This is a genomic window from Synechococcus sp. R5-15, from assembly GCF_047462035.1.
GTDB lineage: Bacteria > Cyanobacteriota > Cyanobacteriia > Thermostichales > Thermostichaceae > Thermostichus.
Window position 1 is genome coordinate 1 of record NZ_JANSIK010000050.1, and the last position, 57,671, is coordinate 57,671.

At 57.1% G+C, this 57,671-nt stretch carries 43 protein-coding genes and 1 CRISPR repeat array (1 of these 44 running past the window's edge); of the genes, 28 read left to right on the forward strand and 15 right to left on the reverse strand.

Annotation, left to right across the window (positions count from 1 at the left end):
* Positions 1 to 247: 247 nt before the first annotated feature.
* From NW839_RS05130 to NW839_RS05140, 3 genes are all read right to left on the reverse strand, one after another.
* Positions 248 to 1,051 (reverse strand): hypothetical protein, encoded by an 804-nt coding sequence (locus NW839_RS05130; protein WP_414328720.1) that lies wholly within the window; start codon positions 1,049 to 1,051, stop codon positions 248 to 250.
* Positions 1,052 to 1,314: 263 nt separating this feature from the next.
* The gene (nrdR, locus tag NW839_RS05135; RefSeq protein WP_011433544.1) at positions 1,315 to 1,857 is read right to left on the reverse strand and encodes a transcriptional regulator NrdR; all 543 of its coding nucleotides are present in this window, start codon (positions 1,855 to 1,857) and stop codon (positions 1,315 to 1,317) included.
* 75 nt (positions 1,858 to 1,932) lie between these two features.
* Positions 1,933 to 3,510, reverse strand: coding sequence for a cryptochrome/photolyase family protein (locus tag NW839_RS05140; protein WP_414350108.1), 1,578 nt, complete (start codon positions 3,508 to 3,510; stop codon positions 1,933 to 1,935).
* Between the two features lie 136 nt (positions 3,511 to 3,646).
* Here NW839_RS05140 and NW839_RS05145 point away from each other — a divergent pair, with 136 nt between their 5' ends.
* Complete coding sequence (locus NW839_RS05145) at positions 3,647 to 6,100, forward strand: ArnT family glycosyltransferase (RefSeq protein ID WP_414350109.1); 2,454 nt, start codon at positions 3,647 to 3,649, stop codon at positions 6,098 to 6,100.
* Here NW839_RS05145 and NW839_RS05150 read toward each other — a convergent pair.
* The gene (locus NW839_RS05150) at positions 5,982 to 7,010 is read right to left on the reverse strand and encodes a LysR substrate-binding domain-containing protein (RefSeq protein WP_414350110.1); all 1,029 of its coding nucleotides are present in this window, start codon (positions 7,008 to 7,010) and stop codon (positions 5,982 to 5,984) included. The two genes, NW839_RS05145 and NW839_RS05150, sit on opposite strands and share 119 nt — an antisense overlap.
* Before the next feature lie 307 nt (positions 7,011 to 7,317).
* On the opposite strand from NW839_RS05150, the gene NW839_RS05155 reads away from it, so the two are divergent.
* Together NW839_RS05155 and NW839_RS05160 are read left to right on the forward strand one after the other, a co-directional pair.
* Positions 7,318 to 8,994 (forward strand): hypothetical protein, encoded by a 1,677-nt coding sequence (locus NW839_RS05155; RefSeq protein ID WP_414350111.1) that lies wholly within the window; start codon positions 7,318 to 7,320, stop codon positions 8,992 to 8,994.
* 37 nt (positions 8,995 to 9,031) lie between these two features.
* Positions 9,032 to 9,397, forward strand: coding sequence for a hypothetical protein (locus tag NW839_RS05160; protein WP_011433539.1), 366 nt, complete (start codon positions 9,032 to 9,034; stop codon positions 9,395 to 9,397).
* A 283-nt stretch (positions 9,398 to 9,680) separates the two neighbouring features.
* On the opposite strand, the gene argS is transcribed toward NW839_RS05160, so the two are convergent.
* Entirely contained in the window at positions 9,681 to 11,477 is a 1,797-nt protein-coding gene (argS, locus tag NW839_RS05165) for an arginine--tRNA ligase (protein WP_011433538.1), read from the reverse strand.
* Positions 11,478 to 11,797: 320 nt separating this feature from the next.
* On the opposite strand from argS, the gene NW839_RS05170 reads away from it, so the two are divergent.
* The 3 genes from NW839_RS05170 to NW839_RS05180 all read left to right on the forward strand — a co-directional run bounded on the left by NW839_RS05170 (position 11,798) and on the right by NW839_RS05180 (position 15,417).
* Complete coding sequence (locus NW839_RS05170; protein WP_414350112.1) at positions 11,798 to 12,880, forward strand: ABC transporter substrate-binding protein; 1,083 nt, start codon at positions 11,798 to 11,800, stop codon at positions 12,878 to 12,880.
* 421 nt (positions 12,881 to 13,301) lie between these two features.
* A complete protein-coding gene (locus NW839_RS05175) occupies positions 13,302 to 14,126 on the forward strand; it encodes an electron transfer flavoprotein subunit beta/FixA family protein (RefSeq protein ID WP_414350113.1) in 825 nt (274 codons plus the stop codon).
* A gap of 172 nt (positions 14,127 to 14,298) precedes the next feature.
* Positions 14,299 to 15,417, forward strand: a complete 1,119-nt coding sequence (locus NW839_RS05180; RefSeq protein WP_414350114.1) for an electron transfer flavoprotein subunit alpha/FixB family protein — start codon at positions 14,299 to 14,301, stop codon at positions 15,415 to 15,417.
* Positions 15,418 to 15,439: 22 nt separating this feature from the next.
* Here the strand turns inward: NW839_RS05180 and NW839_RS05185 are convergent, their stop codons facing one another.
* Positions 15,440 to 15,724, reverse strand: a complete 285-nt coding sequence (locus tag NW839_RS05185) for a YggT family protein (RefSeq protein WP_011433534.1) — start codon at positions 15,722 to 15,724, stop codon at positions 15,440 to 15,442.
* Between the two features lie 233 nt (positions 15,725 to 15,957).
* On the opposite strand from NW839_RS05185, the gene NW839_RS05190 reads away from it, so the two are divergent.
* From NW839_RS05190 to NW839_RS05215, 6 genes are all read left to right on the forward strand, one after another.
* Positions 15,958 to 17,100, forward strand: coding sequence for a response regulator (locus tag NW839_RS05190; RefSeq protein ID WP_414350115.1), 1,143 nt, complete (start codon positions 15,958 to 15,960; stop codon positions 17,098 to 17,100).
* 188 nt (positions 17,101 to 17,288) lie between these two features.
* Entirely contained in the window at positions 17,289 to 17,666 is a 378-nt protein-coding gene (locus NW839_RS05195; RefSeq protein WP_414328794.1) for a response regulator, read from the forward strand.
* Positions 17,663 to 18,028, forward strand: coding sequence for a response regulator transcription factor (locus NW839_RS05200; protein ID WP_011433531.1), 366 nt, complete (start codon positions 17,663 to 17,665; stop codon positions 18,026 to 18,028). Before NW839_RS05195 ends, NW839_RS05200 begins: the two co-directional genes overlap by 4 nt.
* Before the next feature lie 115 nt (positions 18,029 to 18,143).
* Positions 18,144 to 18,662 (forward strand): chemotaxis protein CheW, encoded by a 519-nt coding sequence (locus tag NW839_RS05205; RefSeq protein ID WP_414350116.1) that lies wholly within the window; start codon positions 18,144 to 18,146, stop codon positions 18,660 to 18,662.
* Between the two features lie 291 nt (positions 18,663 to 18,953).
* Positions 18,954 to 21,446: a methyl-accepting chemotaxis protein gene (locus NW839_RS05210; protein ID WP_414350117.1), complete on the forward strand. Its 2,493-nt coding sequence runs from the start codon at positions 18,954 to 18,956 to the stop codon at positions 21,444 to 21,446.
* Between the two features lie 191 nt (positions 21,447 to 21,637).
* A complete protein-coding gene (locus NW839_RS05215; RefSeq protein WP_414350118.1) occupies positions 21,638 to 27,115 on the forward strand; it encodes a response regulator in 5,478 nt (1,825 codons plus the stop codon).
* Between the two features lie 72 nt (positions 27,116 to 27,187).
* On the opposite strand, the gene upp is transcribed toward NW839_RS05215, so the two are convergent.
* Positions 27,188 to 27,820, reverse strand: a complete 633-nt coding sequence (gene upp / locus NW839_RS05220) for a uracil phosphoribosyltransferase (RefSeq protein ID WP_414350123.1) — start codon at positions 27,818 to 27,820, stop codon at positions 27,188 to 27,190.
* 117 nt (positions 27,821 to 27,937) lie between these two features.
* On the opposite strand from upp, the gene NW839_RS05225 reads away from it, so the two are divergent.
* Positions 27,938 to 29,122: a metallophosphoesterase family protein gene (locus NW839_RS05225; RefSeq protein WP_414350119.1), complete on the forward strand. Its 1,185-nt coding sequence runs from the start codon at positions 27,938 to 27,940 to the stop codon at positions 29,120 to 29,122.
* 304 nt (positions 29,123 to 29,426) lie between these two features.
* On the opposite strand, the gene NW839_RS05230 is transcribed toward NW839_RS05225, so the two are convergent.
* From NW839_RS05230 to NW839_RS05245, 4 genes are all read right to left on the reverse strand, one after another.
* The gene (locus NW839_RS05230) at positions 29,427 to 30,317 is read right to left on the reverse strand and encodes a 2OG-Fe(II) oxygenase (protein WP_414344481.1); all 891 of its coding nucleotides are present in this window, start codon (positions 30,315 to 30,317) and stop codon (positions 29,427 to 29,429) included.
* Between the two features lie 487 nt (positions 30,318 to 30,804).
* Positions 30,805 to 31,293 carry a hypothetical protein gene (locus tag NW839_RS05235; protein ID WP_414350121.1) on the reverse strand — a complete coding sequence of 163 codons (489 nt, stop codon included), beginning with the start codon at positions 31,291 to 31,293 and terminating at the stop codon, positions 30,805 to 30,807.
* A gap of 6 nt (positions 31,294 to 31,299) precedes the next feature.
* Positions 31,300 to 31,989, reverse strand: coding sequence for a hypothetical protein (locus tag NW839_RS05240; protein WP_414350122.1), 690 nt, complete (start codon positions 31,987 to 31,989; stop codon positions 31,300 to 31,302).
* Positions 31,990 to 32,151: 162 nt separating this feature from the next.
* Positions 32,152 to 38,502: direct repeats of the CRISPR family, unit length 36 nt; unit sequence GTTTCCAATTTCTAGGGATCCCCCCGAAGGGGGAAC.
* A 270-nt stretch (positions 38,503 to 38,772) separates the two neighbouring features.
* Positions 38,773 to 39,678, reverse strand: coding sequence for a cation diffusion facilitator family transporter (locus tag NW839_RS05245; RefSeq protein ID WP_414352145.1), 906 nt, complete (start codon positions 39,676 to 39,678; stop codon positions 38,773 to 38,775).
* A 135-nt stretch (positions 39,679 to 39,813) separates the two neighbouring features.
* Between NW839_RS05245 and NW839_RS05250 the strand changes: the two genes are divergently transcribed.
* Together NW839_RS05250 and NW839_RS05255 are read left to right on the forward strand one after the other, a co-directional pair.
* Complete coding sequence (locus NW839_RS05250; protein WP_414352144.1) at positions 39,814 to 41,220, forward strand: UDP-glucose dehydrogenase family protein; 1,407 nt, start codon at positions 39,814 to 39,816, stop codon at positions 41,218 to 41,220.
* A 24-nt stretch (positions 41,221 to 41,244) separates the two neighbouring features.
* Positions 41,245 to 42,192 carry a UDP-glucuronic acid decarboxylase family protein gene (locus NW839_RS05255; RefSeq protein WP_414352143.1) on the forward strand — a complete coding sequence of 316 codons (948 nt, stop codon included), beginning with the start codon at positions 41,245 to 41,247 and terminating at the stop codon, positions 42,190 to 42,192.
* Between the two features lie 49 nt (positions 42,193 to 42,241).
* On the opposite strand, the gene NW839_RS05260 is transcribed toward NW839_RS05255, so the two are convergent.
* On the reverse strand, positions 42,242 to 42,622 hold the full coding sequence (locus NW839_RS05260) for an ArsR/SmtB family transcription factor (RefSeq protein ID WP_414352142.1): 381 nt from the start codon (positions 42,620 to 42,622) through the stop codon (positions 42,242 to 42,244).
* Between the two features lie 128 nt (positions 42,623 to 42,750).
* On the opposite strand from NW839_RS05260, the gene NW839_RS05265 reads away from it, so the two are divergent.
* The 4 genes from NW839_RS05265 to NW839_RS05280 all read left to right on the forward strand — a co-directional run bounded on the left by NW839_RS05265 (position 42,751) and on the right by NW839_RS05280 (position 46,515).
* Positions 42,751 to 43,467, forward strand: coding sequence for an MBL fold metallo-hydrolase (locus NW839_RS05265; RefSeq protein WP_414352141.1), 717 nt, complete (start codon positions 42,751 to 42,753; stop codon positions 43,465 to 43,467).
* 116 nt (positions 43,468 to 43,583) lie between these two features.
* Positions 43,584 to 44,066 (forward strand): DUF29 domain-containing protein, encoded by a 483-nt coding sequence (locus NW839_RS05270; protein WP_414352140.1) that lies wholly within the window; start codon positions 43,584 to 43,586, stop codon positions 44,064 to 44,066.
* Positions 44,067 to 44,122: 56 nt separating this feature from the next.
* Positions 44,123 to 44,704 carry a rhodanese-like domain-containing protein gene (locus NW839_RS05275; RefSeq protein WP_414344471.1) on the forward strand — a complete coding sequence of 194 codons (582 nt, stop codon included), beginning with the start codon at positions 44,123 to 44,125 and terminating at the stop codon, positions 44,702 to 44,704.
* Positions 44,701 to 46,515 (forward strand): SulP family inorganic anion transporter, encoded by a 1,815-nt coding sequence (locus NW839_RS05280; protein ID WP_414352139.1) that lies wholly within the window; start codon positions 44,701 to 44,703, stop codon positions 46,513 to 46,515. Before NW839_RS05275 ends, NW839_RS05280 begins: the two co-directional genes overlap by 4 nt.
* On the opposite strand, the gene NW839_RS05285 is transcribed toward NW839_RS05280, so the two are convergent.
* A complete protein-coding gene (locus tag NW839_RS05285; protein WP_414352138.1) occupies positions 46,493 to 47,752 on the reverse strand; it encodes a hypothetical protein in 1,260 nt (419 codons plus the stop codon). The two genes, NW839_RS05280 and NW839_RS05285, sit on opposite strands and share 23 nt — an antisense overlap.
* A 236-nt stretch (positions 47,753 to 47,988) precedes the next feature.
* On the opposite strand from NW839_RS05285, the gene trxA reads away from it, so the two are divergent.
* Entirely contained in the window at positions 47,989 to 48,321 is a 333-nt protein-coding gene (gene trxA, locus NW839_RS05290; RefSeq protein ID WP_414330952.1) for a thioredoxin, read from the forward strand.
* A gap of 76 nt (positions 48,322 to 48,397) precedes the next feature.
* Positions 48,398 to 49,192: a lipoyl(octanoyl) transferase LipB gene (gene lipB / locus NW839_RS05295; RefSeq protein WP_414352147.1), complete on the forward strand. Its 795-nt coding sequence runs from the start codon at positions 48,398 to 48,400 to the stop codon at positions 49,190 to 49,192.
* A 60-nt stretch (positions 49,193 to 49,252) separates the two neighbouring features.
* Here lipB and NW839_RS05300 read toward each other — a convergent pair whose 3' ends face one another.
* Entirely contained in the window at positions 49,253 to 49,702 is a 450-nt protein-coding gene (locus tag NW839_RS05300) for a tetratricopeptide repeat protein (protein WP_414352137.1), read from the reverse strand.
* Positions 49,703 to 49,993: 291 nt separating this feature from the next.
* Positions 49,994 to 50,575 (reverse strand): Uma2 family endonuclease, encoded by a 582-nt coding sequence (locus NW839_RS05305; RefSeq protein ID WP_011430559.1) that lies wholly within the window; start codon positions 50,573 to 50,575, stop codon positions 49,994 to 49,996.
* A 133-nt stretch (positions 50,576 to 50,708) separates the two neighbouring features.
* On the opposite strand from NW839_RS05305, the gene purB reads away from it, so the two are divergent.
* The 7 genes from purB to NW839_RS05340 form a co-directional block, all read left to right on the forward strand.
* Positions 50,709 to 52,004, forward strand: a complete 1,296-nt coding sequence (gene purB / locus NW839_RS05310; protein WP_414352136.1) for an adenylosuccinate lyase — start codon at positions 50,709 to 50,711, stop codon at positions 52,002 to 52,004.
* Positions 52,005 to 52,014: 10 nt separating this feature from the next.
* Positions 52,015 to 52,995 (forward strand): aspartate carbamoyltransferase catalytic subunit, encoded by a 981-nt coding sequence (locus NW839_RS05315; RefSeq protein ID WP_414352135.1) that lies wholly within the window; start codon positions 52,015 to 52,017, stop codon positions 52,993 to 52,995.
* 508 nt (positions 52,996 to 53,503) lie between these two features.
* Positions 53,504 to 54,565: a phosphate ABC transporter substrate-binding protein PstS gene (pstS, locus tag NW839_RS05320; RefSeq protein ID WP_414352134.1), complete on the forward strand. Its 1,062-nt coding sequence runs from the start codon at positions 53,504 to 53,506 to the stop codon at positions 54,563 to 54,565.
* A gap of 148 nt (positions 54,566 to 54,713) precedes the next feature.
* Positions 54,714 to 55,697: a phosphate ABC transporter permease subunit PstC gene (gene pstC, locus NW839_RS05325; RefSeq protein ID WP_414352133.1), complete on the forward strand. Its 984-nt coding sequence runs from the start codon at positions 54,714 to 54,716 to the stop codon at positions 55,695 to 55,697.
* A gap of 38 nt (positions 55,698 to 55,735) precedes the next feature.
* The gene (pstA, locus tag NW839_RS05330; RefSeq protein ID WP_414352132.1) at positions 55,736 to 56,629 is read left to right on the forward strand and encodes a phosphate ABC transporter permease PstA; all 894 of its coding nucleotides are present in this window, start codon (positions 55,736 to 55,738) and stop codon (positions 56,627 to 56,629) included.
* Between the two features lie 70 nt (positions 56,630 to 56,699).
* Positions 56,700 to 57,497 carry a phosphate ABC transporter ATP-binding protein PstB gene (gene pstB, locus NW839_RS05335; RefSeq protein ID WP_099883872.1) on the forward strand — a complete coding sequence of 266 codons (798 nt, stop codon included), beginning with the start codon at positions 56,700 to 56,702 and terminating at the stop codon, positions 57,495 to 57,497.
* Between the two features lie 112 nt (positions 57,498 to 57,609).
* Positions 57,610 to 57,671 carry the beginning of an FAD-binding oxidoreductase gene (locus NW839_RS05340; protein WP_414352131.1) on the forward strand. Its footprint extends 1,306 nt past the window's final position, so only the first 62 of its 1,368 coding nucleotides appear in the window; it begins with the start codon at positions 57,610 to 57,612; its stop codon lies off the right edge, out of view.

Below are 57,671 nucleotides of genomic sequence, written 5' to 3' on the forward strand. Positions count from 1 at the left end.
ATCCGTACTGAACATATTATACATTATTTTCAGTATAGTTGAGCTTATTATTGACTAGAGTCATGCTCTATTGCACAGCTCAAAGCGGCCCTCGTCGGGCATATGCTCGAAGAATGTGTTAGGCGTCAGAGGAGCAGCGACAGCCTGGATCACAGATATAACCCCTGGTCATTCGTCAGTGGTGCGGAGCGCATTGGGGGCATCCTAACCCCGCCAGCGGGCTTTTGGAGCATCCTGTGAATAGCTCTCAGGGTGCTTGCACGGGCGGTGGGTTGTTGCGCAAAAACGGCTGTACGGCTACAAATCCCAACCCAAACGATCCAATGACTAAGACGACTGCAGCGGCCATCCAAAGTACGGCAGAGCCCTGGGATCCGTGATGTTGCTCCCGTACCCGCTGATAAATGCCGGTGGAATAGGCTGAGGAGTCTGCCTCGCCGAGATAGGGATCCGGGCCGCCCCTATCCTGCATCAACTCGTCCAGGGAAGGAACCTGGTAGCCGGTGCGGGGGTAGGGCTCGGCAGAGGTGTGGGTGGAAGGGTGGCGAAGGGAATCAAAGGAGGACGGGGCAAAGCCGTTGGATGAGAAGGAGGGGGTCTCGTTGCGGGCCTGTCGGCGCTTGAGGCGATTCAAAAAATCGTAGCTGGGAGGGGCTTCCGGTTGGCCGGGATTGGCAGTCGGGCTGTTCTGTTGGAAAGAGGCTTCAGAAGCTGCAGCAACTTGGGCAGCCTGGCCATTTGCGTCAGCAAGCCGTAGGCTGATTTGCTGCAGGCGCTTCAGGGTGTGGCCCAATTGCCCCTGGAACTCTCGGGTGATGGCAGCGAGCTCTCCAGACAACTGCTGATGCAGAGCGCGCAGGTGCTGGTTTTCCGAGGAAAGCAGGCTTACCTGCTGACGGGCAGACTCCAACTCTTCGGCCACTTGTTGATACACCTGAATCGGCACCACCCCTGGCCCCGTCTCCATTGCGGCAGGGGAGCGAAAGCCACTGGGGTTACTGTTGCTGTTGCGAGCGCCAGAGGGGCTAGAACCCCGAAAACCGTATTGCATAAATTGGGATCGACTCGGAAGGACAGGGGGCTGGGACAGCTTGACACAGAGGGATCCAAGATATCAGGGATCTCCAAGAATAGTGCTGAACACCGGCAACCTAAAGGTGTGCAGCTCTAGCTTTAGTGTAAGCCGCGATTGCTACCCCAAGCATACCGCTAAGCCTTTGGAATGGGCGATCTCTTCACAGCAATTTTTCCCGCCCACAAGCGCCATTTCCCCGCTGCTTCCAGGGAGGGCCGGCTTGCGCTGTCGTTCCCACGTCACGAATACTCTCCCACCAAGTCCGGGGAGCCTGAAGATTCGGAATCTGAGGCAGAGGAGTCCTGCAGCAGCCGCTCCAGATCCCGTCGCAGAGGTGGTTCCAACTGTTCCAGCTCATTGACAAAGTCTTTTATACCCTGAAACTGGCGATAAACGGAGGCAAAGCGCACGTAGGCCACCTCACTTAGGTGTTGCAGGCGCTCCAGCACCATCTCGCCGATGCGCAGGCTGGTTACCTCTTGGGCATCTTCCAATTGCAGTTTTTCTTCGATCTCATTGACCAGCTCTTCCATCTGTCTGACGGTGACGGGGGTTTTTTGGCAGGCACGCATCACCCCTTGCAGGATCTTGTTGCGGTTGAAACTTTCGCGGGATCCATCCCGTTTAATGACCATGATGGGCATGAACTCGATGCGCTCATAGGTGGTGAAGCGGTAGCCACAGGACATGCATTCTCGCCGCCGCCGCACACTCTGGCCACCTTCTGCCGAACGAGATTCCAAAACTCGGATTTCTTGTTTGCTGCAGCGGGGACATTTCATGGCTTGCAGTCCTTACAAAGCGACAGGTGGGTAGGAGGGTGCCTCAATTTTACCGGATGCTTAATCTTCTGGTGCTTAGACAGATTGCAAATGAGATGGACTCTGTTCGTCGAGTGCAGATTGCAAGGGATCCCACCAAGCAGCGGCTTGCGCCTGGATCTGGGCCTTCAGCTCCGGTTCCATGCGATCCAAATGGATCAATACCCATTTCATTCTGCCCAAGGGGGCTAAGAGGGATCGCTGACGCAACAGGAAGTCCCAATACAACGTATTGATGGGGCAGGCTTGTTTGCCAACCTTTTCGCTGGGATTGTAGCGGCAATGGCGGCAGTAGTCACTCATTTTGCGGATGTACTGAGCGGAGGCGGCATAGGGTTTGGTGGAGAGCATGCCCCCATCGGCAAAAAGGCCCATGCCGATGACGTTGGGCTGCATCACCCAGTCGTAGCTGTCGATAAACACATCCTGAAACCACGCTTCTACTGCCTGGGGCTGAATGCCACTGATGAGGGCGAAATTGCTGAGCACCATTAGCCGCTGGATGTGGTGGGCATAACCATGACGGCGAATCTGATCCAGGGTGTGCTGCAGACAGGCCATGTCGGTTTTGCCCGTCCAAAAAAACTCTGGCAGGGGTCGCTGGTGGCCAAAAAAGTTGTTCTGGGCATAGCCGTTGGGCATTTGGTATTCGTAGAAGCCGCGCATGTACTCCCGCCAGCCCAGGATTTGTCGGATGAAGCCTTCGGCGGAGGACAGGGGGATCCCGCCGCGATGGTAGGCTTGTTCGACGGCAGCGATGACTTCGTGGGGGGTGAGCAGGCCCAAGTTGAGGTAGGGAGAAAGCAGCGAGTGGAAAAGGAAGTCTTCCCCGGCTTGCATGGCGTCTTGCCAAGGGCCGAAGTGGGGCAGGCGCTCGTGGATGAAGTGATCAAGCACTTGCAGGGCTTGGGCGCGGGTGACGGCCCAGCCAAATCCTTCTAGAGATCCGAAGTGATGGCCGTAGTGTTGCTTAACTTTTGCGATGACAGCCTGGGTGATGGCGTCGGGGGGGAAGGTGAGGGGCTGGGGGTAGCGCATTCCGGGTTTGGGGGGATGGCGGTTTTCCCGGTCGTAGTTCCAGCGCCCGCCCAGGGGCTTGGGGCCATCCATGAGAATGCGGAAGCGTCTTCGCCCTTCGCGGTAAAAGTCTTCCAGGAGCAGGCGCTTGCGACCTGAGGCCCAGTCGATAAATTGACGAGTACTCCAGAGGAAGTGGTTGTTTTCCAAGATCAGGAGGGGGCAAGGGAGGGTGGATCTCAGATTTTCCACCTCCTCCCGGATGGGAATATCAGCTGGCTGCATGAGGCGGATCTGCTGCAGTTGATGCTGCTTGGCCCAGGTTTGCAGGGGCTCGGCATAGCTGTCGGCTTCCACGTAGGTGACCGGGTAGCCCCGCTGTTGCAGTTCTTGGGCAAAGTGACGCATGGCCGACCAGACCAGCACCAGTTTCTGCTGATGGTGGTTGCGGGAGCTGGCCCACCGGTGAGATTCGATGAGAATGACGGGAACTCGGTCTGGGGATAGGGTCGAGAGGGAAGCGAGGGCGGATTGCTGTGGGTGGAGTTGATCCGCAAGGATCCAAACCCCTTCTGGGCCGGCAGATGGAGCGATCATGGGATGCTGAAGCTCTCGGTCTATGGGAGGAGCGCTGAGAATGACACAGGTTGAGTTTAGCTCTGGGGGGCAAGGCCAGGTGGCAGTTGCAAGGGATCCCAATGTCTGCTGAATCTCTGCGGATTGTTTTCAAAGCATGAACGGTACAGACGAGGAGAGAGAGACATTGCCGGAGAGACCCCACAGGCCGGGGATCCCTTTCCTGCGGTGGTGGGCCGGGCTGGGGATGGTGGCCCTGCTGCTGCTGGTGATCTGGAATTCGACGGATCCCTTGCCGCCAGCCTGGGATGAGGCGCAGCATTTGTTGCAGGCGCAGGCGTTTGGGCTTCACCTGCAGCGGTTTCGCTGGGATGGGCTGTGGGGGCAGCAGTTTTTGCATTTGAACCAGCGCTACCCCCCTTTGGCCTATTGGCTGGGGATCCCCTTGGCAGTTCTACATCCGTTCAGCCGGGCGGACGGGCAGTTGCTCAACTTGGGGTTGCTGGGGGTGCTGGTTCTGGCAACGCAGCGGCTGGGACAGCGGGTCTATCGCTCTGGGGAAGTGGGCTGGCTGGCGGCGGCGCTGCTGCTCCTCTATCCGGGGATCACGGCTTTGGCCCACGTGTACATGTTGGAGTTGCCGCTGGTGGTGGCGGTGACGCTGGCGTTTTGGGCGCTGTGGGCCTATGGGGAGAAGCCTTCCTGGCGGGGGGCGGTGGGGGTGGGGGCGGGGGTGGCGGCGGTGCTGCTCACCAAGTGGACAGGGGTGCTGTTTTTGCTGCTGCCTTTGGTGGGAGTTGCAGGTCAGGCCCTCTGGCGCTCTGGGAAAGCGGTGGGGTGGTGGAAAGGGATCCCTTGGCCGGCGCGGCTGGCCCACTTGGCCTTGGGGATGGGTGTGATGCTGCTTTTGTGCTGGCCCTGGTATGGGGCCAATTGGCTGTTTGTGCTCAGCAATGGCTGGGCTTACGCCGAGACTGCCCACTACTACATCACTTGCCCAGCGGGATCCCTGTGCTGGTGGACCACCTACTTGCGCTTTCTGCCCCTGCAGATGAGCCCTTTTCTGTGTGGGTTGCCGCTGCTGAGCGGGTGGGGATCCCTGGACAGGCGAGAGGCAGTTTTGTGGGCCACCTACGGTTCCGGCTACCTTCTCTACACCCTGGTGGACATCAAAGATGTGCGCTTTACCCTACCTTTGCTGCCCCTCTTGGCGGTGTTATCAGCAGGCGGGATCCAAAAGGCTTGCCGGTGGTTGGAGGAACGCTGGGGTGCTTGGGCTTTGCAAAGGGGAGTCTGTGCAGGGCTAGTTCTGGGCTGCTTGGCCTTGGCCAATTTGGGTCGGCCCCTCACCCCAGGGGTGGCCCCTCTGTGGACGGGGATCCAGATGCGCTGGCAGGGGAAGCACCCCACGCAGGAGCTGACCCAGTGGATCCAATCCTTGATCCAGCCAGGTTTGACCACCACGCTGGGGGTTCTCCCCAACACAGAGCTGATCTCTTCCGAAACCCTCACCTACTTGTCGGCTCTTCAGCGCTGGCCGGTCACGTTCCGCGCTGCCGGGCAAACCCCCTGGCCCGAGTTGGAGCTCTCCTTGCTGGATGGGTTTGTGGATGCGGAAGGGGAACAGGGGATTATCGGCCCCTATGGCCCGACTAAGGAGCAGATCCGGCAGCACCTGCGCAGCAGCCCAGACTGGCGACAAGATCCGGCGGTGGAGTTGCCTACGGTGGGTCGGCCGCACACTTACTTCCCTCGCTTTTCAAAGGTGACGGTACAGGAGTGGCCTCTTGAAGCTGAGGAGGTGGAGCTGGTGGAGGTTGAGGCGCTGTTGGAGCTGGGGATCCCGGCCTGGAAGTTGCGCTGGCAAGGCCCAGCTCAGAACTTGGCCCAAACGCTGGTCTGGGCGCGGCTGGAAGACGGGCAAGGACGGGTTTTGGAGAAGCGGGCCTGGGTGCTGGGGCAGAATCGCCTGCAGCTCAACTCAACAGGCGGCTGGCTGGTGGAAGAGATCTTGACGCTGCCCACAACCGACTTCCCAAGAGGTGGCCTTCTCCACCTGGAATGGCAGTCGCCCAAAGGGATCCGCCATTCCCTACACCAATCCTGGAGAGGATCCCTGTCGAGCTTCCCGAAGGAGGGATCCCCCCTTGTAACGGATCCCTTGTTTCCTCTCCGCGAGGCGGCCAGAGCTGCTGCCGCTGGGGATCTGCAGGCCCTCTCCCTTTATCTCAATGCCTGGACAACCCTGCAATACCCGACTTTTTTGACGGATCCAGATCGCATCCTGGTACGGCAATTGCTGGAGAGGGAATGGCAACAGGCTGCTGCCCAAGGCCAACTGAGCCAGCAAATCCAGAGCCACTACCAACTGGGCTTGCTGTTGGCGGCGCTGTTACAACCAGAAGCAGCTCAGTTGCATTTTCAACAGATCGTCGAGCTGGATCCGGAAGACGAGTGGGCGCGGGCTTACCTGGGGTTTTTGCGAGTATTGTTCACTCACGACTTTGAGGGGATCCGGGGGTTGCGACAAGAGCTCTCGGCTGTGCTTCAGCCTCTTTGCCGGAAAGCGGATTTGGATTGGGATTTGAATTGGATTTGTGCTGCTCTTTAGCCACAAAGTCCAGCTCCATTTGAGAAACCTGGGAAAGAAGAAAGTCGGCAAAAGCTTTGGCCACCACCGAAAGACGCTTAGAGCGCAAATAGACCAAATACCAGAACCCCCGAATGGGAAACTCTTCCACATCCAAAATAGCCAGATGATGCTGCCACCCCCCCAAGGCCAACACATGCTGAGACAAAACCGAAATGCCCAATCCACCCACAATGCCCTGGCGAATGGCTTCGCTGCTGCCTATCTCCATGCGGATGTTGAGTTTCAGGTTATGCTTGTCGAAGAGCCGCTCTACAGCCATGCGGGTGCCGGAGCCGGGTTCACGGGCTAAAAAAGGTTCTTGGGCAATGCGCGCCAGAGGGATCCCCTTTTGGCCCACCAGGGGATGATGAATAGAGGCCATCACCACCAAAGGATTTTCCAGAAAAGGTTGTGCCACCACGTCCAGATCTTCTGGCGGCATCCCCATCACGTAGAGATCGTCCATGTTGTTGCTCATCCGCTCCAAAACCTGCTGGCGGTTGAGCACCCTAAGAGCTACGTCAATGCCGGGATACTGCTGACAAAATGGCCCCAGCAGACGGGGTATAAAGTATTTGGCAGTGGTGACCACTCCAATGCTCAGCCGTCCCTGCTTTAGCCCCTTCAGGTCGGCAAGGGTCATCTCGAATTGATTCAATTGTTCAAAAATCTTCTCGCAGGTTTGGTGTAAAGCTTGCCCCGCTTCGGTGAGATACAGCCGCTTGCCCACCTGTTCAAACAACGGTAACCCCACGGCTTTGCTCAATTGCTTGATCTGCATGGAAATCGTGGGTTGGGTCAGGTAGAGCTCTTCGGCAGCGCGGGTAAAGCTCAGGTGGCGGGCGGCAACCTCGAAGATTTGCAGTTGATGCAGGGTAATGGCCTTCATGGACAATCAAGAAAAGCTAAAGGTTTACTACTAAATCATAAGCGCTAATCTATGCCTTTTGGCGAGATCCCCATGAGAGCCTGGCTGACGGTCACAGTGGCGAAAGGGGCAAAACCGAAGAGCAACCCCCTACCACTCGGACTTAAGGTAGAGATCGACCAAGGGATTGCGCCGGTCTGGGCACAGGCGGCTGTTTTTTTTCAATAGCCGCTCTCTGGGCAGGAGAAGAGTACGATCGCAGACATTCTCGTGGAGGTTGAGAGTGCTAAGACTGCCAAAAAACAAAGGGAGCCGCTGGCTTGCGGGTGTGCTGGGCGCGCTGATGTTGCTGGGATCCGGAATCACGGCCCAGGCTCAGTTCTTGTGGCCCGGCCATTCCCTTTTCCCCAGCTCTGGTTCCGTAGACAGTGCGGAACAGAGGGGATCCCACTTGGCTGCTCGGCTCGACGCCTACTGCCGACAGCCGCCCGAGGAGGTAGCGCGCAAGGCTCAACTGCGCCAGCAGGCTGCCCAGTCGAATGCTGCTTGGGCCGAGTACACCCAAGTTTTGGCCGAACATGGCGCTGCCTTGATCGCCTGCCGCAGCCAACGCTGGCCCCAGATCCAGGCCATCTGGGTACGTCTGCATCCCTGTGATGCCAATCCGGGCGTGTTGGATCAGGTGTTCGACCAAGTGGTAAACCTGGGCTACAACCGCGTCTTTATCGAGACCTTTTACGATGGTCGCTCCATTTTGCCGGATGGCGCAGGGGGGATCTGGCCCAGCCTACAGCCCAACGCCGACTTGTTGGATCTGGCTCTGAAGGCGGCGCGACGCCGCGGTTTGTCTGCTTATGCTTGGGTGTTTTCCCTCAATTTCGGTTACAGCTACGGACAACGGCCCGATCGACAGGTGGCCCTGGCCCGCAACGGTCGCGGCATCACCACCGTCTTGGATCCCGCTACAGCCCTTTCGGAAGACCTGGGCAGTCCTGGCGAGGTATTTGTGGATCCCTTTCATCCCCTGGCACGGCGGGATTTTGCCGAGTTAGTCCGCCGCATTCTACAGCGACAGCCAGATGGGATCCTTTTCGACTACATTCGCTATCCGCGTGGCTCAGGGGGATCCAGCGTGGCAGCCACCGTCCGAGACTTGTGGATTCATGGAGAGGCCGCCCGGAAAGCCTACCTCAATTTGGCAGAAAACCCGGCGGGTCGGGCATTGCTGGAGAGCTACCTAAGCCAGGGCTACATTGCAGTGGCAGATGTTCTCCATCTGGATGCCACCTATGCCGAAGAGCCCAGGTGGCGGCAGCCAGGGGATCCCTGGCCCAGCCCGACCGAGAAATGGGCGCTTTCCCCAGAGTTACTGGACTGGGCTGCCCAAGACATGGCCAGCAGGAATTGGCAGGGGGATCAGCTTTCCTCTGCAAAAGATTTACCAGAGAGTCTGGAGAAACCGGCGGATTCCAGTTCTGAGGCAGCAGCACCAACTCCTGCCCCTTCCCCCACCCCCAGCGCCGCCGTTCGCCAAGAACGTTGGCAGCAGCAGCTTTGGCAGCTGAGCGTCGAGTTTGCCCGCTACGGCGTTCTCGATTATCTACAGCAGGCCGCCCAACCCGCCCAGAGGCTGGGGATCCCGGTGGGGGCTGTCTTCTTCCCAGAAGGCAACCAAGCAGTAGGAGAAGGGTTTGACGCTCGTCTGCAACCCTGGGACCGCTTTGATCCGGGTATGGAATGGCACCCAATGGCCTATGCCAAGTGCGAGGATAGCTCCTGTGTGGCGCAGCAAGTGGAGCAGGTCCTGGCTGTGGCCTCTCCCCAAACCTTTGTCTGCCCGGCCATTGCCGGTCTATGGGGACAAGCCCAGCGGCAACGCCCCAGCCTGGAAACCCAAACAGCAGAGCTGGCCCGCCGCTTCCCGCAGTTGCCCTGTGTGAGTCACTTCGCCCTCTCCTGGATCGAGCCGGAGCTGGAGCGCAGCCGTCGCACCTGTCAACTCTAACGCCCATCCCAATCTGAAAGTTAGGAATTCTGAACTTATGAGCCCTGAGCAATTTGATCTGATTAACCGCCTGTTTCAACTGACCTTTCAGATCGGGGATCGCTTGGGCTGTGAATCCTCAGATCCTGCTCAATTGTTGCTGACCAACCGGCCCAGCCTGGAATCCAGTTGCACATTCTTTCCTTCCGATTTCACCTACGAAGCCTTGGATCCCCAAGTGTGGGCCGACTACATGGCGGAAGTTCCGGCCTTAGCGCAGATGGCGAATATTTTGCAACCTTATCCTTTCACCTGTGGCATTTATCGCCAAGACGAGGTTTCGTGGTGGATTTGCGCCTTTTGGGCAGCCCAAGAGGACTTGGGAACCAACTTGCTCTTGCGCGCCCACAGAGTCGAAACTTAGGCGCTTGAGCCCTATCTCCTCTCCCTCATCGAGACGGGGATCGGCGTTACCGGAATCAAAGGGGCTGATAGCAGTCGTGGTTTTTATTACCATCTATTTCAACTGATCGCGCTAGCGGGCCAGAGGCCTTAGCAGGAAGCAACCGGTCGTTTGTTTCACCTTGACGGTGAGATAAATGACTATGCGTTGTGGAACGGTTTATTGCAATTGACCTACTCGCGACCGCTATAGCTGGCTTCCGCCCAGAGCGTGAGCTGGGGGCCTTACGGCACTCCTTCGTAAATCACATAGACTCCGGCGCGCTCAGGCCGAGAATGCCGGTGAGGACGTTAAACAAAACCTGCTGCGTGGCCTGCACCAATTGGATGCGGGCTTGGGCCAAAAGGGGATCCTCTTTCAAGAGCGGCAAAATACGGCAGTTGTCGTAAAACTTGTTGAAATCGGCGGCGATGGCTTCTGCATAGCGGATGATCTTGTGGGGAGCGCGCTCTTCGGCAGCGGCGATCAGCTCATCCGGCAAGGCCAACAAGCGCAGCAGCAGGGCCCGCTCTTCTGGCTCTTTGTAGGGCAGTTTTTGTTGCTCCGTCAAAGGGACTTTGTTGGTCAGTTCAACCTTTTCTTCTTCCTGTAGCCGCCGCAGCAGAGTGCAACAGCGGGCATGGCTGTAGTGAACATACACGACCGGGTTATCGAAAGTTTGTTTGACGGCCAAATCCAAATCGAAGTTGATGGGGCTGTCCATGCTGCTGCTAAGCAAAAACCAGCGGGCTGCATCGACCCCCACGCCAATTTCTGGATCTTCGATCAGGTCATTGAGTGAGACAAAGTTGCCGGTGCGCTTGGACATGCGCACTTCGGTTTTCTCACCGGTTTGCGGGTCGGTTTTGAACAATTTGACAAATTGTCCAATCAAGATTTCCAGCTTGACATCTGGGCTGAAGGCACCCACCGCCGCCTTTAAGCGGCCGATATAGCCATGGTGATCCGAGCCAAGAATGTTGATCAGCCGGTGATATCCCCGCTGCACTTTATCCCGGTGGTAGGCAATATCGGCGGCTAGATAAGTGAACGAACCATCGGCCTTTTGCACCACCCGATCCTTGTCGTCGCCAAATTCTTGGGTTTTGAAATAGACGGCCTCTTCGGCCCCTGGCTTGGGATCCTCACCCCGCGGCGCTTTGGCTTTGTAGAGAAAGCCGCGCTCTTGCAGCTCCTGCAAAGCTTGCTGGATGGCGCTCAGGCCTGTCTGGGGATCGGGGGTGTGCAGGCGGCGCTCGCTAAACCAGTGATCAAACTCGGTGCGTAGTTGTTGCAGGGTCTGCTTTTGCCAGGCCAGCATTTCCCCATAGGCAAAATCGGTGTACTCCTCTAGGGTGGTGGGCAGAGGGCGGATCCCGGCCTTGACCTGACCCAACAGCCGCCGGGCAATATCGACCAAGTAACTGCCATGGTAGGCATCTTCGGGCAGAGCCACCTCTTCCCCCTGCAGTTGCCGCACCCGCACCTCCAGAGACTGGCCCAAGAGCCGCATCTGGTTGCCGGCATCGTTGATGTAAAACTCCCGCTCCACCTGGTGGCCCGTCCAGTGCAGCAAGTTGGCCAACGTAGAGCCAACGGCAGCCCAGCGCCCATGGCCGACGTGCAAAGGCCCCGTCGGGTTGGCGGAGACAAACTCCAGCAGAATGCGCTCAGGATGGGGAATGGCTGTTTTGCCGAAGTTTTCTCCCAGATGCAGCAGCTCTTGCAAGCGCTTGGCCAAAAAGGGATCCCCCAGCCGGAAGTTGAGATACCCTCCTCCCGCCACCTGAGTTTCGATGTCCGGCAGATCCAAGTGTTTTTGCAGGGTTTGGGCGATCTGGGCCGGTGCTAGGCGGCAGAGCTTGGCCATGCCCAGGGGGGTGGGACAGGCGTAATCGCCGTAGCGAGGGTCGCTGGGGATCTGGATCACGGGGGCAATCGCTGTGGCTTGCTGGGGGGCCAGGGATCCCAGTTGCCCCGCCTCTGAGGCCCGTCGAATGCTCTCGGCTACGGCGGCGGTGAGAAACCGAATCAGCGAGGTGGATACGGGTTGAGTGGCCATGGCTGTTCGTGTCGGCAGACGTCGAGAGAGGTTCCAGGGATGCCTGGGGCAGTAAAAGCATCATCATATCGACAGCCAACCGGCTCTGACAAAATCTGACAAAAGAATAGATGCTCCTCCAGCCAAACTTTGCTTTTGCTCGCCTGCTTTGCGAAGATGGCTCTGACAAATTGACGGGACAGAGCTTTAGGCCAAGCTTTTGGGTACAAAGTATCACCGAATACAAAAGTTTAACTCTGCTTTGCTAAGTTGTTTGGCGGTAATGCTCGCCTTCCCGCTTGCGGATTTCTGCTGAGACAGCTGCTGTGGAGTTTACTAGTATGTCCATCCCGAAATCGTCGCGTCGTCAATTCCTTCAATCTGCTGCTGCGGCTGCCTCTTGGGTTGCCGTTGGAGGGCTAAAGGCGAGGGCTCAGAGCCGCGGGCCGCTTCTGGTTTCCCAGGGACTGACGCCCCTGAAGTTTACCCTCTCTTGGTTGCCCTCTTCGATGGATACCCCCCTTGTAACGGCGATCTTGAAGGGCTACTTCGCCGAAGAGGGGCTGGAGGTCACCTACGAGCGCGGCTATGGCTCCGCCGATTCCATCACCAAGATTGCCGCTGGCCAGTACGACCTGGGAGAAGGGGATCCCTACTCCATGATCGAGTTCAATGCCAAAAATCCGGACGTGCCCTTGGTAGCGATCTATGTCCACTTCAATCGCTCTCCCTTTGGCATCTACACCTTGAAAGATAAGGGCATTGGGGAGCCGGCCCAACTGGCGGGCAAGAAGCTAGGAGCACCGGCAGGGGATGCGCCGCGTCGGCTCTGGCCGGTCTTTGCCAAGCAAGTCGGCATCGATCCGGGGTCGGTGGAGTGGCTGACCATGGAGCCACAGTTGCGCGAACCTTTCCTCATCCAAGGTCGGGTGGATGCAATCAGCGGCTTTATGACCTCAGCCATGCCCAATCTGGTGCGGGGCGGCGTCAGCTTGGAGGACATCACGGCTTTCCTTTACAACGACTATGGCCTTGAGCTGTACGGCAATGCGCTCATCACTCGTGTGCAATTGCTGCAGGAAAAACCGGAGCAGCTCAAAGCTTTTTTGCGGGCGTATGTTAAGGGTTGGCAAGACACCATCCGCGACACCGATGGCAACATGTTGGCCCTTCTGGACAAAGCCAAAGCCGAGGGGCAGGTGCTGGATATGGCAACTGAGAAATTGCGCCTCGCCCTGGCCATGCCGCGCCTGTTTGTTACCGATGAGGTGCGAGAAATTGGCTTGGGGGATGTGGTGCCCGCGCGTATGGAAACCTCAATTGCTCAGGTGGTGGATGGCTTTGGCTTGTCTAGCAAGCCCCCTTTGAAGAAAGTGTTTGACAACAGCCTGCTTCCCCCAAAATCCGAGCGGATGATCGGCTGATCTGGATGATCCGGTACCAACTTTGAGGCCTCTGTCTGTTGACTTTTGCAGACAGCTAGCCCTTCCTGCCAGCTGGTCAACTTTTCTCGATGACCGGTGAGAGACGTAGCTCAAAGGCCTACGGCCCGCTGTCGCGATTGGCTCTGTCATCCAAGCGAGATATTCCCAAAGCTTGTCCTGTTCACAGGAGGGAGCCCAAATTTCTCTTGAGGGGAGAACCGCAAGCGACCCAGAGCAGTGAGGAAATATCTCAAACTTTGTTTAAGGTTACTTAAACTTGGGAAACCAATGTGCTGGGAAAGGCAGCTTATGAGGGCTTAATGCCGGGGTGGCTTTTCCGATCCCGAAAAAAAGCTGAATAAGTGTGTGGCGCCCAGGGATCCCTTTTAACCTGGAGGGGATCACTAGGGAGTTTAGGCCCTTGGAAACTTTTGTTCTGATTAAGCAAGTTCCCGATCAAAACGCCAAGGCCGGCATCAACAGTGACGGCACGATCGATCGCGCCAAGGCCAAGCGGATGTTAAACCCTTTTGATCGCTATGCACTGGAAGCAGCTCTGCAAACCAAACGGCAACACGGGGCGAGAGTAACGGCAATTACAATGGGGCCACCCCCGGCCATTGAGGTGCTCTACGAGGCCATTGCCCACGGGGTGGATCGGGGTATTTTGATGACCGACCGCCGCTTGGCCGCTTCCGATACCCTAGCCACTGCCTATACTCTGGCCCAGACGGTTCGCTATGCTGGCCGGCCCGATGTGATCTTCTGCGGGCTCCAGACCACCGACGGCGATACGGCCCAGGTGGGGCCGCAGTTGGCGGAGCGGTTGGGGATCCCTCAGGTCACCTATTGCGAAGCCTTCGAGATTCGGGATGGGATCCTGGTGGCGCGGCGGGCCATCGAAGGGGGATCCCAAATCGTAATGGTGCCCCTGCCGGTTTTGATTACGGTGGCCAATTCCGCTCGGCGTTTGGCCTACCCCACTCTACGGGGTGTGCAGCGGGTGCAGCGGCTAATGCGGGATGAAATGGCACGGGCCGAGGCAATCCAGATCCTCAACTTGGACGATGTGGGGGCAGACCCGGAGCGCTGCGGTCTCAAGGGATCCCCAACCATCGTGGCTGCCACCGAAAAAGTGGGGGAAATTGGCGGCAACTGTCAGATCTTTCAAGGGCAGTCCGTCCCCCAACTGGTCAACCAACTAACTCAGGCCGTTGACCTCTCCCGCTACGCCGCAACCTCCTAGATCTTTACATCTTGCGTCCCACCGGCCCCCCATCGCCCCTCAATCATCACTGTCTGATCATCGACCCCAGGCCAGCTGGCTGCGGTGAAAAGTTGACCCAGAAGGACTCTGCTGACATCGTCGCAACCCCAACCCGATTCAATCCCGATCTCAACCTAGGAGTCACAGTTTTATGGATCGCAAGCGGATAGTGGTCTTCGCCGAGCAGGTGAACGGGGAACTGCAGCCCATTGGCTTAGAGTTGTTGGGGGCCGGGCGGCGGCTGGCCGATAAGCTGGGAGCCACCTTGAGCGCTCTTGTGCTTGGATACAACATTGCCCACTTGCCCCCAATTCTGATCGGCCACGGGGCAGATCAAGTCTTCATCGCCGATCACCCCGAGTTGGCCGAATACCGCACCCTGCCCTACCGCCGGGTGATCACGGACTTGATCAAAAGCTGGCCCCAACCACCCCACACCATCCTGCTGGGATCCACCACCACCGGGCGAGATCTGGCCCCTCGCTTGGCCGCCCATCTGGAGACCGGCCTGACCGCTGACTGCACCGAGCTGGACATTGGCCCCTTCGAGTACACCAATAGCAAAGATCCGAGCAAGTCTGGCCTCTTCCCCGACTGCCTTTATGCCATCCGGCCCAGCTTTGGCGAATCTCTCAAGGCCCGCATCCTCGGCCCGTGGAAAAACCCGCAAATGGCCACGGTGCGCCCAGGGGTGATGGTGCCTCTGCCCTGGGATGGATCCCGCCAGGGGGACGTGATCCCGGTGCCGGTCAACTTGGATCCCGGCGATCTGCGCCTGCAGATTGTGGAAACGGTGCGCAACCTGTCCCAGGCGGTGGATCTCACCCGCGCCAAGGTGATCGTTTCCGGCGGCTACGGGCTGGGATCCCCAGAGGGATTTGAGCTGTTGAAGGAGTTGGCCGCTTGTTTCCCCAACAGCGCCGTCGGCTCCTCCCGCAAGGCCGTGGATTCTGGGTGGATCCCCTATGCCCACCAGGTGGGCCAAACCGGCAAGACCGTCCGCCCCCAGCTCTACATCGCCTGCGGCATTTCTGGGGCCATTCAACATCGCGTGGGCATGGACAAATCCCAGACGATCATTGCCATCAACAAAGACAGCGCCGCTCCTATCTTCAAATTTGCCCACTACGGCATTGTCGGGGATCTCTACCAGGTGGTGCCGGAGCTGATCCGGCAACTGCGACAGAGACAGGAGGAGCTCCGAGAAGGCGCCGAGGGCCAGCCTTTCCAGAGCCTCGGCGAGCGGATCCCAATTTTGCAGAGTCGATGAGAGATGGTTGGCAAAAACGCTCTCAGTGCAGGGCCATTGTCAGCAGCCCCTGCTGCCCCAGCAACACCTCCCGCAACAGGGTAACCAGGCCCACCCAAACCACAGGGGCCATGTCCACACCTCCCAGAGGCGGGATCAGGCGACGGGTCGGGCGCAACAGAAACTCCGTCAGGCCGACCACCAACGAGTAGGGCAACCGAGAAGTATCCAGTTGCGGATACCACGACAGAAAGATGCGCAGCACAAACAGGAGGGTGTAGAGCGCCAACAGTGGGCCAAGCACCCAAGAGGTGAGAATTGGCAGCATAGGTTACTCAAAGAACAGGTTTACTGGTGGCAGTTCTCTCCATTCTGCTCTAATTGGGAGGGTCTGCTGGAGTCCAGAGATACCTCGGGGAATGCAGGCGCTCGGCCCAAGTCAAACCCCAACTTTTTTAAACTTTAACCCTCTTCCCGAAAATGGCCTTACCGGCGGGGCAGCAACAGTTAAAGACTAGCGTCATAATGGACGTATCTTGCTGGACTGCAGGCAGGGATCCCATGCAAGGAAAACTACAAGAGATCGATATCCGCAGCATCCTTCAGCTCATCGAGCTGGGCCAGCGCACCGGTGAGCTTTTTGTAGAGGCCAGCCCCTCTGTCTACTGGTTTGTCTTCTTCCTGAATGGGCGGATTATCTACGCCTCTGAAACGGAAGGGAACATTGCCCGCCTCAGAGACTATCTGCACCGCTTCAAGCTGGAAGCCGCCCTGGAGGAAATTCAAATTCCCCACAAAGCCGCGGTCAACGCCCCCGAATACAACCGCCTCTGGTCTTTGCTGGAAAGCCACAAGCTCAACCCCAACCAGGGCAAGCAAATCCTGCTGGGCATGGTGCGGGAAGTCCTCTTCGACCTGCTCAGCCTCCACCAGGGTTCCTTCATTTTTGAGGCCGGATCCCCCCTGGCCCCCCAATTGACCACCTTCCCCGTTACCCCCCTGCTCACCGAGATCGTAGCCCAAGTGCAGGAGTGGAAAAAGCTGCACCCCTACATCCAAGCTCCCAACCAAGCTCCCACCATCGTCAACCCCCTGCCGCTCCAGCAAAACCTGCCCGCCCCCGTCTTCAAAGCCCTGAGCGAGTGGTCAGACGGCAAAACCAGCATTCGCCAGATGGGTCGCTACCTGGGTCGAGACACCCTGGCGGTGGCCAAGGCCATCTATCCCTACGTCCGCCAAGGGGCCATTCAACTGTCCGAGCCCGTCTTGATCGCGGAGCCCAAGCCCAGCCGTCCCCTCAAACCCAGCGATAAGCCCAGCCACATCCTTTGCATCGACGACTCCATGGCCATCCAAAAAACCGTAGAGTTCATCCTGCAAAACGAGGGCTACCAGGTTACCACCATCGGCAATCCTCTCAAAGCGCTGGGACAGGTGTTTCTTCTCAACCCCGACATGATTCTCTGCGATGTGGCCATGCCCAAGTTGGATGGGTATGAGCTGTGCGCCATGTTGCGCAAATCCAGCCAGTTCCGCGAAACCCCCATGATTATGCTGACCGGCAAGGATGGTTTTACCGACCGGATTAAGGCCCGCATGGCCGGAGCGAACGAATTTTTGAGCAAACCCTTTGCGGAAAAGGAGTTGTTGACCATTGTCGAATCCTACGTGGGCCCTCCCCCCAAACGGGGCGGTGGCGAATAGGCGTTGGGGTAGCCAAAATGTTGGCACAGAAGACTATAGGCGAAGTACTGGACAGAAGAGTGGCCTCACCGAAACAATAGGGGTAGCATGGCCGGCCCGGAGCCAGGGAGCCAGGTGAGGTTACAAGAGCAAACCTCAGTCAAAGCAGCCCGACGGTTGCGCGGGAGTGCAAAAGGAGCAAGACGGCGATGAGCAAAGTGCTGGTGGTGGATGACAACCGTACCTACCTGGAGACCATTTCCAGCTTGCTTTCCGAGAACGGTTTGGAAGTCTCCACAGCAACAGACGGCGTAGAGGCAATGGAGTGCATTCGCCAGCAGAAGCCTGATGTGGTGGTGCTGGATATTGTCATGCCGCGCATGAACGGCTACGAGGTATGCCGGGAAGTGAAGGGGGATGAAAGTACCAAACACATTCGCATCGTCATGTGTTCCACCAAAGACCAGACCTTTGATATCGAGTGGGCCAGGCGCAACCAGGCGGATGCCTATGTAACCAAGCCCTTTAAGCCCCAAGAGCTCCTGGCGACCATCAAACATCAATTGCGGGAGATGAATCGGAAATGAGTCGCGTTTTGGTGGTGGAAGATAGCCAATCCCAGCGGGAGATGATCAGCAAGCTGCTGCAGGAAAACGGCTTCGAGGTGATGACTGTGGAAGACGGGGTGGAGGCCGTAGAGGCGGTGAAGCAAAACAAACCCGACCTGATCGTGCTGGACATCGTCATGCCGCGCATGAACGGCTATGAGGTGTGCCGTCTTCTCAAGGCCGACCCTCTCACCCAAAAAACGCCCATCGTCATGTGTTCTTCCAAGGGCGAAGAATTTGACCGCTACTGGGGGATCCGCCAGGGAGCGGATGCCTACATTGCCAAGCCTTTCCAGCCCCAGGAACTGGTGGGTACGATTAAGCAATTACTGAGAGGCTGAGAGCTGCCCCTTCTGCTTCCACGCCTTTCGGTAGGTCCTGAGAACGACTCTGCGTTTTAAGCAGGGAGGGGGGCGGGATCAACAGTCCACAAGACTATCCATGCGGGGGAGCATCATGCTGGGGGATCTGGATTTATTGATGGGGGATGAGACCCAAGAGTTGCGGGAGATGGAGGCTCCCGAAGGTGAGCTATTCCTAAAGTTCAAGATTGCCACCGGGGAGGAATTTGCGCTGCCAGCGGTATCGGTTGTGGAGGTGATGAGCATTGGCCCAGAGAAAATCACCCCCATGCCCAATGTGGCCCCAGTTTTGCTGGGCACGCTGAATTTGCGGGGCGAGATCATCTGGGTTGCAGACCTGGGGCAATTTTTGGGGATCAGCCCGCCCCTGAACATCGACCGAGCCGAGATTCCTGTGGTGGCCGTGATGGATCAACAGGATTTGCTCATGGGCTTGGCTGTGGATTTAATTGTAGGCATGGAGTGGCTGAAGACTGAATTGGTGCGGCCTGCCCTCACGGCTCCTGAGTCCATGGCTCCTTTTTTGCGAGGGGAATGGGTGGTGCCCGGAACGGGATCGCGCTTGCCATTGCTGGATCATTCGGCCATCCTGCGATCCAATCGTTGGGGTTGACAGACGGCCCCCTGGGAGCTCAGCGGGAGGAAAGTGTATAGTTCCTATCAAAGATCCAAGCTAACTCCAGCCACAATGGGGAAAGTTGGACCAAATCTATCCCCTACCGATGCGTGTCGAGGCTGTTGAGGGTAAGCCCTGAGACGGCGGCAGAAAGGCCCACTCTTGCTTGACTGAATGTGGAAAAGGGGGGATAGCCTGCATCCATGGGGTTTTGAGGTGTTGGGGGCGTTCCGTTTGCATCTGTGTTGACGCGTGAACAGAGGTAGGCAAGCAGTGAAGGGAGGATCCATGGTTCCGAGCGCGAACAGTCAGAGAGACTACACCGATGCGATGGCCGCCTTTTGGCAGGGAGACTACGTCCGGGCGGTGCGGTTGTTCAACCAAGTGGCCGCTGCTGAACCGCAAGATACTGCTGTCAAGCTGCTGCTGGCTTTGGCACAAAAACAAGCTGGGCAGTTGTTGGAAGCTCGCCAAACCTACAACACCATTTTACAAACAGCCAGTGATCCCGATGAGCTGGAGTCGGCCCGGAAGGGTCTAGAAGAGCTGTTGCAAATGGCACCGGAGCTGGCGGATCTTCCCGATTCCCCAGAAGCGGACGAGTTTCGCTCTCCAGATGAGTTTGCCCGTGGGTCGGATGCCTTTTCGGAAGAGGCTTTCTCTGCTCCCGATCCCTTCTTGCAGTTCGAGGAGATGGGGGAAGAGGAGGCGGATCCCATTGCTCAGAATCCCTTTCCACTGGAGGCAGACAGCCTTGGCAGCGATTTCATGGGGGAAGAGAGATTCAGGGATCCCTTGGAGACCGGGCTGCAAATGCCGGAGGCTGATCCGCTGGGTTTATCTCACCCGATGCCGACCCATCCTCGGGTAACACCACCGGCCCTCTCGCGACGGGCAGGCTTGGAAGAGGGCGGGCCTCAAACCGATCCGGTGGTCGAAGATGACTTTGCCTTCCTCAACGAGTTCGATCGAGAGCATCTGGAAGCCCTAGAAGGCGACTCCGACTCCATTACGCAGTTGGCCGGCGATGCCGATTTTCCCGATGAGATGGGCTTCTCCCTGCCCGGTCTTGAGGAAGAGGAGGGGGGATCCCTGGAAGAAGGCCTGCCGACCGAATTGGCTGCCCCCATGAGTGAGCCGATCCCTGCCCCCGATGAAGATACTGCCAGTCCCGGCTCTGCCCTCTTCGAGCTTGACGAGCTGGACAGCTTGGATGGTGAACTTGCCGGCATGGATGGCGGTGAGCCGGTGGGGGCCTTCCGCCCAGATGAGGGGGCGATTGGGGGGATGGGCCCAATGGCGGAGACCGGCAGCGGAGCGGCCCAAGTTCTGCTGCCCACGGCCTCCCTCCCTATTCCCAGTGTAGGTGAACAAGGGGCAAGAACCTCTGCTGGGATCGCCAACCGACCGATTGCGGATCGGCAATTGGCCATAGCGCTTATCCAAGGAGCGGTGAGCTTGGCTGCCGGGCTGGCGATTGGCCTTGGGATCCCGGCCAACGGGGGAGCTCGCTTGATTGCCGGGGTGATCGGAGGTGGGGTGATCGGCACAGGAGCAGGGGTTATCCTCGGGGCCAGCAGTGCCAAACAAGTTCGCTCCACCGCCCAAGAGCTGGCCAGTCATTTTGCCGCCTTGGCCCAGGGGAATTATTCAGTACGAGCCACAGCCAACACCCACGATGAGCTGGGGCGCTTGGCCGACAGCTTTAACCAGATGGCGGCTGCCATCGAAGCCAACTTCACCGAACTGAACCAGCGGGCTGCCGAGCAAGGGCAAGCTAAGGAAGACCTACAGCGCCAGGTGATTCGCCTGCTGGACGACGTGGAAGGGGCTGCCCGTGGAGACCTGACGGTGCGGGCAGAGGTGACTGCCGACGTGCTGGGGGCTGTGGCCGACTCCTTTAACCTGACCATTCGCAGTCTGCGAGACATTGTCAGCCAGGTGAAGCGGGCCGCCGCCGCCGTGAACGATGCCGCCTTGCAGAACGAGGACTTTGCCCGCAGCCTCTCTGCCGACGCCTTGCGCCAGGCGGAGGAGATTTCCAACTCCCTCAACTCCATTCAGGAGATGACGGACTCCATTCAAGAGGTGGCCAGCAACGCCCGCGAAGCGGCCAACGTGACTGCCCAAGCCACAGAAGCAGCCGCTCGGGGTGGAGAAGCTGTGGATCGCACGGTGAGTGGCATCCTGGAAATTCGCGAAACCGTGGCAGAAACCACCCGCAAAGTGAAGCGATTGGCGGAATCCTCGCAGGAAATTTCCAAAATTGTGGCTTTGATCTCTCAAATTGCCTCGCGCACCAACCTGCTTGCCCTCAACGCCAGCATCGAGGCGGCACGAGCCGGGGAATCGGGACGGGGCTTTGCCATCGTGGCCGATGAGGTGCGACAACTGGCCGACCGAGCTGCCAAAGCCTCGAAGGAGATCGAGCAGATCGTGTTGCAGATTCAATCGGAAACCGGCAACGTGATGACGGCTATGGAAGAAGGCACCCAACTGGTGATCGAGGGGACGCGGCGGGCCGAGCAGGCCAAGAACAGCCTGGACGAGATTATCGAGGTCAGTCGCCGGATCGACGAGTTGGTGCGGGCGATCTCTCAGGCCACCGTGCAACAAACGGAAACCTCTCGCTCTGTGGCGCAGGTGATGCAATCGGTGGAGTTGACCGCCAACGAGACCTCTAAGGAGGCGCAGAAGGTGGCAGCTTCGCTCCAACAGTTGGTGAGCATCGCCCGCGAGTTGCAAACTTCTGTCGGTCGCTTCCGGGTTGGGGATGAATGAGCAAATCTGCTGTTTTGAGGGCATTCTAGGGACAAGGATCCCTATGCAGGAGACGTTATCGATCCTTAGCAAATGCCACTGGGATCCCCCTGTTCCGACTTTTGGCCGGACTCTTCGCTCAGGCGAGCCTCAATCTGTCCGGTCTGCTATTACTGATGCATACCTGTGGGCTGTAGGAAGGGCCTCCTGCCATGAATGAAGAAGCACAAAAGCGGATCCTCAGTTATTTCATCGAAGAAGCCCGCGACCACTTGGCAACGATTGAACAAGTGCTCCTCAGCTTGCGGGACAGCATGAGCGATCCCGAGCTGATCAACGAGCTGTTTCGAGCTGCTCACTCCATCAAGGGGGGAGCTGCCATGCTGGGCCTCACCAGCATCCAACGGACGGCCCACCGCATGGAAGATTTTTTCAACATCTTTCGCTCCCGTCCAGGCGGAGTGCCTGTCGACCAGCACCTGGAAACCCTGCTGCTGCGGGCTTTTGATGGGCTTTCGATGTTGTTGGAGGAGCTGCAGAGCCCCCGCGGCCTCACCCAAGAAGTCAGCAACACCACCCTGGCGGAACTGGAGCCGGTTTTTCAAGAGACCGAAAGGCACATTCAAAATCTTCTTGGCGAGGGCACTGTTCCCAGCCTTGCTCCAACTCCCGTCTCGTCGCCGGCGGTTCGCACCCTACAGCAGGACATGGCGGAGGTGGTGCCGCAGCAGTTGCGCCAGATGCTGGAGCTGTTTAAACAACGGGATCAGCCAGATGTCCGAGAGCGCTTGGCAGCGGCGAATGCCGTTCTCAAGGAGATCGGACAAGTTCATCATCTGGCGGGCTGGCAACAGTTGACGGAAACTTTCGAGCAAGCTCTGGGCAACCCCGATGCCGACCTGCGTGCTCTGGCTTTGGTCGCCCTGCGGGATTTGAAGCAGGGACAGCAGCTCATCCTAGACGGCAAGGCCGAACAGGTTGCCCCTTCTTCAGAACTGCAACAATTGGCTCGCCCTGCTGCCCCCCCTGCCCCACCGGATCCTCTTGAGGTGGTGGTGCATCAGCAGATCCCGGCCCTGTTGCGCCAGATGCTGGAGCTGTTCAAACGTCCTGACGACCCGGCCACTCGACCGGCTCTGCAAGCTCTGGCCCAATCTTTGCAGGATTTGGGGCAATCTTCGGCTCTGGAACTGGGAGGCTGGACAGACTTGACCCGCTTGGTGGGCGAGATTTTGGCGGATCCCAGCCAGGATTTGCGGCAGTTGGCCCTGCCGGTGCTGAGAGATCTGAAGCAAGCCCACCAGGCTCTGGCCAATGGAGCGGCAAACACCATTCAGCCCTCGGCTGAGCTGCTGGCTTTCCGCCCTGTTCCGGCAGCCCCTGAAGAGCCAGAAGTCTGCGAGCCCTTCGAGCTTGGTCTGGCTTGGGAGTCTGAGGCAGAGCCGCTGTTCCCCCAACCCGAGGAGGGTGCCTCGGAGGATTGGGCTGTGGCTGCTGGGATCCCTGCGGAGGAAGGCGCTACCCCCGATCTGAGCTGGGAAGCTGAGCCGGTGCCAGAGGCGGTAACCCTCGCCGAGACCTCTTTTGATGGAGATGAGCTCGGAGCCGACCGGTTGCCGGAGCAGGAGAGCGCAGAGGCAAGCGGAGATCTGGCGGCGGAACAGCCCTCATCCCTTTGGGAAGTGGGCACTGCTGAGGACTCCGTCCCGCTGGCGGGAACAGATTCAGAGCACCGATCTGCTCCCGCGGAAGAGGGGGATCTGGATCTGAGTTGGCCAGGGATCCGAGCCGAAGCGGCTTGGGAGGAAGACTGGAGGACAGCTGCCGTGCCGGCAGAAAGCCCAGAAGAGGACGGGCAGGGAGCTGACTTGGCCTCTGTTGCGGACGACTTCGGTCGCGTTAGCGGAGCGGAGCTCTATGCCACTCCCTTGGATCTGGAGGAAGAAGCCACCTCGGCCTTTGACGAGCTGTTCGCCAACGCAGAAGCGCTGTCTGATATTGAAGAGTTCCCAACAGAGCTGATCCCTCCTTCTCCTGAGCCCCTCTCCCAGACCTTTGAGGATCTGAGCCCAAGGTTGGACGAGGAGAGAGCCGAGGCAGATCTAGCGGAGCTGTTTGCCGAAGTGGTGGGTGAAGGGGCAGAGGGGTTTGTCTCTGCTGAGCCTGCCTGGGATGCTGAACAGGAGCCGACTGCCCAGAGCGTTGCTGCGGAAATGGGCGAGGGATCCGGCTTTGTCCCAGACGAAGCCGCAAGTGCCGGGGTAGAGGCCCTATTTGAGCTGGAGGAACTTCCCGTAGAGAGTGCTTTCCGGCAGGAAGGGTCTCAGCTTCCGGACTTGGAGGCCGTTCCCGCTGGTGAGCTGGAGGCTGATCCTTGGGCGGCTGAACCGTCCCCACCCCTTCAAGAGACCCTTGAGGACAGGGAAATCGCAGCAGATCTCTGGGCTGAATTTTCCGCGGATATCCAGCCGGAGGATTTTTCCATCCCAGCAGATTATCTGGCAGAGTCGGGATCCGACGAGGTGGGATCCTTAGAGTCCGCTGACTCTGCTGCCTTCGATACTGCCGAAGACAGCCTGGAGAGCTTTTTTTCCACCCCTGCGGCAGAAGCCGATCCGGCTTGGTCGATGCCGGAAGCAAGTGAACCTTCCGTATTTTTGGATCCCTCTTTTGGCCCATCCCTGGACATCGCTGAGGCTGATGCTGCCGAAGCTGAGCAACTGGGGGATCTCTTTATCGGCGAACCCTTCCCCACGTCGCCCGACATGGCCAATGAGCCGAGGGAATCGCCAATTCCAGACTTCGGAGCCGAGCTGAGCCTAGGGGATCTCTTCGCCGGCGAGACCCTCGAGGAGGCGTCCGATGGGGACTCCATCCCCCTGACCCAATCAGCAGCTGGGGACACAGCAGAAGCCCAGGAGTGGGCGCTTCTGGAGGATCTGTTCCCGGTCCAGGAGGAGTCTTTCGCAGACCTGCAACCCACGGCTGAGGAGGCAGTCGCCCCTTCCCCCGAGCTCTCCTTCGACCGTCTCGATGCCCTATTCACCCAGGAATCCGACCCAGAAGAACTGAGCCTGGGGGCCAGGGGATCCCTCTCGGCCATGGATAGCGACAGCCAGGTGGATCTGGATGAGTTGAGCCAGTTCTTTGCAGAAGGGGAAGCGCCCCAAGAAGAACCCCCCTTGGATCTTGCCACCTTCCTGGAGGACACAGAAGCTTTGCAAGCGAGCAGCCTGGCGGAAGTGCCCGTGTCTGAGCCAGAGCCGCCGGTTGCCGCACTGGAGGAAGAAAATGCCCTCCAGCCTGCGGAGGACGATCTGGAAAGCCAGTTGGCCAGCCTGTTTGCAGAGGATGAATCCTTAGCCGTTCCTGTTGGCGAGGCCGAGACCCCAGAGGAAGAGGCGCTGGAAGCTGCTCCGGCTCCCCGTTTGGACGATTTGGCCGCCCTCTTCGACGCTGCCGAGCCGGCGGTAACCCCTGAGCTAGAAAAGGCTATCGCCCCCCTTGTGGGATCCCCTGCAGCCGCGAGCGGCGAGGCTGCTGACGACTTTGCAGCCCAGCTGGAATCGCTCCTGGGCGATCTCGAGGTTCCTGCCCAAGCACCTGCTGCGGCGCCAGCACCTTCGCCGCCAGTTGCCGCTGCTGCTCCAGCAACCCCCACCCCAGCAGCAGCTGCCCCGGCGGCAACTGGGCCGACTTCACGGCGAACTGCTGCCCTCAGCAACCCTGTGATGCGGGTGGAGGTGCGCCACCTCGACTCCATCAACAACCTGGTGGGAGAGTTGGTGGTCATCCGCAACAGCATGGAGCAAAACCAAACCCGTCTGCGCCAGTTTCTGGATGGCCTGTTGGGCCGTGTGCAACAGCTAGGGGATCTGGGCCAGCGCATGCGGGATCAGTATGACCGCTCCTTGCTGGAATCGGCTTTGTTCTCCAGCCGCAGCAGCTCAGCCTATGGCGGCACGGTAACGGTGGGCTTCGGTCGAAATGGGGAGGGGTCCAGCCGAGGAAGGCGGAGTCATTCCTCCGGCCAAGAGTTCGACAAGCTGGAGATGGATCAGTTTACGGCCTTCCACGCTCTGGCCCAGGAGATCATTGAGCTCATCGTGCGGGTGCGCGAGTCCTCCTCCGACATCGAGTTTGCCGTGGATGAGGCCGAGCAGATCACCCGCCAATTCCGGCAGGTAACCACCCAACTGCAAGAGGGCCTGAACCGGGCGCGCATGGTGCCCTTCTCGCAAGTTGCCGATCGGTTGCCCCGCGCCATTCGGGATCTCTCCATCAAAACGGGCAAGCAGGCCAGCCTGGTGGTGGAAGGCCGTGACACGCTCATTGACAAGGCCATCCTGGAGGAGCTCTATGACCCCATGACCCACCTGGTGAACAACGCCCTGGTACACGGGATCGAGACCCCTGAGGAGCGGCGGCGGGCGGGCAAGCCCCCTGAGGGCAAGATCACCGTCAAGGCCTTCTATCAGGGCAACCAAACCATCATCATCGTCTCGGACGATGGCGCCGGGATCCCGGTGGAGAAGGTCAAGGCCAAGGCCCAAAGGCTGGGGCTGCTGTCGGAGCAAGCCGACGAAGACGAAGTGTTCAACGTTCTCTTCCACCCCGGCTTCAGCGTTCGCGAGGCCAGCGAGGTGGACGATCTGGCCGGGCGGGGGGTTGGCTTGGATGTGGTGCGCCGCAACATCACCGATCTGCGCGGCAGTATCCAAGTGGATTCTGTGCGGGGCAAAGGAACCACCTTCACCATCCGTCTCCCCCTCACCCTGAGCATCTCCAAGGCCATGGTGTGTGTCAGCGACAAAGCCCTGATCGCCTTCCCCCTGGATGGCGTGGAGGAGATGCTGGATGTTCCTGCCGACGAAGTTCAGCCGGATGAGCAGGGGCGGCCCTCGATTCTCTGGCGGGATCAGCGTCTTCACTTCCAGCCCCTCTCAAATCTGCTGGCCTACAGCCGCAGCCACAGCCGCAGCCGTTCCGAGGTGTACAGCATCACCCAGGATGAGGGCATTATTCCCATTGTCATCCTGCAAAGTGCCGGTCAGTATGTTGCTCTGCAGGTGGACAGCTTTGTGGAAGAGCAGGAAATCGTGATCAAGCAACTGCGCGGGCCTGTGCCCAAGCCACTGGGCATTTCTGGGGCAACGGTGTTGGGGAACGGGCGGGTCCTGCCGATTGCCGACATCATCGAGCTGGTGGACATAGCCCACGGTCGCCGTCGGGATCTCAACCGCTTCTGGCTGGATCACCGGGATGAGGAGCCGACCCCGGAAGAGGTGCGTCAGACCACGGTGCTGATCGTGGACGACTCGATCACCGTTCGGGAGCTGCTCTCAATGTCTTTCCAGAAGGTGGGCTACCGGGTGGAACAGGCGCGGGATGGCCAGGATGCCTGGGAAAAGCTGCGCGGCGGCCTGCCCTGCGACCTCATCTTCTGCGACATCGAGATGCCGCGGATGGACGGCCTAGAGCTGCTCACCCGCCTGCGGGAAGACAGCAACTTCAAGCATCTCCCGGTTGCCATGCTCACCTCGCGGGGGGCAGAACGGCACCGGCAAACAGCACGGGAGCTGGGAGCAACTGCCTACTTCACCAAGCCCTATCTGGAAGAGGAGCTGCTCAGCGCTGCTGCCCGCATGTTGAGGGGGGAACAGTTGTTGGCGGCCAACCCAACTTCCTAATCGCGACAGCGGTGCGGTTCCCGTTCAGTGTGGCGCAGCAACATAGGGTGCTGTAGGCATGGCACTCTCCCATCAGCGGGTGCCGAACAGGCGATCCCCTGCATCTCCCAGGCCGGGGAGGATGTACCCGTGCTCGTCTAGGCCATCGTCTACAGCAGCGGTATAAATCGGCACATCCGGGTTCTGTTTGTGGAAATATCGGATCCCTTCTGGGGCGGCCACCAGGCAGATGAAGCGGATCGACTGGGGTCGGGTTTGGCGTAGGCGCGCTACAGCCGCTGCTGCCGAATGGCCGGTGGCCAACATTGGATCCACCACCAGCACCTCACGATCTTCGATATCGGTGGGCACCTTGAAGTAGTACTCGATGGGGATCAGGGTATGGGGATCCCGATATAGGCCGATATGCCCCACCCGTGCTGATGGGATCAGCTCCAGCATGCCGTCGAGGAGCCCTTGGCCGGCCCGCAGGATGGAGACAAGCACCAACTTTTTCTCTGCCGCCAACATCGGCGCCAACATTGGGGCCATCGGGGTTTGAATGGGCTGTAGCTTGAGGGGCAGATCGCGGGTCACCTCGTAGGCCATCAAGAGGCTGATCTCCCGCATCAGCGCTCGGAAGTCGGCGGTTGTAGTTTCAACACGGCGCATGAGGCTGAGCTTGTGCTGCACCAGAGGGTGATCGATGGTAATCACCTGGGCCACCATGCTGTGCTCCTGAGATAATCGGGATCCCGTGATGGATGTCAGAATAGCAGAAGCGCTTGCCCCCCCGGTGGGCCGAAGGCTTTGTCTGCTTGCTGTTGTCAAGGGGAGTAATCCGTGCAGATCCGCTTTGCTGTGGTGAGCGATCCCCACGTCACCCTTCCTTCTACCCTTTGGGATCACCCCAGCCGGTTTCACTTGGTAGAGGTGAGCATTCCGGCTCTGGAACAGGTTTTGCAGCATCTGGTGCAGTTGCCTCTGGATTTTCTGCTGTTGCCGGGGGATCTGACCCAGCATGGGGAGCCGGAAAACCATGCATGGCTGGCAGAGCGGCTGGCTCGACTGCCCTTTCCAGCTTTTGTGGTGCCCGGCAACCACGATGTGCCCCAGCCCGAGGCCAGCGGGCGCTCTATTGGTTTGGCGGATTTTCCCCGCTACTACCGAGCTTTTGGCTACGAGGATGGGCAGTCTTTGGATTACAGCCGGGTTCTGCGGCCAGGGATCCGTTTGATCGGCCTCAATTCCAACCATTTTGATGCTCAGGGTCAATTGGTGGGGTGTCTAACCCCAGAACAACTGACCTGGCTGGAGAAAGAATTGGCGGCAGCCGAGGAAGAGCTGGTGCTGCTGATGGTGCACCATAATGTGGTCGAGCATCTGCGCGGCCAGTCTCTCCATCCCTGGGGGCGTCGCTACATGCTGGAGAATGCCTCTCAGTTGCGGCGGCTGCTGCAAGCTTATGGGGTGCAACTGGTGTTCACCGGACATCTGCACATCCAGCACATCGCCCGACGAGGGGGGGTTTACGACATTACCACCGGCTCTTTGGTCAGCTTTCCCCACCCCTACCGCCTTGTCGAGATCCGGTCGGATCGAGAGACCGGAATCCAAGTCCATATCCAGAGCTACCGGGTGGGATCCCTGCCCGATTGGCCCGATTTGCAAGCGTTCTCCCGGGAGTGGATGGCCCAGCGCAGCGAACCAGCGGTGGTTAAGTTTTTAACCTCCGCACCGCTGAATTTGCCTTTGGAACAGGCACAAGCCTTGGCCCCACAATTGCGCTACTTTTGGGCAGCGGTGGCTGCCGGGGATCCAGACCTCACTTTCCCAGACTTTCCCCAGCCAGCAGGCCGATTTCTGGAGCGTTTCAGCCGTTGTTTTCGCTGCCCGCCTGATAACCAGGCCCAGTTTCGTTTGATTTCGATTTTCTCTTTTCCAGTTTCTAAGGATCCCCCCCAAGGGGGAACCCTCAACTTGAGTTCAAGGGAAAACGCCAGATCTCAAGCTGTTTCCAATTTCTAGGGATCCCCCCGAAGGGGGAACACCATTCGAGGGGACTCGCGTTTTTCTGGTCTGGTCCCAATAGCGTGTTTCCAATTTCTAGGGATCCCCCCGAAGGGGGAACTACTACAACGACGATGGCAGTGTCAAAGTTGAGGGGGGGGAATGTGATCAGTGGTAATCACTTTGTGCAGACCACCAGCAGTCAAGGGACGACCATCGGGCGGGATCGCAGGGGCAACCACTGGCTACACCATTTTGTCCAATGGCATCGTTTGCACTGGCAGGGGCAGAACCCGCACTTGTATCATTCCGCCCAATGTGCCTATTTACGCCGTACCCAGCCGTTGACCGTAAATCTACTATCGGCAAACTGCCGTGAGGGACAAGTCACGGGTAAAACTTCGTGCATCAGATAGCTGGGAAAGAAAATGATAGTGTTGTTGGCAGGAACATAGGTTTTATAGGTGTCGGCTTTGACATACATATTGTTTCGCACTTCAGAGTCGTAGATCAGCAGTTCCCCCCCAGAAAACTGCTTGGGTTCTCGGTAGAAGTAATAGACATAGGTCAGTTCCCTTTCTTTGGCATCAGGACTGCCGTTGTCATTGTGCACTTTGTAATAATTGCCGTGGTTGTGCGCTGTCATTTGACATTCGATGTAGGCGATGGGAAATGGCTCCATTTTTAGGCTTTTGAGCACTTGGGGGATTAGCATTTGCACATAGTGGAGAATCACCCCTGAAAACTCAGGGAAGTCATGCAGCACCCATGAACGGCGGTATTCACTGTCATTCGCTGAGTTTCGGGAAGGGACAAACCGCCCTTCGTTGGCGATCGCATATTCTAGTAACTGTTGGTTTTTGTCCCGCGGCAAAAAGTTATCCACCCGTGCATAGACCGCAGGCTGTTTTTGGGGCGCGGTGGTGGGGGTGTGGACATTGATAGCCTTGTTAGGAGTGATAGACCAAAGCCTGATCCCCTCTTGCTCGTCAACTACACAACAGCGGAAGTTGCGCCACGGAAATTCATAGGCGAGGGGTTGTTCCCGCAGAATTGCCAAGCGGGACTCTGGTAAACCTAAAACCTGCCCCAGTTCCTCCGTGGTGAGCCAATACCCCCTCTCGGCAATCTCTTGTACTGCCTGCAGTTGGCGCATTAAATCTGTAACTTTTTCCCAACCTTCTGGCATAGCTACCCCCCTGCTCTCTGCCATGCTGACCAAAATCTCGCCATCTGCTCAGCTGTGCCCACAGTGATCCCAAGTCCTGTTTCCAATTTCTAGGGATCCCCCCGAAGGGGGAACAGTTTTAATTCTGACAGTCTTAGTGTGGTTGTGCTTTCCCCACGTTTCCAATTTCTAGGGATCCCCCCGAAGGGGGAACATGCTCAACTAGAAGAGATACGACAGTCTGAAGAGTACCGCAAGTTTCCAATTTCTAGGGATCCCCCCGAAGGGGGAACTTCTCATAAACATTCTGCCAATTTATTCTTTTTTGACTGTTTCCAATTTCTAGGGATCCCCCCGAAGGGGGAACTAGGCATTGCTTGCCAATGTTGTGCTATCCAGTAACTATTTTCATCCAATGGCAAATTAAAATCCTCGATGATAGGTGTCAACGTAAGCTTTAATGATGCAGGACCATACAGACAATAGTCATGCTTTGACCTTTCTAATTCTTCTCTGTATTTATCCCATTCGTTCATAGGAAGTTACCTAATAGTGATGTTGGTAGTATTCTCTTACCTGTTAGTCTTAGATAAGCAATGGAATTATTTGTAAAGGTAAAAGATTGAATACCTGCATTATCTAGTCGATAAATTCTCCCTGGATAAATAATCCACTTTTCTTGAGTAGAAAAGATAACTGATGAATCAGGATTAGGTCTTATTCCAATTGCTTTAATCTCACACTCAATGATAGTTTTATTTCCTCTTGGAGTACTGATTGTACTGTAGATGAGAGTATTAGATGCACTGTTATAATCAGTAACGTTAGTAACTTGGTAGATAGTGTTTTCTACCATTATGGGAATATCATAAGGACTAATAAAGTCAAATAGTTGTACTAGTGCTTGAATTTCAATAATGTAAATATCATCTACTTGACTAGTTAAGGTTACTAGTCCATTGTCTTCTACACCAGAGAAAGTGTATTGACCTGAGATGATGCCTTGTTTTTTGATAGCCATAGTCTTTTACGGTGGTAACAATGATGGTATTCCTGGACTAGGTAATGAGAATTGTGTAGCTATTCCAGCACTAGCTAATGCTAATCCTGTTAATACTGGAGAAGCTAATGCTACACTAGTTCCTCCTGTAGGTAATGCTAATATAGTAGCTAATGCACTAACATTATATGCTAATGCAGCATTACTAGCTAATGTACTTGCTGCTAACAGAGTCCATCTAATATCATCTTTAGCAGCATTCTCACAAACGTAACGATATAGATTCCTTATTCCCTTTTCTTGCCATAATACCCATACTTTACAAGTAACATCAAAGCTAGGTAGAAGTATAACTGACATGTCTAATGCACATTGACTTAGTTCATAATCGATTCTTACCAAAGAATATGAATTGAATACCGGTATATCTAATGGATACTCATAATTTCCCATATCAAAGATTTCTCTACTTGCTGGTGGTAATGCAGGTAAGTTCTGAGCAACATATTCAGGAATAGGTATTGGGTCATCACATGGGTCAGCAGTAGCACCTTGTTTTACTCTTACATTTAGAGAACCTGCCATTTCAATAAATTCATTGTCAGCTAATCCACTAACTTCTAGGAGAATAAGGTCGCCTTGGTTAAATACTTCTGTTTGATTAATTCTGTCAGACCTAAGAGTTCCATCAAAGACTAACTTTCTTCTTACACTCATACTATCCTCTTTGTTCCTCTTACATGTGTTTCACCTGAATACTTTACTCTAGATACATTGGGTAGCTGCATTATTTCTTTGATACTTTGTTTGAGTTTGCTGTCTGTTGGTCTAAATGGAACAAATACTTTATACTCAGAGAATCCTTGTTGTACTTGTGGAGTTTCCAATTTCTAGGGATCCCCCCGAAGGGGGAACTTTATGGCCGATTGTCTAGTCGAGGACCTGTCCGAGTTTCCAATTTCTAGGGATCCCCCCGAAGGGGGAACAATCATGGTTAAAACCTCCCTTGTCACGGGATAAAGAACACCGTTTCCAATTTCTAGGGATCCCCCCGAAGGGGGAACATTACACTCATAAGCCGCTGGTCGCTTCAGCCAGCCGAGCAGTTTCCAATTTCTAGGGATCCCCCCGAAGGGGGAACGTAGAGGTATTGAATTACGACGTCGTCGTAACCCTCCTGTTTCCAATTTCTAGGGATCTCCCCGAAGGGGGAACTATTGCCCAGAAGATCATTAAAGGCCAAATGAAAACGTTTCCAATTTCTAGGGATCCCCCCGAAGGGGGAACTAGATCGTGGCTCCTCAGCGAAGTGGGGACACTAGAGTTTCCAATTTCTAGGGATCCCCCCGAAGGGGGAACTCCAACTAAACAATAACCAAATCAGTCTGGCTCAGAGCTGGCGTTTCCAATTTCTAGGGATCCCCCCGAAGGGGGAACTTAGTTCTGGAAACAGGATGGAACCGGGTAGGCAAGCCGTTTCCAATTTCTAGGGATCCCCCCGAAGGGGGAACCCCAAAGTTGGGGTCGCACTGTGCAACACCCCTGAACCGTTTCCAATTTCTAGGGATCCCCCCGAAGGGGGAACTGGATCGAGCAAATCGAAGGAGTGATTAAAGCCAAGGTTTCCAATTTCTAGGGATCCCCCCGAAGGGGGAACAAAATGGGTCAGAAAATCACAGCTTATCGAGTAATCTAACTGTTTCCAATTTCTAGGGATCCCCCCGAAGGGGGAACTCCGAGGCCCAGGGGTTGTACACCCACCGGAATGTCTGGGTAGGGTTTCCAATTTCTAGGGATCCCCCCGAAGGGGGAACAGACGGTTTCATCGCCGACGGAGAGCGTAATAATCTTGTTTCCAATTTCTAGGGATCCCCCCGAAGGGGGAACTTTGGGAACATGTTCAAAACATGTGTTCAATTAACTACAAAATAGTTTCCAATTTCTAGGGATCCCCCCGAAGGGGGAACACGATTTGAATTAACTTTTCCCAACACCACCCCCTCCACAGTTTCCAATTTCTAGGGATCCCCCCGAAGGGGGAACGGGAGGAACTAAATGGTGCTACCCATTGTGTACCAGGTTTCCAATTTCTAGGGATCCCCCCGAAGGGGGAACCCCAAAAGCAAGGGTCAATCGTGCCCTTCTGGTGTGGTGTGTTTCCAATTTCTAGGGATCCCCCCGAAGGGGGAACTTCCTCGGAACGTTCCCTGTACGGGTCTTAAACGGGTTTCCAATTTCTAGGGATCCCCCCGAAGGGGGAACTTTCGAGCTAACTCCAGCTAGCTCCAGGCTCGTTGGAGGTTTCCAATTTCTAGGGATCCCCCCGAAGGGGGAACCAATGCATTCAATATCTCCAGCTCTTAATTCAGCAGAGCGTTTCCAATTTCTAGGGATCCCCCCGAAGGGGGAACGCAAACTATTGGTGACTAAACGAGCCCTGATAAACCTCAGAGTTTCCAATTTCTAGGGATCCCCCCGAAGGGGGAACTTCTTTCTACTCCTAAAAGGGAGGAGTTAGTCATGATCGTTTCCAATTTCTAGGGATCCCCCCGAAGGGGGAACTTGAGAAGAACACCTGGGTTCGCCTCACAAAGAGGTGTCGTTTCCAATTTCTAGGGATCCCCCCGAAGGGGGAACGCCAACCTCCTAAATGTCTATAGACCTGAAAATAAAAAAGGTTTCCAATTTCTAGGGATCCCCCCGAAGGGGGAACTTCTGGCAGGATACTCCTCTAGGGCCAGTCAAAGGTTGCGTTTCCAATTTCTAGGGATCCCCCCGAAGGGGGAACGGCCAGTGTAATTTGCTTGTAGTTCATTTTATCCTCCTTGTTTCCAATTTCTAGGGATCCCCCCGAAGGGGGAACTGCCAAATCTCTGGTCCACCTCGATGGGTGCGGAGAGTTTCCAATTTCTAGGGATCCCCCCGAAGGGGGAACGACTAACCGTCAGAAGAAACGTGCGAGGGCATTAGCCAGTTTCCAATTTCTAGGGATCCCCCCGAAGGGGGAACAATCCTGGGTGTCTTTGGGAGGGGGAGGAACTAGTTTCGTTTCCAATTTCTAGGGATCCCCCCGAAGGGGGAACTTTGGCCAGCAACAGCTTGAGGGAAACCAACGAACTCGTTTCCAATTTCTAGGGATCCCCCCGAAGGGGGAACCCGCGCAGTACGCACAGTATATCAGCTTAACAATTCAAATGACGTTTCCAATTTCTAGGGATCCCCCCGAAGGGGGAACAGTACTGTCTACTCAGTATACAGTCTCGTGTTAGTGAGTTTCCAATTTCTAGGGATCCCCCCGAAGGGGGAACGATCCCTCCGACGCTGTGACGTCTACGGAGTGTGGCGTTTCCAATTTCTAGGGATCCCCCCGAAGGGGGAACAAGACTAATCCCTCCCCCACCAAACACACCCAGGTTGTTTGTTTCCAATTTCTAGGGATCCCCCCGAAGGGGGAACCTCCACTTGTAGTGAAATGCCAGCACGCCAGTGAGGCTGTCGACGGTTTCCAATTTCTAGGGATCCCCCCGAAGGGGGAACATATGTGTATTGTCAATGTAAACAGTTCACATTTGTTAATGTTTCCAATTTCTAGGGATCCCCCCGAAGGGGGAACACTGCAATGGCAAAGGCGCTCCAAAAAGCGCTGAAGGCCCGTTTCCAATTTCTAGGGATCCCCCCGAAGGGGGAACCTATTATGCAACTTCACTTCGAAGTAATTCTCAACGACAACTGTTTCCAATTTCTAGGGATCCCCCCGAAGGGGGAACAACAACTTAGGAAGAGGCGGTTACATTAGTCGAGATGGTTGTTTCCAATTTCTAGGGATCCCCCCGAAGGGGGAACTTTTGTCCTGGATTAGCTCTGCCATCGTGTACATAACGTACGTTTCCAATTTCTAGGGATCCCCCCGAAGGGGGAACCCGGTTCCCCTGTGTAGTGGGGATCGAGAATGTTGGTAAATGGTTTCCAATTTCTAGGGATCCCCCCGAAGGGGGAACACTATGTTTACACCGGAACAATTCCTCAAAACCAAGTGTCTCGTTTCCAATTTCTAGGGATCCCCCCGAAGGGGGAACGGTTATGGTTGTAGGCCGGTGGGAAATCCGGGGAGAGTAGTTTCCAATTTCTAGGGATCCCCCCGAAGGGGGAACCAAAGGGAGTACGGCCTATGGAAGAGAATGAGATGGCGTTTCCAATTTCTAGGGATCCCCCCGAAGGGGGAACCTGAACGCCGGTACGAAGTGTACCGGAAAGTGAGGCGGGGTTTCCAATTTCTAGGGATCCCCCCGAAGGGGGAACTTTCTACTCCTAGAAGGGAGGTACTATGTATACAAAGGAACAAGTTTCCAATTTCTAGGGATCCCCCCGAAGGGGGAACGTTTGCTATGGAAATCACATTACTGGGACCCTGGAACATTTGTTTCCAATTTCTAGGGATCCCCCCGAAGGGGGAACTATACGAGTAGCCCATTAGTGCTACTGGCCCGCTAAGTTTCCAATTTCTAGGGATCCCCCCGAAGGGGGAACATTGGGGACTATCACGATCCAAATTGTGATGTTTACCGTTTCCAATTTCTAGGGATCCCCCCGAAGGGGGAACTGTAGTCACAACCTACATCTACGACCCAAATTATAAGGGCGATGTTTCCAATTTCTAGGGATCCCCCCGAAGGGGGAACATGAATCAGGAAAGATAAACAACAACTTTGCAGTTTCCAATTTCTAGGGATCCCCCCGAAGGGGGAACACCACACAGGCTTGGACGAAATCCGCACCTGTGAAGCGTTTCCAATTTCTAGGGATCCCCCCGAAGGGGGAACTTTATAACTGAAGAGACACTGCCTGTTGAGTTAACTATAGTTTCCAATTTCTAGGGATCCCCCCGAAGGGGGAACTGGCTTTTAAGGTGCCCTTTTACTTAGCCTAAGGGAGTGTTTCCAATTTCTAGGGATCCCCCCGAAGGGGGAACATTCGAGATCACCGAGCCTCTCCAGAAGATCCAAGCACTAAGTTTCCAATTTCTAGGGATCCCCCCGAAGGGGGAACCAATCCGATAGAGACGAACGCGCTTGGTTACGTCTTGTTTCCAATTTCTAGGGATCCCCCCGAAGGGGGAACCCTATGGTACCCAAATCCGCCTTGGGCGGATGAGATGTTCTTGTTTCCAATTTCTAGGGATCCCCCCGAAGGGGGAACTTCGATCTTTTGTTGACCACACGACTAGGTTATTTAGTTGTGGTTTCCAATTTCTAGGGATCCCCCCGAAGGGGGAACCATGGCTAAAACCTCCCTTGTGTGGGTAGAAAAGACACCCGTTTCCAATTTCTAGGGATCCCCCCGAAGGGGGAACTATAGGGTAGAAACAACACCCAGGAGAAATCCTGGGTGTGGTTTCCAATTTCTAGGGATCCCCCCGAAGGGGGAACAATCCGGGGTAGCTTCGCCGAGAAGCGTTATGAGGTTCACGTTTCCAATTTCTAGGGATCCCCCCGAAGGGGGAACAAAGTTTTAACTGCACTTGGGATGATGATTAAGCTCTTGGTTTCCAATTTCTAGGGATCCCCCCGAAGGGGGAACTGAAGGAGGTTGAATCACCCCTCAAGTTTGCTGTGCAGGAGGATGTTTCCAATTTCTAGGGATCCCCCCGAAGGGGGAACGCATCCAGTTGATTTGGGCTTGGGTAAATCCACCCTCCGTTTCCAATTTCTAGGGATCCCCCCGAAGGGGGAACTTCTTCTGACATGGCATCGACTTGCATGTCAAATGCCACAATTGTGTTTCCAATTTCTAGGGATCCCCCCGAAGGGGGAACTGCAGCTTTAAAGGGCAACAGTGTAAGAGCTTGCGATTATTGTTTCCAATTTCTAGGGATCCCCCCGAAGGGGGAACATTCCAGACTGGCTCGACTAGTTCCTTCCCCTAACCTCCCGTTTCCAATTTCTAGGGATCCCCCCGAAGGGGGAACGTCATATGAGCAGTTATACCGAACGATCATATAGTATCGTTCGTTTCCAATTTCTAGGGATCCCCCCGAAGGGGGAACGAATAAAATAGCTCAGTGAGGAGGTTTATGAATACTGTTTCCAATTTCTAGGGATCCCCCCGAAGGGGGAACTTGAAGTAGTCCGCGTGTACACTAGCCGCGAAGATTGTTTCCAATTTCTAGGGATCCCCCCGAAGGGGGAACTAGGGTAGAAACAACACCCAGGAAAAATCCTGGGTGCTGAGTTTCCAATTTCTAGGGATCCCCCCGAAGGGGGAACCAGGAACAAGTGGACTGGCTATTAAACAACCTGTTCTGGGTTTCCAATTTCTAGGGATCCCCCCGAAGGGGGAACTTAACACGGAAGTCTTGTGTAACCACTACCTGGAAGGTGTTTCCAATTTCTAGGGATCCCCCCGAAGGGGGAACCTGATCAGTGGTACGATCTATGCAAAGTTGCAGTTTCCAATTTCTAGGGATCCCCCCGAAGGGGGAACCTTAAATGGTTGAATAAGAAATACATACCTAAACTCGTTTCCAATTTCTAGGGATCCCCCCGAAGGGGGAACAGGTGAAATACCTGGGTGCTTGGGGGAGGCTAGACTATTCGTGTTTCCAATTTCTAGGGATCCCCCCGAAGGGGGAACTATCGATAACATTCCATGCCCCGACTGGGCAATGGCATGTTTCCAATTTCTAGGGATCCCCCCGAAGGGGGAACACCATTGTCTACCGCTATGCTTACAACATCCCTGGCGGTTTCCAATTTCTAGGGATCCCCCCGAAGGGGGAACACCTCCTCTTGGCTAAACCAATGGGGTTGAAAGGTGTTTCCAATTTCTAGGGATCCCCCCGAAGGGGGAACCAGGTTTGAAGTCCTGAGTGATAATTACCTCGAACTTGTTTCCAATTTCTAGGGATCCCCCCGAAGGGGGAACACCCCTACAGCAAACCGATTGCCGAAGATGGTAGTCGCAAGTTTCCAATTTCTAGGGATCCCCCCGAAGGGGGAACGATCTACAGCAACGTGAGAGAGGTGTACGAGGTTTTCAAGGCGTTTCCAATTTCTAGGGATCCCCCCGAAGGGGGAACAGTACTAAAGGTAAATACCACCTCGTGTTCGAAGAATTCGAGTTTCCAATTTCTAGGGATCCCCCCGAAGGGGGAACTTTGATTTGTTCCGTCCAACGACGTAGATACTCCTCCTTCGGGTTTCCAATTTCTAGGGATCCCCCCGAAGGGGGAACCCACCCCTATTAAAGCCAAGCAGGGCAAGGGATGCAAGACCCGTTTGCGAGGGATCCGGAAAAAAGGGGGCAAAAAGAGTTTCGGCGAGGGGGTTTTGGGGCCGGAAAGCCTTGTGGCACAAGGCGTCGAGGGATCCGACGAAAGAATGGGCTTTTCCGAGATTTTGAGGGACGCTCGCAGAGGCGTTGATACCGTTTTGGTGTTCTTTTGGAAACATCAGGATTCCTGAGGTTTGGCTAGGCTATCTGTTGGCAGGTGGCAAGCTCTCGCTAGGGTTGTTCGATATGGGAGCGGGGCTCCAGGTGGATGAGGATCCGCGCTGGCCCGTAGCGCTCCTGCAAGAGGCGTTCAACTTCCTCAGTGAGGCGGTGGGCGGACTCGATATCCTGCGGCTCCACCACCAGGTGCATCTCGATAAAGACCATTTCCCCTGGGATGCCGCGGGAAGTGATGTCATGGCAGTCGAGCACGCCTGGCACGCTCAGGATCAGATCCCGCAGGGCCTCGGCAGGGATCGCCACCCGGTCGGTGAGGTAGGGAAGATTCTCCTGCAGCACTTCCCAGCCGCTTCGGAGCACCAGCAGCGCCACCGGCAAAGCCAGGGCTTGATCCAACCAAGGGATCCCCCAATAATGCATGCCGGCCAACCCCAGCAACACCGTCAGCGTCACCCCAACGTCGCTGAGGGTATGGCGCGCATCGGCCAACAGCAGCGAGCTGGACAGAGCTTTGCCCCAGCGGTGCTCGTAGAGGGTGACAAAGACATTAATGCCCAGCACGCCCACCATCATCCCCAAGGTCAGCTCATCGATCTGCAGGTGGGGCTGGGGCTCCCAAAACCGCTCCACGGCTGTGCGCAGGATCTCCAGGCTGGCCATCCCCAAAAAGGCGGCGATCCCCAGCGCTCCAATGGCTTCAAACTTGCGATGGCCGTAGGGATGGTCGTCATCGGGCTCTGGCGAAGAAAAGCGCATGGCCACCAAGCCCAAAATGTTGCTGGCGCTGTCGGTGGAGCTGTGCAGGGCATCGGCAATGAGGCTTAGGGATCCCGTCGTCAGCCCCAGGATTAACTTGATCAGAAACACCAGGACATTTAGCCCTAGCGTGACGTACAGCACCCTCTGCACTTGGCGCTGACGGCGGCTGGCTATGGCAGCAGAATCCAGAAAGCTCACTGCAGCTCGGGCGGGGATCCACAGATATCCTGCTTTATTCTGTCACCGACCTCAATAGGGGTAAGGGAGGGTACCCTAAAAGCAAGCTGCTAAGGCTTAGTCAAGTGGCCGCCGATTGGGGAGCGAACTCTGAGTATGCACGTTGCTGTGGTAGGCGCTGGCTATGTGGGCCTGGTAACAGGGGCTTGCCTGGCTCACCTAGGAAATAGCGTTATCTGTGTGGACAACAACCCCGCCAAGATTGAAGGGCTGCAGCGGGGTCGCCTGCCCATCTACGAGCCCGGCCTGGAAGAGCTGGTGCGGGAGGGAACTGCGGCGGGTCGGCTGCACTTTAGCACCGATCTGGGCTCTGGGATCCAGGCCAGCGAGGTGGTGTTTATTGCCGTGGGCACCCCGGCCCTGCCCAGCGGGGATCCCGATCTGCGCTACGTGGAAGCAGTGGCGCGGGAAATTGGCCAGCATCTGGACGAGCACTATCGGGTCATTGTCAACAAATCCACTGTGCCCATTGGCTCTGGGGACTGGGTGCGCATGCTCATTTTGGACGGGGCCGCCGAAGCCGCCAAGCAGCGGCTGAGCAGCCGAGAAGTGGGGAGAGATCCAGAGGCCAGATCCCTGACCTTGGAGCTCTCGCCTTGGACGCCGCAGTTTGACGTGGTGAGCAACCCCGAGTTCCTACGGGAGGGCAGTGCCATCCAAGATACCTTCTACCCGGATCGCATTGTGATTGGCTCCAACAGCCCCCGCGCCATTGAAATCATGCGGCAGCTGTATGAACCCATCCTCAACCGCCAGCAGGGCCTGCAAGGGGATCCCGTGCCTTTGCTGGTGACCGACCTGGCTTCTGCCGAAATGATCAAGTATGCCGCCAACGCCTTCCTGGCCACCAAGATTAGCTTCATCAACGAAATGGCCAACATCTGTGAGCGCACCGGCGCCGACATCACCCAGGTGGCAGAAGGGATCGGCCTAGATAGGCGCATTGGCCGCGCCTTTCTCAACGCTGGCATAGGGTGGGGCGGAAGCTGCTTCCCCAAAGATCTGGCGGCTCTTATCCAAACCGCTGCTGACTATGGCTATGAGGCCAAGCTGTTGCAGGCCACGGTGGAGGTTAACCGAGAACAGCGGCAGCGCCTGGTGGAAAAGCTGCAGCAGGCCCTCAAGGTGCTCAAGGGAAAAACCATTGGCCTACTGGGTCTGACGTTTAAACCCCACACCGACGACCTGCGGGATGCCCCTTCCCTGACTTTGATCGAACAACTCCACCGTCTGGGGGCCAAGGTCAAGGCATATGATCCAATTGTATCCGCCTCGGGGATGCGGGAGGGGTTGGCCCATGTGGTGGTGGAAACGGATGTGTTTCGCCTGGCCCAAGATTGCGATGCCCTGGTGTTGGTGACGGAGTGGCCGGAGTTCTTGTCACTGGATTACCGACGGATTGCAGAGCTGATGCGGCGGCCCTTGCTCATCGATGGCCGTAACTGTCTGGATCGGGAGGCAGTGCGGCAGGCGGGCATAACCCTCATCGGAGTGGGCTGGTAGGCGCTGGGGAAATCAGGGGAAATCATGAAGATCCTGGTTACAGGTGGCCTGGGATTTATTGGATCCCACTTGGTAACCCGCCTTCTGCAAGAAGGCCACTGGGTCATTTGTCTGGATAACGGCTACACGGGCCGGCAGCTCAATGTCCAGGCCCATCTGGACAACCCCGCCTTTCAGCTCATCTGGCACGACGTGGCGGATCCCTTGCCGCCCGCTTTGGCAGAGGCTGGGATCCAGCAGATCTACCACCTGGCCTGCCCCGCTTCTCCCCCCCACTACCAAGCGGATCCCATCCGCACCATCCGCACCAGCGTCTGGGGCACCTATCACCTGCTGCAACTGGCCCAGAAAACGGGAGCGAGGTTCCTGCTGGCCTCGACTTCAGAAGTGTACGGGGATCCCCAAGTGCATCCCCAACCGGAAGACTACTGGGGCCACGTCAACCCCATCGGCCCGCGGGCCTGCTACGACGAATCCAAGCGCTTGGCGGAAACCCTCACCTTCGACTGGCAGCGGCAATACCAGACGGAGATCCGGGTGGCCCGCATCTTCAACACCTACGGCCCCGCCATGCGGGAGGACGATGGCCGCGTGGTGAGCAACTTTATCGTCCAGGCCCTGCGCGGGGATCCCCTGACGGTCTATGGGGATGGATCCCAGACCCGCAGCTTTTGCTACATCTCCGACCTGGTGGAAGGCTTGATCCGGCTGATGAACAGCCCCTACCCCGGACCCTTTAACTTGGGCAACCCAGAGGAGTTCACGATCCTGGAGCTGGCCCAGCAGGTGCTCGCCCTCACCGGCAGCCCTTCTCCCATCGTTTACCGGCCTCTGCCGACGGACGATCCCAGACAACGGCAGCCGGATATTGGCAAAGCCCGCGCCCTCTTGGGTTGGGAACCTCGGATCCCTTTGCAGGTTGGGCTGCAACAGACCATCCCTTACTTTCGTCGGCGGCTGGGGCTGGACTAATCATCAGGTGCTCCCGACAACCCCAACCCGTTTGAGAACCATTTTCGCCTCAGCTCGATTGACCTGGGTGAATGGCTGCCAGCGGCTCCAGTTGGCGGGCTTGCTGTTGTAGCCGACTCACCAACTGCCGACATACCACTTCGCACAGCTCAAAGCACATGGGATCCGCAATTTGGTAATAAACACTCACCCCCTTGGGCTGACGGCTGACGATCCCTGCCTGGGTCAGGATCTTGAGGTGCTTGGAAACATTGGCCTGGCCCATACCCGTAGCTTCCAAGATTTGGGTGACGTTCTTGGGCCCCGAGCGCAACTGACACAGGATCTGCAGCCGGCTGGGTTCCGCCAAAACCTTGAAGTACTCCGCCACGCTGTTGAGAACCTGCGGCGTCAGGATCGTGCGACACTCATTCACATCCGCTCTGCTCACCGGCTTTCTCCCATCAACAAACCTGCTTGCGCCGTCCATGCAACTTGATTTTAACACTAGATAGTTATATAGTGTTCCTAGAAAGTCCAAGTTCACGTCGGGCTTTCGATACCAGACAGGAGGGCACTATGCTATTTCGCCAACTGTTCGACGCAGAAACAAGCACCTACACCTATTTAATCGCGGATCCGACAACTCGCGAGGCCGCCCTGGTGGATCCGGTACTGGAGCAGGTGGAGCGGGATTTGAAGCTGATTCGGGAATTGGGTCTAACCTTGAAGTACTGCCTGGAAACCCACGTTCACGCGGATCACATCACGGGAACCGGGAAGCTGCGGGAACTGACCGGTTGCCAAGGGGTGGTGCCAGTACAGGCCAAGGCTCAATGTGCAGATCGTTTCATCGGTCATGGGGAAACGCTGCAAGTGGGATCCGTCGTCATTGAAGCCATCGCTACCCTGGGCCACACCGACAGCCACATGACCTACCGCGTGAATGGGGATCGCGTCCTTACCGGAGATGCCCTGCTGATCCGCGGCTGTGGGCGCACGGATTTCCAAAGCGGGGATCCCGGCCTGATGTACGACCATGTTACCCAGCACTTGTTTACGCTGCCCGATGAGACGCTGGTCTATCCTGGCCACGACTATCGCGGGCACAGCGTCTCCACCATTGGCGAGGAGAAGCGCTGGAATCCCCGCTTTGTGGATCCGGAAACAGGCAATTTGCGCTCGCGGGAGAGCTTCATCGCCCTCATGAACAGCTTGAACCTGCCCCAGCCCAAGAAGATCCAGGAAGCGGTGCCGGCCAACGAGCAGTGCGGCCAAGTGGCAGCAGCGGTTTAATTCCTTCTGGGCAGCGAGGTGCAGGGTAAGCCCCCGCCGGCTGGGGAGCCCATGTGAAACTCCGATGGTGAGGGCCCGCTGCTCTGGGTAACCTTCTCTCAATTGGCTTGCCAGAAATGGAGAGTTTGAGCGTGGATCGAGAAAGTCTCTATGAGAGCGATTTCTACGCTTGGATCCAGCAACAAGCTCAATTTCTGCGGGATCGGGCCTGGGAGAAGCTGGATCTGCCCAATTTAGTCGAGGAGATTGAATCGTTGGGCAGGCAACAGCGGCAGGAACTGCGAAACCGACTTGCAGTTTTGGTTGGGCATCTCCTCAAGTGGGAGTACCAGCCAGAGGGGAGATCCGCAAGCTGGCTCCTCACCCTCCAGCTGCAGCGGCAGGAAGTTCTGGAGCTTCTTGAAGAAAGCCCAAGTCTCAAGCCCTATTTGCCAGAGGCCATCTCCAAGTCTTACTTGGGAGCGCTGAAGCTGGCCCTGGAGGAGACCAAGCTGCCCAGAAAGATTTTCCCCAAAACCTGCCCTTATTCCTCAGAGCAAATCCTGGATAGCCGGTTTTACCCCGGTGAGCCCAGTCATTTGCTTGAGGAGGGGGATTAATCCCAAAAATCGCTGCATTTTGCATTTTAGACAACGCTAGAAGCAAGGAGACAACCATGACCGTAACCCAACAAAACCCTATCCCTTCCGCTTCGCAAGAACGGGATCCCCGTCTCAAGGAGATCGATGCCCTGACCTTAAAACAGTGGCTGGATCAGGGGCGAGTGCAGCTCATCGATGTGCGGGAGCCAGGAGAATACGCCGATGAGCGGATCCCGGGGGCCATCAACATGCCCCTATCTACCTTTGACCCGGCCAAAGTGCCCGCCTCTACGCCAGAAAAGCCGGTGGTGTTGCAGTGCCGCATGGGCAGCCGCTCCATCCGCGCCGGTTGCCAGTTGCTAGACCGCGGTTGGCCGGAGGTCATTAGCCTTAAGGGAGGGATCGAGGCTTGGAAAGCGGCCAAGCTGCCCGTTACCCGCACCCAAAATGCTCCCATCTCCATCATGCGGCAGGTGCAGATTGCAGCGGGATCCCTGGTGCTCACCGGAACCCTTCTGGGGGCCTTTGTCAACCCCTGGTGGCTGCTGCTGAGTGGCTTTGTGGGCGCTGGGCTGGTGTTTGCGGGTGTAACCAACACCTGTGGCATGGCTCTGCTCTTGGCTCGCATGCCCTGGAACCGAGGTCAGGCGCTATGAGTGGGATCCCTTCTACTTCCTCTGGGGGGCAAGGGATCCTGGCGCGGTACCTGCCCTTTGCTAAGGAGTCCCTTTGGGTCTTCCACTATCAACGATCAGATTTGCCGGGAGATCTGATCGCCGGCCTTGTGGTGGCCATTCTGTTGGTGCCCCAGAGCATGGCCTATGCCCTGTTGGCCGGGTTGCCCCCCCAAGTGGGCCTGTACGCCAGTATTTTGCCGGTGATCGTCTATGGACTACTGGGATCCAGCCGCGCCTTGGCGGTAGGGCCAGTGGCCATCATCTCCCTCTTGGTGGCGGCAGGGTTGGAGCCGCTGGCCGGTCGCGTCAGCGGGACGGAGTCCTTGCCGGGCAGCCCAGAGTACGGGCAGTTGGCTTTAGGCCTGGCCTTGGAAGTGGGTTTGATTCAAGGGGCGATGGGGTTGTTGCGGCTGGGATTTTTGGCCAATTTCCTCAGCCATGCGGTGGTGACTGCCTTTGGCAGCGCGGCAGCTTTGATTATCGGCTTCAGCCAGCTCCGGCACCTCTTGGGAGTCAAGATTGCCAATACGGAGTCCTTCTTCCTCTTAGTGCAACGGCTGTGGCAGAGCCTGGATAAGGTGAACTGGGTAACCTTTGGCTTGGGGCTATTGGCAGTATCCCTGCTGGTGTACGCTCAGCGAAAGTTGCCCCACCAACTGCGGCGTTGGGGTGTGCCTCCAGGTTGGGCCTTGATTTTGACCAAGGGGGCACCGCTAGCGGCTGTGCTCGTGACCAGCCTGTTGGTCTGGGGCCTAAACCTCTCGGAGAGGGCAGGGGTATCCGTTGTTGGCTCCATTCCTTCCGGGTTGCCCCCCTTGGGCTTTCCCTCGTTGAGCTGGGGACAGTGGACAGCGCTTCTGCCCACCGCCTTGGCCATTAGCTTGGTGGGCTTCACGGAGAGCTATGCCGTGGGGCAGTCCTTGGCCAGCCAGCGGCGGCAGAAGGTGGATCCCAACCAAGATCTGGTGGCTTTGGGGGCAGCCAACTTGGCAGCAGCTTGCAGTGGCGGCTATCCGGTAACGGGCGGCATTAGCCGGTCGGTGGTGAACTTTCAAGCAGGCGCCAACAGCGGCCTGGCTTCCCTGATCACCGGCCTGTTGGTGGCTTTGACGGTCATCTGGCTGATGCCCCTATTCACCTTCTTGCCCCAGACCACCCTGGCGGCCATTGTTCTGGTGGCGGTGCTGGCCCTGGTGGATTTTCACCCCCTGCTGCAAAGCTGGCGCTACGACCGTGGCGATGCCCTGGTTTGGTTGGTAACCTTTGCCAGTGTGCTGGGGATCGGAGTGGAGCAGGGGATCGGAATAGGGGTGTTAGTCTCCATCCTGCTCTTTCTTTGGCGGGCTAGCCGTCCTCACATTGCCATCGTGGGTCAGGTGCCCGGTACGGAGCACTACCGCAACGTGCAGCGCCATGAGGTGATTACCGATCCCCGTATCTTGGCAGTGCGGGTGGACGAGAGCCTGTTTTTTGCCAACGCAGCCTACTTGCAGGAGTATCTGCTGCGAGAGGTGGCGGCGCGACCCACAGTGGAGCAGGTGCTGCTCGTTGCCAGCGCCATCAACTTCATCGACGGCAGCGCTTTGGAAGTGCTGACCCAGTTGGTGGAACGTTTGCAGCAGGCAGGGGTGGGCTTTGCCATGGCCGAGGTGAAGGGGCCGGTAATGGATCGCCTCCAAAAGGCTGGGTTTGTGGAGAAAGTGGGCGCTGAGCGCTTCTTCCTCTCCACTCACCAGGCGATGCAAGCCCTCGGATCCCAGCAGAGCCTCAGTCAGGTGTCATCTTCCTGATCAGCACAAGGGGGGTTTGTTCAGCGGCATTGCCGGCGGGGTTCTTGCCCAGGGCTTGCTCCACCAGCTCCCGCTCTACGCCGGGGCTGGCTGCCAGGATCTTGACCTGCCCCAGATCGTTGGCATCCACGATGGCCACTTCGTAGCCCGTCTGCCGATGCAGATCCCCCACCAACTTGGCCGGATCCCGCGGCCCCAGCACGATGAACTGGTCATAGGGAGGCAAAGTGCCAGTAACGTCGTCGATGAGGTCGGCCTGATCTCCCGCCAGGGCATAAAACACCCCAGAGATCCCCAGCAGTTTGGCCAGGGATCCCACCACAAAAGCCCACACCACCCGCCAGGCCCCGGAGCAGTCGATCAAAGTCTGCATCCCGTAGCAGCTTGAAAGACTGGTCTTGGAGGGGAAGAAGTAGCACAGGGTGCGGGCCAGCCAGCCGGGCTGCACCTGCAGGGGATGGCGGAAGTTGCCCTGGACAATAGCCACGGCGCTTTCCGAGATGGCCACCATATCGCCGGGCTGGATGTGAGGGCCTACATACCGCCGTAGCACCTCGGCCAAGTCATCGCTGGGGGTCAGCAGATGGGTGGGAACGGCGGCCCAAAGGAGGGATCCCTGCTTCTGCCAGTTCAGCTCTGGCAAGGGCTCCACCTCCTGCAACGGCAGGATGAGATGGCTGGTCTTGAGGGTGCGCCGCTGCCGCCCGTACTGGATGTAGTCCAACTCCAGCCAGGCAGAGCGCAGATCCGCTAGCCCTTTCCCCTTCAGCTCGATCTCGACTTCTAGGCCAGTCTGGCTCTGGGGGGTGAGGATGTAAGCCTGCCAGTAGTTGTCTTGCCGGGGGGGAAGATCCGGATGGCGAGAGCGCAGGCGTAGGCGGGTGTCAATGCCTTCTGGGGAGCCAGCGCTGAGCAAATGCAGTCGCGGCTGCACCTGGGCCAAGGTGACCTCAAAGAGGGGGTTGAGGTTGCGAGCCACAAACTCCGCTTGAATGACCCAGTGCTCCAAGGTGTTGCGGCCTATGCCCCAGCCCTTGGGTTCCACCACCAGCTGGTCAGCGGGGCGGGTTTTCAGCCAGTACAGCAACGTTCCCAAGCTGAGCAGCAGCCCGGCCACCACCTGGCTCCAAGCCGAGGGATCCCAAAGCCAACGCCAAGCCCCCCATAGGCTGAGTCCTACCCCAGCCAGCACTGCAGCCAACACGCCACGATTCACCATGCTGCTACTTGTTGCCATTGGGATCCCACTCCTCAAAAAAAGACAAGTGCTTAAGCCCTGCTAAAGTCTGCCCCTTTGTCCACCACAACACCCTAGACTACGGGTACGCTCTAGCTCTTCTCCTGAACCCTAGCCATCCTACCGGGAAACCGAAGCAGGCTGCGGCGAGATCTCCACACCAATTTTTAATCTCAAACAGTTAGCTTACAAATAGATTTCATCTCAGGCTTTTCAGAACACCCTTGGAGTTTCCTATGGCGCACAAACAGCAATTCAAAAGCTTTGACGACATGATTCAGGGATCCAAAACCCCCATCCTGGTGGATTTTTACGCCACTTGGTGTGGTCCCTGTCAGGTGATGGCCCAGGTGCTGGAGCAGGTGAAGCCGCAGGTGGGTGACGCCATCTCTTTCGTAAAGATTGACACAGAAAAGTACCCCAATATTGCTGCCCGCTGGGGTATCTACGCCGTGCCAACCCTCATCCTGTTCAAAGACGGGAAGCCGGTTGACCGTATCGAGGGGCTGTTGCAGCCTCGCGCCTTGTTGGAGCGGTTGCGGGCGCAGGTCAACCTGCCGGTAGGCTAGGTGGACGTTGCTGGGATGGGGTCTTTTGGTCATCTTCTGGTGGCACAGCGAGCTCTCCAGCAAAACCGTCTTTGAGATGTCCTCGCAGGTGTTTGAGCGCTCTTTGGGATCTCCGCCTCTGGAGGTTCACCTGGCGGGAGAGGTGCCCTATCGCACCGCTTGGGCTTGGCAGCAAGCCAGGGTGGCTCGCCTGATCTGCAATCCGCAGCTGCCAGATGGGCTCCTACTGCTCACCCACCCGCCGGTCTACACCCTGGGGGCAGGGGCGGATCCCAAGTTCCTCAAGAGCTTGGCTGGACAGATAGGATCCCCAGCTGCCCGCCCAGAATTCCTCTCTGGACAAGGGCCAGAAATCCTGCGGGTAGAGCGCGGCGGCGAAGTCACTTACCACGGGCCAGGCCAGTGGGTTGGTTATGCGATCCTCAACCTCAGGCGCCACCGTCTGGATCTCCACTGGTACCTGCGCCAACTGGAGCAGGTGCTTATTGAAACTGTGGCCCACTTTGGCCTGCGGGGGGAGCGGATCCCTGGCCTCACAGGGGTTTGGGTGGAGGGGCGCAAAGTGGCGGCCATCGGCATCAAGGTTTCCCGCTGGGTGACCTACCATGGCTTTGCCTTGAATGTCTGCCCCGATCTGTCGGCCTTTGAGGCGATTGTGCCCTGTGGGATCCCTGATCGCCCGGTGGGATCCCTGGTGCACTTTTGTCCGGAGGTAACGATGGCTGCCGTAGCTCCGGTGCTGGTGGAGTCGTTCTGTCAGGTCTTTGGGCTGCAGGCTCAGGCAGTTTCCCTGGCCGAGTGGTTGGGAGAGCCTCGGCTTTCTGACAAGTTGCTGGGAGAATCAACCGCTCAGACGCCTAAGCGCAAGTGAGGGGAAAGACCAGACAGGTTACCCAACTTCGAGGTGGCCCTAGGTTTAATCCAAGGGCGGCTACTCCACCCCCAACTGGCGCAGCAGTTGCTGCAGGATGGCCTGGTTGGCAAAGTTGCCACTCTTGGAGAAGAGAGCCAACGCCTGGCGAAAGTCGGCCATGGCGGCTTCTCGATCCCCCAGTTGCAGGTGGGCCACGCCGCGGCTGAAGTAGGCTTCTGGAATTCGCGGATCCAACTGGATGGCCCGCTCCGCATCGGCCAACGCCTCTTGGGGCTGGCGCAACTGGTTGTAGACGTAGCTGCGGTTCACATAGGCCGGCGCATAGGTGGGATCCAACTGCACCGCCCGATCCAGATCCGACAGGGCAGCCACGGGATCCCCCCGCAGCAACTTGAGGGATCCCTGCCAGTTGAACTCGGAAGCGGTGTTTGGGGCCGAGGTCTTCTCAGGAGGAGGTGGGAAGGCAGGCAAAGAGATGGCAGGGGCAGGAGCGAGGAATGCTGCCAAGAAACCTATCAGAGCTATCCTTCCCCATCGACACTTGATTGTGCTCCGCACCGCTAATGACGTCCTCTTCGGATCCCGAACTAGTTCAATATAGACCGTCGGCGAGAGGGGCAACCCCCTGCACTTAACTTGCAAGGGGTGCGGGGAGCTACAAGTTCCGCGCTCTGGCGGGAAAGTCAGGGTCGAGATACCGACTCCTCTGCCAAGTCGTTCTGTGACGCGGGGCAGGAATGCCCAATGGCAAGGTTGGGAGGCCCAAGCTCTATTGGCTAGAGTGAGGGCGGGGGGATGTTACAAGGAAAGCTTCTGGAATAGATGAGCCACCGGCAGGGCAAATCCTGGAATAACCTCTTCACCTTCTAGAAGATCAACCGATTTCAGGAGGCGGTCAGGCTCTTGAGAGCTGCGATACACCAGGACGTAGTGCTCGCTGGGGTGAACCAGCCAAACCAGGCGGCTGCCATTTTCAAAGTACTCCACCAGCTTGTCATGAATTTCTTCAACCGTATTGCGGGGGGAAAGCACTTCAACAGCCAGATCTGGAGCGCCTTCCAAAAATCCTGTGGGCAGTTCAGCCATGCCCTGCAAGCGTTCTTTAGCAAAAAAAGAGATGTCAGGGGAGCGCCAATTTCCACTCTTCATCTTAAAAGCAGTGCTGGAATCTAAAACGATCCCCAGCTTGTTGGACAAAACGTAGGGGGTCAAAGCTGCCAATAGGAGGCTGCAGACATAACCATGGAGTGCCCCCGCGCTTCCCATATCAATTGGCTTCCCATCAACAATCTCGTAGCGATGTCCCTCCCTGGACAACGCCATGAATTCTTCGGCTGTCCAAGCTCTTTTTCCCTGAGTTGGCACAGCTCCGACGGTCATCTGCAAACTCCTTGCTGCTCCTTCGACACCGCAAGCCAAGCCCGCAGGGATCCCCCAGCGGCTTTTCCTCGAGGGGGGACGCCAAAGGCTAAAATAGCCTAGCTCATCCTACTGTACCGACGGAAAAGGCACCTTGATCGAGCGCTACACTCTGCCCGAAATGGGCCAGATTTGGTCCACTGCCCACAAGCTCCAGACCTGGCTGCAGGTGGAGCTGGCTGTCTGTGAAGCGCAAGCGGAGCTGGGGCGGATCCCGCAAGAAGCCCTGCAGGAGATCAGAGCCAAAGCCGCCTTTGACCCGGCGCGGGTTTTGGAAATTGAGGCGGAAGTGAAGCACGATGTTATTGCCTTCTTAACCAACCTCAACGAGCACGTGGGCGAGGCAGGGCGCTACATCCACCTGGGCCTGACCAGCTCGGATGTGTTGGATACGGCCCTGGCCGTGCAGCTTGTGGCCTCGGTGGAGATCTTGCAAGCTCGCCTGGCCGACCTCATCGCTGCTATCCGCGACCAAGCTCGGCAGCACCGCTACACCCTCATGATCGGCCGCACCCACGGTGTTCACGCCGAGCCGATTACCTTTGGCTTTAAGCTGGCAGGGTGGCTGGCCGAGTGCCTGCGCCACCAAGAGCGCCTAGCTCGCCTGCGGGAAGTGGTGGCGGTGGGCAAGATCTCTGGCGCCGTGGGCACCTACGCCAACGTGCCTCCCCAGGTGGAGCAGTTGGCCTGCGCTCGCCTGGGCCTGAAGCCCGATACAGCCTCGACACAGGTAATCTCGCGGGATCGCCACGCTGAATACGTGCAAACCTTGGCTCTGATTGGCTCTTCCCTAGAGCGCTTTGCTACTGAAATCCGCCACCTGCAGCGAACAGAGGTACTGGAGGCTGAGGAGTACTTTGCCCCCGGCCAAAAGGGATCCTCTGCTATGCCCCACAAGCGCAACCCCATCAAGGCGGAACAACTGACGGGGCTGGCCCGTCTCCTGCGCGGGTATGCCGTCTCGGCCCTAGAAAACATTCCCCTTTGGCATGAGCGGGACATCTCCCACAGCTCGGTGGAGCGGGTTATCCTGCCCGATGCCTCCATTCTCTGCCACTACCTGCTGGTGAACATGGCCGACCTGGTGCGCCACCTGCAGGTTCACACCGGCAACATGGAGCGCAACCTCAACCTCTACGGCGGCGTCATCTTCAGCCAGCAGGTGCTGCTGGCTTTGGTGGAGAAGGGCCTTAGCCGCGAGGAAGCCTACCGCCTGGTGCAGGAAAATGCTCATCGCGCCTGGAACCAGCCGCAGGGGGACTTTCGCGCCAATCTGCTGGCGGATCCCCGAGTGATGGCCCACCTGAGCGAGGCAGAACTGCAGGCTTGTTTTGATCCGCGGCGCCACCTAACCCATTTGGACGAGATCTTTGCCCGCCTGGGCATTTGAGGGATCCCCTATGGTTTGGCAGCGGCAGCACGTCTTGGGCTTGGCGGATTTTACTCCCGAAGAATACCAGATGGTTTTGCAGACCAGCGCCAGTTTCCAGGAGGTGTTGACGCGGCGGTTGCCCAAGGTGCCCACCCTGCAGGGGAAGGTGGTGGTGACGCTGTTCTTCGAGCCTTCCACCCGCACCCGTTCCAGTTTTGAGCTGGCGGCCAAGCGCCTTTCGGCCGATGTGCTCAACTTTTCCCCTGGCACCTCTTCCTTGAGCAAAGGGGAGGCGCTCTTGGATACGGCCCGCACCTTTCTGGCCATGGGATCCGATCTCTTAATCGTTCGCCATGCCCAGGCAGGAGTGCCGCAGCAGTTGGCTGCCGAGATCGACCGCCGCGGATCCCCTGTGGGCGTTCTCAATGCCGGGGATGGACTGCACGAACATCCCACCCAAGGTTTGCTGGATTTGTTTACCCTCTGCAGCCATCTGGATCCCCGGCGTCCCCGTCTGGAGTTGCTGCAAGGGATCAAAATTGCCATTGTCGGCGATATTCTCCACTCGCGGGTGGCCCGCTCCGATATCTATGCCTTGGTGGCTGCCGGAGCTGAGGTTCACTTAGCCGGCCCTCCCACCCTGTTGCCCAAGGATTTTGCCCAGTTTGTGCCCGGCCATACACTCCCTGTCCATTGGCAGCTAGAGCCTGCCCTCGAAGGGTCGCGTTTTGTCATCACCTTGCGCCTGCAGCAGGAGCGCATGGGCGAGTTCCTTCTCCCCAGCCTGCAGGAATACCACCACCTTTTCGGCCTCACGCGGCAGCGGCTGCGCCTGTGCCACCCAGAGGTGAGGGTTTTACACCCCGGCCCGGTCAATCGCGGTGTGGAACTCAGCTCCGAGGTGATGGAGGATCCCGGCTTGAACCTGATTGAGCAGCAGGTCACCCACGGCGTGGCGGTGCGCATGGCCCTGCTGTACCTCATGGGGGGCGGGCGGATCCCAGCTTAGAGCCCAGATCTTTCTCTGCTCGGGGAACATGTAGAGCTGCCCCACGTCTAGAAGGTTGGAGTCTATCTTCTAACCAATTCTCTCTGCCAAAAGCCGAAAGAATCTCTGGGCGGGGCTTTTCCCGCCCTGCTGAAATCATGTCCAAGCTTGCCGAGAGGTGAGCAACATCTTTGTCTCAAATTTTACACATCTTGGATCTGGATCGAGTTTTTTTGCAGCCGTCTAAGCTTAGCTCTTATTCAAGTTGTGTCCGTTTGATTGGTTGTCAAATGAGATAGAAGTTCAGCAGTATAAGCCTTTTCGCGGATCCTGGGCTCCAGGATCCTGATTTTGCTGAAATCCAAACTGGCCAAAACCACCAGATGGAAAATCGAGGTTTGGAAACGAGCCAGCACACTCAAAAATATCGATTTTTCTCTTGACTTAACCCAAAGTTAACCTTTAGATATCCCTCCGTTAACTTTGAGGTTATAGGGTTGAAGATGTTGATTTGCCACAGATATTACCTATGCGAACCCTGCTTTCTGCTTTCTCCCTCACCGCTCTAACAGTAGGATTTCTAACAGCGACCTCGGCTCAAGCCCAAACCGTGCAAATCTCCGGGGCGGGCGCGACCTTTGCGGCTCCTTTGCTGCAACGTTGGTTTGACGCCTACAACCGCACCGTAGACCCCACTGTGCAAGTCAGCTATCAGTCTGTCGGTAGTGGTGCTGGCCTAGAGCAGGTGATCAATGGCACTGTGGACTTCGGCGCTTCCGAGGCGCCTTTCTCCGGTGCTCGCCTGGAAAGCTTCCGAGCTAAATACGGCTATGAGCCCCTACAGTTGCCTCTGGCGGGAGGGTCCATCGAGTTTGCCTATAACCTGCCCGGCATTGAAGGCGGAGAGCTCATCCTGAAGCGGAAAACCTACTGCGGCATCGTGACCGGCGAGATCACTCGCTGGGACGACATTCGCATCAAGGCCGAGAACCCAGGTATAGCAAACAAGCTGCCACCCCTGGACATCACCTGGGTACACCGCTCTGATGGTTCTGGGACTACCTTTGTGTTCACCAACCACATCAGAACTGTTTGCCCTAATTGGACAGCCGGTGCTGGTACTTCTGTCGAGTGGCCTGTTGGCATTGGAGCCCAAGGGAATGAGGGCGTAGCCGCCACCATCAAGCAGGAGCCAGGGGCAATTGGCTACGTGAACCAGTCCTATGCCAAGCTGGAAAAGATGACCACTGCTCGCTTGGAAAACAAAGCGGGCAACATTGTTGGGTTCTCGACTGAGGCAGCTACCTCGGCGCTTGATGCTCCCATTCCTGATGACTTTGCGCTGTTGGTGCCCGACCCTGAAGGGCCAAATGACTACCCAATCGTGGGCTTGTTCTGGGTGATGCTGTACCGCGAGTATCCCGATCAGCAGAAGCTGACCAAGCTGGTGGAGGCTCTGAAGTGGACCCAGGGGCCAGAGGGTCAAGCCATCACCAAGGAGCTGGACTACATCCCTATGCCTGAGGCGGCTATCCAGCGGATCTTTGCAGAGCTGGATGCCATCACCGTTAACCCCAAGGCGGTGCGATGACTGGGTTGCAGCCTGAACTCCACTAGAGTGGAGCTGGTGGCCGGCTGAGGAGGCAGATGAGGCTTTCTCGGTCGGCTGCTGGGCTTACCTTGCACGGTGGGATTTTTAGGAAAGATTTTGAACCGAAGATGATCATGGGAGAGAGGCTATGACTTCAGCGGCTACGGGTTATGGTTCACCACCAAACCCGGATATCGATGTTGACATTGAGAAAAAGGCGAGCCTGTCTCGGGCTGTTGATGTGGGCTTTGTCCGCCTGACGCTGGCCTTGGCAGGGTTTGCCGGCATTATCCTCATCTGGGTGATTCTTCAAACCACCGAAGCGGCTCTGCTGGCGATTCAGCAGTTTGGCTTGGGCTTCCTGGTTACTGCCCGCTGGAACCCGGTGGAAAACATCTACGGGGTGCTACCACAGATTTATGGCAGTTTGGTAACCTCTCTGGTGGCTTTGATTTTTGCCATCCCTCTGGGCATTGGCACTGCCATCTTCCTGGCGGAAGGTTTTGCCCCCAAGTGGGTAACGGAGCCGATTGGCTTTGCCGTTGAGCTGATCGTGGCCATTCCCAGTGTGGTGCTGGGGCTGTGGGGGATCTTTGTGCTGATTCCAGCAGTGCGGCCCATCTTTCGAGCCATTAACCAGACGCTGAGTTGGATCCCTTTCTTGGGTGGCCCGGCTCCGCGGGGGCCCAGCTTGTTGATAGTGGCTGTGGTGCTGGGGATCATGATCTCTCCCATCATCATCTCCATTACCCGCAGTACCCTTGAATCTCTGCCACGCAGCCTAAAAGAGGGCGCTTTGGCTCTGGGGGCAACCCGCTGGGAGACCCTCTTAACGGTGATGATCCCTGCCGGCCTGTCGGGCATTGTCAGCTCGATCATGCTGGCGCTGGGACGGGCCCTGGGAGAGACCATGGTAGCGGCCATGCTTTCCGGCAACGCCAACCGCATCAATATCTCCCTAATGCAGCCGGGATCCACCATTACTGGCTTGATTGCCTCTCAGTTTGGCGAGGCAGGACGCTTGCAGGTTTCGGCTCTCATGTATGCCGGCGTGGTGCTGATGGTGCTGACGTTATTGGTCAACATTGTTGCCGAGATCATCATCCGCAAGTTTCAAAACTTGGAGCAGTAACTTGGGAAGCAGAAAGAAGATAAAGGAGCACTGTTATCATGTCCGACTCAGCACAGCTTGCCCCTGAGAAGGTTGACATCGACATTACTCGTGCCGCCATTGCCCCTGTCCGCAATTACACAGGCATTGTCCTAACCCTGCTGAGTGGCCTCTTTGTGGCGGTGATCATAGCTTCCCTATCTTGGGTGCTGTGGGATGTGGGCAAGGAAGGCATCCAGCGGATAAATTGGGATGTCCTCACCCAGACCCGCTACCCTGCCCCTGGCCTGGCGGAAGGGGGCTTTGGTCACGCAATTGTCGGCAATTTAATGGTGCTGGCTACGGGGGCGGCTTTGAGCTTTCCCTTCGGCATCTTGGCGGCAGTGTACTTGTCTGAATTCGGTCGCGGCACCCGCTTGGCTTATCTGGTTAAGTTTTCCTGCAATGTGCTCACGGGGGTACCGGCCATTCTCTGCGGCCTGTTTGCCTATGCTGTGGTGGTGAGGGGATCCGGCTTTTCGGCTTTCTCGGGAGGGGTGGCTTTTGGCGTGCTGATGCTGCCGATTGTCGTCCGCTCCACCGAGGAGGCGTTGCTGCTGGTTTCGCCCGACATGCGCTTGGCTTCCCTTGGCCTGGGCTCAAATCGCTTTCAGACCACAATGCGCGTTGTTTTGCCGGCAGCGGCACCGGCCATCGTAACCGGGCTAATCCTGGCTTTGGCCCGAGCGGCAGGCGAGGCTGCACCTCTGCTCTTTACCGCCTTCAACAACAATTTCTGGTCTACTGATCTCTTTGGCCCGGTGGCTACCTTGCCGGTGATGGTCTACTTTTTCTCCATCATTCCCTACAGGGTGCAGCAGGAGCTGGCTTGGGCGGGCGCTTTGGTTTTGTTAGCCATTGTTTTGGCGGCCAGCTTGACCGCTCGCTTTTTGGTGTACAAGACCAGGAAATAGCCTGAGGATTCTCAACAAAGTCTTGAATCGAACTCTTCGTCGAACTCTAGCTCTTTTTGTGAGTGCTGCCATGCAAACTCAATCTCTTAACCAGACCTCTTACGTTTTCAGGACCGAGAACCTGAATGTCTACTATGGCTCCAATCTGGCGGTAAAAAATGTTACTCTGGACATCCCAGCCCGACAGATTACTGCGTTTATCGGCCCTTCCGGCTGTGGCAAAAGCACGATCCTACGTTGCTTCAACCGCACCAACGATTTGATCCCCGGTGCTCGTGTAGAGGGCAAGCTCACCTACCACGGCAAGGATCTCTACGCCAAAGAAGTCGATCCGGTGGCGGTGCGGCGGCGTATCGGCATGGTCTTCCAAAAACCCAATCCCTTCCCCAAAAGCATTTACGACAACGTGGCCTACGGCCCGCGGGTGCTGGGGATGAAGGTGGACTTGGACGAGGTGGTGGAAACCTCGCTGAAACGGGCTGCCCTCTGGGATGAAGTCAAAGACAAGTTGAAAGAAAATGGTCAGTCGCTGTCGGGAGGGCAGCAGCAGCGCTTGTGTATTGCCCGCGCTCTGGCGGTACAGCCGGATGTGATTTTGATGGATGAGCCCTGTTCGGCACTGGATCCCATTTCCACCCGCCGCATTGAGGAGCTGATGAAGGAGCTGGAGGAGGAATATACCATCATCATCGTCACCCACAACATGCAGCAGGCCAGCCGCGTCTCGGATATGACGGCTTTCTTCAGCGTGGAGCTGGTGGGATCCAACCGTGTGGGCGAGCTGATTGAATTTGACAGAACTGAAGTCATCTTCAACAGCCCCACCAAGCAAGCCACAAGAGATTATGTGGAGGGCCGCTTCGGCTAATCGACCTGGCCGGACAGGGATCCTTCCCATACTGTTCTCGGCAAACCCTTTTGCAGGCAATTTCTGCCGATGATGGAGTCTGAAGAACCGTTGCACCCAAATACGGATACCCATGATCGTTGCCGCTCCTGACAAGCTGCAGGCTTTGCGTTCTGACTTAGAGGGTATTGAGAT

What these genes read in the sequence shown, in the direction of transcription:
- NW839_RS05130 (WP_414328720.1), bottom strand. Translation starts at nt 1,051, where the DNA reads ATGCAATACGGTTTTCGGGGTTCTAGCCCCTCTGGCGCTCGCAACAGC.
- nrdR (WP_011433544.1), bottom strand. Translation starts at nt 1,857, where the DNA reads ATGAAATGTCCCCGCTGCAGCAAACAAGAAATCCGAGTTTTGGAATCT.
- NW839_RS05140 (WP_414350108.1), bottom strand. Translation starts at nt 3,510, where the DNA reads ATGATCGCTCCATCTGCCGGCCCAGAAGGGGTTTGGATCCTTGCGGAT.
- NW839_RS05145 (WP_414350109.1), top strand. Translation starts at nt 3,647, where the DNA reads ATGAACGGTACAGACGAGGAGAGAGAGACATTGCCGGAGAGACCCCAC.
- NW839_RS05150 (WP_414350110.1), bottom strand. Translation starts at nt 7,010, where the DNA reads ATGAAGGCCATTACCCTGCATCAACTGCAAATCTTCGAGGTTGCCGCC.
- NW839_RS05160 (WP_011433539.1), top strand. Translation starts at nt 9,032, where the DNA reads ATGAGCCCTGAGCAATTTGATCTGATTAACCGCCTGTTTCAACTGACC.
- argS (WP_011433538.1), bottom strand. Translation starts at nt 11,477, where the DNA reads ATGGCCACTCAACCCGTATCCACCTCGCTGATTCGGTTTCTCACCGCC.
- NW839_RS05170 (WP_414350112.1), top strand. Translation starts at nt 11,798, where the DNA reads ATGTCCATCCCGAAATCGTCGCGTCGTCAATTCCTTCAATCTGCTGCT.
- NW839_RS05180 (WP_414350114.1), top strand. Translation starts at nt 14,299, where the DNA reads ATGGATCGCAAGCGGATAGTGGTCTTCGCCGAGCAGGTGAACGGGGAA.
- NW839_RS05185 (WP_011433534.1), bottom strand. Translation starts at nt 15,724, where the DNA reads ATGCTGCCAATTCTCACCTCTTGGGTGCTTGGCCCACTGTTGGCGCTC.
- NW839_RS05190 (WP_414350115.1), top strand. Translation starts at nt 15,958, where the DNA reads ATGCAAGGAAAACTACAAGAGATCGATATCCGCAGCATCCTTCAGCTC.
- NW839_RS05195 (WP_414328794.1), top strand. Translation starts at nt 17,289, where the DNA reads ATGAGCAAAGTGCTGGTGGTGGATGACAACCGTACCTACCTGGAGACC.
- NW839_RS05200 (WP_011433531.1), top strand. Translation starts at nt 17,663, where the DNA reads ATGAGTCGCGTTTTGGTGGTGGAAGATAGCCAATCCCAGCGGGAGATG.
- NW839_RS05205 (WP_414350116.1), top strand. Translation starts at nt 18,144, where the DNA reads ATGCTGGGGGATCTGGATTTATTGATGGGGGATGAGACCCAAGAGTTG.
- NW839_RS05210 (WP_414350117.1), top strand. Translation starts at nt 18,954, where the DNA reads ATGGTTCCGAGCGCGAACAGTCAGAGAGACTACACCGATGCGATGGCC.
- NW839_RS05215 (WP_414350118.1), top strand. Translation starts at nt 21,638, where the DNA reads ATGAATGAAGAAGCACAAAAGCGGATCCTCAGTTATTTCATCGAAGAA.
- NW839_RS05230 (WP_414344481.1), bottom strand. Translation starts at nt 30,317, where the DNA reads ATGGCAGAGAGCAGGGGGGTAGCTATGCCAGAAGGTTGGGAAAAAGTT.
- NW839_RS05235 (WP_414350121.1), bottom strand. Translation starts at nt 31,293, where the DNA reads ATGGCTATCAAAAAACAAGGCATCATCTCAGGTCAATACACTTTCTCT.
- NW839_RS05240 (WP_414350122.1), bottom strand. Translation starts at nt 31,989, where the DNA reads ATGAGTGTAAGAAGAAAGTTAGTCTTTGATGGAACTCTTAGGTCTGAC.
- NW839_RS05250 (WP_414352144.1), top strand. Translation starts at nt 39,814, where the DNA reads ATGCACGTTGCTGTGGTAGGCGCTGGCTATGTGGGCCTGGTAACAGGG.
- NW839_RS05255 (WP_414352143.1), top strand. Translation starts at nt 41,245, where the DNA reads ATGAAGATCCTGGTTACAGGTGGCCTGGGATTTATTGGATCCCACTTG.
- NW839_RS05265 (WP_414352141.1), top strand. Translation starts at nt 42,751, where the DNA reads ATGCTATTTCGCCAACTGTTCGACGCAGAAACAAGCACCTACACCTAT.
- NW839_RS05270 (WP_414352140.1), top strand. Translation starts at nt 43,584, where the DNA reads ATGGAGAGTTTGAGCGTGGATCGAGAAAGTCTCTATGAGAGCGATTTC.
- NW839_RS05275 (WP_414344471.1), top strand. Translation starts at nt 44,123, where the DNA reads ATGACCGTAACCCAACAAAACCCTATCCCTTCCGCTTCGCAAGAACGG.
- NW839_RS05280 (WP_414352139.1), top strand. Translation starts at nt 44,701, where the DNA reads ATGAGTGGGATCCCTTCTACTTCCTCTGGGGGGCAAGGGATCCTGGCG.
- NW839_RS05285 (WP_414352138.1), bottom strand. Translation starts at nt 47,752, where the DNA reads ATGGCAACAAGTAGCAGCATGGTGAATCGTGGCGTGTTGGCTGCAGTG.
- trxA (WP_414330952.1), top strand. Translation starts at nt 47,989, where the DNA reads ATGGCGCACAAACAGCAATTCAAAAGCTTTGACGACATGATTCAGGGA.
- lipB (WP_414352147.1), top strand. Translation starts at nt 48,398, where the DNA reads ATGTCCTCGCAGGTGTTTGAGCGCTCTTTGGGATCTCCGCCTCTGGAG.
- NW839_RS05305 (WP_011430559.1), bottom strand. Translation starts at nt 50,575, where the DNA reads ATGACCGTCGGAGCTGTGCCAACTCAGGGAAAAAGAGCTTGGACAGCC.
- NW839_RS05315 (WP_414352135.1), top strand. Translation starts at nt 52,015, where the DNA reads ATGGTTTGGCAGCGGCAGCACGTCTTGGGCTTGGCGGATTTTACTCCC.
- pstS (WP_414352134.1), top strand. Translation starts at nt 53,504, where the DNA reads ATGCGAACCCTGCTTTCTGCTTTCTCCCTCACCGCTCTAACAGTAGGA.
- pstC (WP_414352133.1), top strand. Translation starts at nt 54,714, where the DNA reads ATGACTTCAGCGGCTACGGGTTATGGTTCACCACCAAACCCGGATATC.
- pstA (WP_414352132.1), top strand. Translation starts at nt 55,736, where the DNA reads ATGTCCGACTCAGCACAGCTTGCCCCTGAGAAGGTTGACATCGACATT.
- pstB (WP_099883872.1), top strand. Translation starts at nt 56,700, where the DNA reads ATGCAAACTCAATCTCTTAACCAGACCTCTTACGTTTTCAGGACCGAG.